This is a genomic window from Cyanobium sp. L1E-Cus (genome assembly GCF_024345755.1).
In the GTDB taxonomy this organism is placed as follows: Bacteria; Cyanobacteriota; Cyanobacteriia; order PCC-6307; family Cyanobiaceae; genus Cyanobium_A; species Cyanobium_A usitatum.
In genome coordinates, this window is sequence record NZ_JAGQBS010000002.1 from 329,971 (window position 1) to 384,186 (window position 54,216).

Consider the following 54,216-nt stretch of genomic DNA (forward strand, 5'->3'; position numbering starts at 1 on the left):
CGGCCAGTCCAAATCCGGCGGTCAACTGCAGATCAGTGCCGCCCTGCTTTTTGATGTGTTCAGCCGCCACGAACCTGCCAACCGCCTCCTGGCCCAGGCCAGATCGGAAGTGCTCACCGATCAGCTGGATCTGCCCAGGATCACCCTGGTCTTGCAGCGGCTGCAGCGATGCAGTTTGCAGCTGGAGCGCACCGCCCGGCCCGGCCCGCTGGCCTTCCCCTTGCTGGCGGAGCGGCTAAACAACCGCATGAGTAATGAGTCGCTGCTCGACAGGCTTCAACGGTTGATTAAAGAAGCAGGGGCAGCGGAGGAGAGGTGATATATCAAAGATCACAACACCGAGGGCGAACTGGGCTTGCCAGAACGTACCCAGGTTCTATCGATCTTGATCATCCCCTCTCAAACAACTTCGAACGGATTCGAGGCCACCTGGATCAACATGATCACCGCAGGTTCCGAGCCCACAGCACCAGAAAGATGACCTCTACGACCTTCAATAAGTTGGCAGTTCTGATCAGCACCAAAGGAGATCTCGCCAGGCCCCATCTCTACCCGCACCCCATCCATCGTGGTCACAAACCAGCGCCCCACAATTGGCACGATCCACTGAAGCACAGGGTTTTCATGCCATTCATACTCTTGACCAGGCACCAGTGATAAAAACACAACGCCGGTTGCATCATCGCGGGGACCAGACTGCCAAACACTTGCCATTCCCTTGATAAATGTGATCAGCTTAAAATCATCCAACCACTCCTTCTTTTGATGACTCACCCCTTGATGATCACACCAGACATGCCAAGCATGAAATCCAGGATTAACTTCGGTCAGCATGCACTAAAAGCTTTGCTAATCCAATCTTAGCGGCAGACTTTTCTCATTCAGTTCCTCCTACGGCAGCCGAGCGCGCCGAAGGCCCCATGGCTAGCGTTTGATTGTTGTCAGGAATACCGCCGTGAGGGTAGTGGCGGAGGCCCATCGACCTGCTGCATTTTTGGTGCTGGCCACTGGCCTGCTAAGCACCATGGCGGTGCTCGATCAGACCCGCCGCTTCGGCGAAAAGGAACATCTGCAGATCGAGAGCACCCTGCTCAATAACGTGGCCGAGGCCCTGCGCACCAAACTCGAGATCAACATCACCATGCTGGGAGCCGTGGTGGGTTTGTTCAATGCCTCGACAGAAGTAAGCCAGCGCTCTACCTGCCTTTGAACAGCGCATCCGCCAGGAAGGATTTCCGGAGTTCCGTGTGCGACCACCGGGGGTCCGACCGCTCTATAGCGCGAAGGAATTCCTGCAGCCCTTCGACTGGCGCAACCAGAGGGCCTTTGGCTTCGACATGTATTCCGAACCGGAGCGCCGCCAGGCCATGGACCGAGCATGGAAAACGGGCAAAGCCAGCCTGAGTGAAAAAGTTCAACTCGTGCAGGAAACCCAGGAGGACCTGCAGAGAGGCGTGTTGATTTTTCTGCCGATCTACACCGATCAGGCTCAGATCCCCGGTGCAACCAACCTCACCCTGCGGGGCTGGGCCTTCTCCGCACTGAGGATGAAAGATGTGGTGAACAGCGCCCTCAGCGGCATCATCAACCCCGATCTAGAGGGCACCGGTGTACTCGTGTTCGACGGCACAGAACCGCTCGCCCGCAATCTCTTACACGACAACCTCAATCTGATGGGGAGCGACGGCCTGAGCCATCCCTCCTACGAAAAGTTGGAGATTGCCGGCCGAACCTGGCTGGTGGGAGTGCAGCTGGCCTCCCGGCAGGTGGGCCCGAACGGAATTGGCAACGCCTTCTGGATCACCATGCTGATCGGCAGCAGCATCAGCATGGTGGCCGCCCTGATCAGCCGGATCCTCGTTAGCAATCATCTGAGCACCCGCACAGCCCTGGCGGTGAGCGAAGCCGCCGCTAAGGAACTGTCCTTGTCCAGCACGGTGTTTGAGGAGAGCAGTCAGGGGATTCTCGTGACCAACCCCCAAGGCCGGATCCTGATGGCCAACAACGCCTTCTACAAGCAGATATGGCTTCAAGTCTGTAGATGACCAGTTCGGCCACAATGTGGGCGCCTAGGTGCTGAAGATGGACTGGAAACTGGTGGAGGCCAGCCGAGCCCCCTTTCTCGAGCTGGACCGGGCCATTGCGATTTCGGCCAGCGTCGGCGTCGCCCGCTTTCCGGAGCACGGCAACACAAGCGAGGAGCTGCTGGCAGCAGCGGATAACTCCATGTACACAGCTAAGCGGGCCAAGACCAATCCTGTGCAGGTGAGTCGTGCCTCCCAGCCTCCGGCACCCGCTAGCTCAGGCCTGCTCCAGACGCTTGACGATGAGAGCCATCAGGGCCAAGGAACCGGCAAGGGCAATCAACAAGGCGATGGTCATAGCTGACGCGTCTACTACTGCAACAATTATCGCCGCTGAAGGGTCAAAGCCATCCACCTTCTGATGTCATTTTTGCTGGTTGCTCCATCGGCACTTGGCAACCTGGAGCTCTGCGCCCAATGGCGCTCAGCCCGAGGTGCGGAAAAGGCCAGCCTCGCCAACAGGCTTGGGGCAAGCAACGGTCTCACCAAGAACACAAAGCTGGCCGAGGCTCAGCCCAGCGACATCAACAGCCTTTATCGCATCCCCGACATCCAACGGCTCTGCCGCAACTCCTAAGCAACTCAGCACCAATCCATGACCCTGAAGCTTTACGGCGGCGCCCGCAGCCGCGCCTCCATGCCCCGCTGGTATCTAGAGGAGAAGGGGATTGCCTACGAATGGATTCAACTCGACATGGAGGCAGGCGAACACAAGGGAGACACCTTTGGTGCCATCAACCCCTTCGCCAAGGTGCCAGCGCTGGTGGATGAGACCCTGCGCGCACCAGGCGGCAAACCGCTGCAGCTGTTTGAAAGCGGCGCCATCCTGCTGCACCTGGCCGATCACCACGCCAACGAATTCGCTGGCACGGCGGCTGAAATGGCAGCCCAGCGGGCCCTGGCAAACCAGTGGATCCTGTTTGCCAATGCCACCCTGGCAGTGGCGCTGTTTGTGCCTAGCAACCGGGAGCGGGAATTCCCGCAGTTGATGGGGGTGCTTGATGGGCTGCTGGCAGGCGGCCGCTCGCTGCTGGCAGGGCCCTGGGGCGATCCCACCTGGAGTGTTGCCGACTGCGCCGTAAATGCCTACCTGGCCTATCTGCCGATCTTCTTCCCCCAGATCGACCTAACTCCCTACCCCAACGTGCAGGCCACGATTGCCGCCACCCAGGCCCGGCCGGCCTACCAACGCGGCATGGGCAGGGCTTGAACTCGGCACGAAGCGCTGCTGCAACAAGCGTCAGCTTTGACTGGCGGGGCCAGCGGCTGCAGCTGCTGGGAGCCAAGGCGGCATGGGATCCCCAGCGCCGAAATTTATTAGTGGCGGATTTGCATCTAGGCAAGGCGGAAACCTTCCAGGCCCATGGCATTCCCCTGCCCAGCGATGGCGACGGCGCGACCCTCAATGGGCTCCTGGAGTTGGCCCATCAGCTGGAGCCCCAGCAGGTGGTGGTACTGGGAGACCTGATCCACAGCCGCTTAGGGCTCACCGGCGAACTCCGCGCCAAGCTGACTGCCCTACCGGAGCTGCTGGGCTGCCCGCTGCGCCTGATCGGCGGCAACCATGAGCAGGGCAGCTGGATCGAGGGGCTGCCGCAGGAGCCCTCCCAAGCCCTAGGCCCCTGGTGGCTGAGCCACATTCCAGAGCCGCGGGCGGGCATGCTCAACCTCTGCGGCCACCTGCATCCAGTGGCAGTGGTGGGCCGGGGTACCGATCGGCTGCGGCTGCCATGCTTCAGCTATTGCGAAGCCAGTGAGCGATTAGCCATGCCAGCCTTCGGGCGCTTGACGGGAGGCCATCCCTGCTCCCAACGTGATCGGATCTGGTTGGTGGCCGACGGCGCCGTCGTGGATTGGACGCAAGCACCACCCAGCAGCAATCGGGCCGCCTGAGCCCCAGGCCCCGCCGCCCGTTGTGGCGACACAAGCGGATGCTCACGGTGGCCCTGCCGGCAGGCTTTCTCACCTTTTTGGTGGCGATTGCCCCACCGCTGCCCGGGTCCGGCCCCCGGGCCGGAGCACCCCTACTCACCCGCGCCGACGACCAACCGTTCCGCTACCAGCCGGACGACAGCACCTATGCCCTCGACTTCGATCCCCGGGCCGTGCAGATCGACCTGCTGGAGGGCTGGGATCGGGAACAGGAGGCCTACGCCGACAGCCAGGCCCTGGCCTTCTTTTCGGGGCCGATGTACGAGCGCCACGTCGATGCGGGCGGGCGGGAAATCACGGTGCCGCTGGGCGATCTCAAGCTTGGCGATCGCATCTGGCGCGGCCGCAACCGCACCGCTGCCCGCCAGCGGGCCTTTGTGGGCATCCGCCGCGATGGGGGCGTCGACTTCGGCTTCGGCGAGCTGACGGCCGATCGCGCCCAGCGCTACGACAGCTTCATCGGCGGGCTTCACAGCGTCTACAACGACCTGGAGCGGCCGCCGGCGAGCTATCGCGGTGCCTACAGCATTTCGATGGGCCAGCAGATCCGCTATTTCCTACCCAGGATCCGCATGGTGATCGGCCTGCGCCCCGACGGCCGGCTGGAGGTGCTGATGAGCCGCGATGGCCTCACCCTCGAGCAGACCCGCTCCCTGGCGCGGCAGCGCGGGCTGCGGGCCGCCTACCTGCCCGACCACGCCTCCAAGAGCCGTTTCATCATCCCCGGCAAAAAGGGCTTCAGCGCGGCTGACGCCAACTGGATCAGCGGTGGCGCCACCAGCTTTGTGCACGTGCCCTACCTGCTGCGGCTGAGCCGACGCAGCACCCCCCTGCAGGGGTCGCTGCTGGCCAGCCTGGCGGGGCGAACGGCGGCGGAGGGCTGCGGCAATCCCTTCCAGTGCGGCCAAACCCTCGGCGGGCAACTGGTGGACCGGGCCCTGGCCGGCTTAAACCGGCTGATGGAGCAGGGGGTGGAACCCATCGCCCAGCTGATCTGGGCCCCTCGTGGCCCCCGGGATCCCCTGCGGGCCAACGCCAAGGCCCCCCTGCGGGAGCCGCCGATCAGCGCGGACCCCCTGGCCCTGCGCCAGCGCCAAGAGCAAGCCGCCGACAGCCCGGCGATCACCGGGGTGGAGCTCGAGACCCTCGGCCTGCCATCCGACCTCTCCCAGCCCCTGGTACTGCCAGAAGGCGCAGAACCGCCTGAGGAGGGAGCCGCGGCCGCGGACGGGTACGCCTCGCCAGGGGCGCCAGGGGCGCCAGGGGCCGCCGAACTGGAGGGCGCCGAACCGGCGGAAGCACCGGTGGATTCGGCGGTCGGCCCCACGGGCCAGATCACCACAGGGGCTCCCCTGCCGGGAGCGCCGCCCCCACCGGGCCTGCCAGAGCCCTGATCGGCTGATACCCCTGCTTCAGCCCGCTGCCGCCAGGGCTCGCACCACATCGCCCCTGGTGAGCACACCCACCGGGTGGCGCTCGCCATCCAGCACAAACAACCGCTGGGTGCTGCGCTCATGCAGCAGGCCCGCAGCTGCCGGCAGGGGCAGCTCGGCGCTGCAGCTGTGGGGATGCTGGCCCATTACCTCCCCCACGGTGCTGCCGAGCACCTGGTGCACCTCCTTGTCCCAGTTGAGTGGATTGCGCAGGTAGATCACCGCATCGAGCAGCATCACGTAGGGGCCGGGCTGGAAGCCGCTTTCGCGCACCATCAGGTCTTGCTCGCTGAGCTCGCCCACCAGGGCGCCACTGCCATCCACCACCGGCAAACCGCTGATGTGGTGCTCGCTCATCAACTGCACGGCCTCCTGCAGGGGACTGTCCGCTGTGACACTCAACACCGGTGCAGACATCACGGCGGAAACCAGCTGTTGCACCACGGGCCAAACAAGACGACTGGAGCCATTCTGGGGCCGAGCACGGCAGACACGATGGCGACGCAACGGATACGCCAACTGGCCGACGGCCTCACCGTGGCCCGGGCTGTGTTGGGACTACCGCTGATCGTTGCCCTGGCGGGGGGCCAACCAGCCCTGGCCTGGTGGCTGCTGCTACTGGGCGGCTTGAGCGACTGGGCCGATGGCGCCCTGGCACGCCGGGCCGGCGGAGGCTCGGTGTGGGGAGCCCGCCTCGATCCCCTCACCGACAAAATCCTGATCAGCGCGCCGCTGCTGTGGCTTGGAGCAGAGGGGATCCTGCCCCTGTGGGCGATCTGGCTGCTGCTAGCCCGGGAACTACTTATTTCTGGCTGGCGCGCCGCTGAAGCCAGCGGCGGCCCGGCCTCCTGGAGCGGCAAGCTCAAAACGATCCTGCAATTCGCCAGCCTGCTGCTGCTGCTCTGGCCCAACGGCTGGGGTTTCGGACTGGCGGCAGCATTCCAAACCGCTGGCTTCTGGCTGTTCTGGCCGTCGCTGCTGCTGGCGCTGAGCTCGGCCTGGGGCTACCTACGCAAGCCCTAAAGCAGTGAGCTCCTCGCTGCGCTGCCAGAGCCGCTGGCGCTGATCGGCATCGAGGGCCGCGGGGGCAATGCGCACCTCGGTGGGCCAGCCCCGCATGCCACCAAACTGATTTGGTCCGTAGTGGCCCCCTGGGGTGGCTTCGGGTGCGGTGGCGGCAAACAACTGGGGCAACGCTCCCATGGCCGCGCTCTGCAACAGCGGGCCCATCAGCCGGTAGGCCAGGGGTTCAATCCACGAGCCGTTTGCAGTAACTGAGGCCAGCTGAAGATTGGTGCGGGCAAAGCCCGGATGGGCCGCCAGCGACAACACGGCCTGGCCCTGATCGCACAGCCGCTGCTGCAGCTCTAGGGCAAACATCACATTGGCGAGCTTGCTCTGGCCGTAGGCAGCCCAGCGGTCGTAGCGGCGATCGCCCTGCAGATCGTCGAAAGCAATCCTGCCGAAATACTGGGCCCCTGAGGTCACGCTCACCACCCGTGCATTCGGGCGGTCTGATAGCAGCGGCAGCAGGGCCAGGGTGAGGGCGAAATGGCCCAGGTGGTTCACACCCAGCTGCATCTCGAAGCCGTCGGGGGTGAGCTGCCGCGGCAGGGCCATCAGGCCGGCGTTGTTGATCAGCAGATCCAGCCGGCCGTAGCGATCGGCAAATTCCGCAGCTGCACGGCGAACGCAAGCCAAGCTGGCCAGATCAAGCTCCAGCAGCTCAACGGCACCACCCCCGCTAGCGGCCGCTGCCTGTAATTCATCCTTGGCCCGCTCTGCCCGGGGCAGGCTGCGGCAACCGAGCACCACGGTGGCGCCCTTGGCCAGTAGCGCCCGAGCCGTTTCCAGGCCCAGGCCGCTGTTGGCGCCGGTGATCAGGGCCAAGCGTCCGGCCTGATCGGGAATGGAGTCGGTAGTCCAGTTCATGGCAGGAGCCTATGGAAATAGACCTCACACCTGCGGCAAGGGTGCTCAGCCGATCAAGGCCTCGTCTGCGGAGAAATCGGGGCTGGTGGGAGTACGCAGGGCGTAGTCGTTTTTGTAGCTGTCGGCGATGGTGGCCTCGAGGTCAAAGGCCGGCTCCCAGGCGAGTTCGCGCCGCACCCGGGTGGTGTCGGTGAGGAAGTGGGCCAGGCGCAGCGGGAAGGCCTTGCGGGCTTTTTTATCGAGAGCAGCGGGATCGAAGCTGCGGATTTCCACAGAAGCGAGCTCCTTGCCGGCCGCCCGGGCCGCTGCCTGCACCAAGCCCCGGAAGGTGACGCCCTGGCTGCCGGTGCAGTTGTAGATGCGGTTGGCGGCGGCATCCACCTCGATGCAGCGAGCCATGGCGGCGGCTAGGTCTGCCACATGGCCCAGCTGGGTGATCGTGCTGCCATCACCGGGCAGGGGCACGGGCCGTCCGTGCACGATGCGATCAAAAAACCAGCTCTCTACAGGGTTGTAGTTGCCCGGCCCCACGATGTAGGTGGGCCGGAAGCTGGTGAAAGCGATGCCCTCGCTGCGCAGCCAGGCTTCGGTTTCGGCCTTGCCAGCGTGGCGGCTGGCCGGATCAATAGGGCTGTTTTCATCGAGGGGCCAAAGCTCGCTGTCGGCATAGACGCCGGCCGAGCTCACATACACAAAGCGATGGGCCGGAGGCCCGGTGCGCTCGATCACAGCGCGGGAATCCTCCAGGCTGCGGCCCGAGCTATCGACGATCACATCAAAACTGCGACCCACCAGCGGCTCCAGCCCCCCAGCAGTGCTGCGGTCGCCGATCAGGTGCTCCACACCTGCCGGCGCAGGCTTGTTGCCACGGGTAAACAAGGTGAGGGCATGGCCTTCAGCCTGCAGCCGCTCCACCAGCGGTTTGCCCACGAAGCGGGTGCCGCCCATCACCAGGATGTTCATGCTGCTGCCCACGGGGCCGCGAAACTGGGCGCCATTCAAACCCCCGGCTAGCTGTCGGTTACTGCACCACCGTTATGCCCGTGTCGATCCGCTCGATCGGTGGCGCCGCCAGCGTCTGCTGCCAGAGGGACAAGATCGACCAGTAGCCCTGGGCCCTCGGCTTGGTCGCCACGCTGGAGTTCACCACGCCGCTGCGTATTTGGCCCACCAGCTCGGGCCATCGGGCGCACAGGCGTAGCTTCTAATTTTGGCTGCCAAGACGGCGCCGTAAACCACACTTTGTTTCTGGTTTGCCTCTTTTTGTGATGCGTCTGGCCAAGGCCTACACAGCCCAGCCCGCCACCATCACGTCGTGGCCCCCCGGCAGTCGCGGCTATCGCCACTTCTCCCTGCTGGGGGAGCGGGGCCAGGGCGCGGAACGGTCCGTGGAACTCCAGGCGGTGCTGGAGCGAGGCTTTCGGCTGGTGGTGCCGCTACGGGAGCTGCGCAACCGGCAGCTCTGGCAGCCTGGCTGGCAGCAATTGCCTCCAGCAGCCATGCAGATAATTCCCGCCATCGACCTGCTCGATGGCCACTGCGTGCGGCTGCACCAAGGCGACTACGACCAGGTAACGCGCTTCTCCGACGACCCAGTGGCCCAGGCCCTCAGCTGGCAGCAACAGGGAGCCAGGCGGCTGCACCTGGTGGATCTAGACGGGGCCCGCAGCGGCCAACCGGTCAATGATGCGGCCGTGAAGGCGATCACCACTGCCCTCAGCATCCCCGTGCAGCTGGGGGGTGGGGTGCGCAGCGCCGAACGGGCTGAGGAGCTGCTGAGCTTCGGACTGGATCGGGTCATCCTCGGCACCGTGGCCCTTGAGCAACCCGAATTAGTCGATGAGCTGGCATCGCGCTATCCCGGCCGGATCGTGGTGGGCATCGACGCCAAAAACGGCAAGGTGGCCACCCGCGGCTGGATCGAAGAGAGCAGCACCGAAGCCACCGCCCTAGCCCAGCGCTTCTGCGCCAGCGGCATCGCCGCAATCATCAGCACCGACATCGCCACAGACGGCACCCTGGCGGGCCCCAACCTCGAAGCCCTGAGGGCGATGGCCGAGGCCAGCGCCGTGCCGGTGATCGCCTCCGGCGGCATCGGCAACCTGGAGCACCTGCTGTCGCTGCTGAGCCTGGCGCCCCTAGGGGTGGAGGGGGTGATCGTGGGCCGGGCCCTCTACGACGGACGGGTGGATCTAGCTGAAGCCCTGCAGGCCATCGATGAGGGCCGAATGCAGGATCCGACCAGTGCCTCGATGATGGCCTGAACCGGCAGCCTGCCCCGATGGCAATAGCGGATCGCTTGCGACCTGCCCTATAACAGATTGAGTCTGATTTGAGGCGTGTCGCGTGAACGCCGGCGCCCTTCCCCCAACCAATCCATCAACCTGCGTAGACGACGTCTATCAGCGCTGCCGCGACCTGGGCATGAGGCTCAGCCGCCAGCGCCGCATGGTGCTCGATTTGCTTTGGGTTGAGAAGAGCCATCTCAGCGCCCGCGACATATTTGAAAAGCTCAACAACCTGGGCCGCAACATCGGCCACACGTCTGTTTATCAAAACCTCGAAGCCCTTCAAACCGCTGGCGTGATCGAGTGCCTCGACCGGGCCAGTGGCCGGCTTTACGGCTATCGCAGCGATCCCCACAGCCACCTCACCTGCTCGCAATCAGGCGCCATCCAAGACCTAGACGTCGAGCTACCGCGCGAGTTGCTCGACCAGATCGAGCGCCACACCGGCTTCGCCATCGAGACCTACACCCTGAATCTCACCGGCCGGCGCCGCAGCTGAATCCCTGCGCCCACCCAGGACTGGAGAATCCGCTTCAGCATCGGTACCTTTGGCCCATGCCATCACCAAACCCATGAGTTCGCCAAACCCGTGAGTTCGCAGCTGCTGCTGTTTGCCGAACCGCTGCTGCGCGATGGCCTCACCCGCCTGCTCACGGCTCAGGCGGGGCTGTATTGCGTCGCTGAGCGACCAGAGCAGCTGCAAGGGCTGCCCCAACTGGTGATCTGGCAGGCCAGCAGCGGCGACCTCCAGGGCGGGCGCCTGGCCGAAGAATTGCTGCGCCTGCAGGAGCGCTGGCAGCCAGCCCCGCTGCTGCTGCTGCTGCCTGCGGCCCATGGTCTGGGCGGTGATGCCCTGCTGCAGCTGCCGGCGGCTGGAATCCTCGAATCGCCCGACCCCCAGGAGTTGCTGGCGGCCCTCGCCACCCTGCTGACGGGCGGGCGCGTACTGGCAGCAGCGGCAGGCAGCGCCTCCCCCAGCCCAGCAGCCAGCCCGGCCCTGGGACTGGGCCAGTGGCTGCTGATCAGCGGCCTGCAGCAGATCGACGCAGACCTCGCTGCCATTAAGCGCCTGCTGACGCCGCCGCCCACCAACCTGGTGCAGCTGCTGGTGCTGCAGGGCCGCCTGCGCGAACTCTCGGCAGCCCGCGAGCTGCTGCTGCTGCTTTGGGGGCCGCTGAGTGTGGCCTGGGGCGCGCCCGATCCCTGCCCCAGCAGCCCGGAGCCCGTGCTGGCGATCACCCTGCAGCAGCGCAGTGCCGATGGCATCTGGCGCGCCATTCGTCAGCGGCTCGAGGCCGGCAGTGGTGCCGAGCTCAGCAACCAAAGCGGCCAGCTGCTGGCATTGGAGGGCCTCAGCCCCGAGCGGCGGCGCGACCTGCTGCTGGCCCTGCTGTGCCAAGTAGACAGCCTGCGCCAGCGGCTACTTGCCGACCCCTCTCCCCTGCAGGAGCGCTGGGAGCAATGGCAGCCCGAGCTACGCCAGCAAGCCATGCGCAGCCTGGTGAATTCCTACGTGCAGCTGCCCTGCGAAGGTAGCCTGCTGCCGGTGGCCGACAGCCTGCTTCGCAGCAGCGATCTAACGGGCCGCGACCCGGAGCTACCCGAGGCCCAGCCGATGCTGGCCTCCCTGGTGCGGGCCCAGCCCCTGCTGGTGGATGGCCAGCTGCTGGCCGCCGACGAACCGCGGGCCGTGCTCTACCTCGAACTACTAGTGAGCAACTGGCTGGTGCGCAGCGCCGAACTGGTAAGTGCCGAGCTGCTGGCCAGCTGCGCCGGCTGGCCCGAGTTGCGTCGCTACCTGCTCCAGCCCGAGCTGCTCGCCACCCGCAACCTGGAGCGCCTGCGCAACCAGCTCAACGCCCAACTGCGTTGGAGCAGCTGGGTGGAGCGGCCAATCACCCTCTACGAAAGCCGCCGCCGGCTCTACTGCCTGCGCGATGGCGCCATCCGCTGCCAGGAGCTCACCGAACCCCGCGACGCTGAACTGCGCCAACTGGGCTGGCTGCAGCAACTGGTGACCCTGGCGCTCGAAAGCCGCGATGCCCTAGCGCCCCAGGTGCAGGGACTGCTGCGAGGCCTCGGCGATCTGGTGGTGGTGCTACTAACCAGGGTGCTGGGCCGAGCCATTGGCCTGGTGGGCCGAGGTATTGCCCAGGGCATGGGCCGGGGCATCGCCAAGGGCGTGGGCCGCAGCTGACGCCCCGCCACAATGGCTTTAAACGAGCTTGCAAGCTGGCATGGGGCGAAATAAGAACGGGCAACACAGGATCGGGGCACGGGCCTCAACCCTTCAGCCCATCCTGCGACTCCTGCTCAGTTCAGCCCTGGGGCTGCTGCTGGCTGTGGGCCTGGTGGGCCTCGGTAGCCGCCCCGCCCAGGCCTCGCTCACCAACAACAGCTACGACGGCAACATCTACGCCCTCTACGCCGGCAACGGCTCCCTGGTGCCGCCCCGCAGCAGCCTTGCCAAGGCCCTGGAAGACCACCGCACCACCGTTGTCGTTTACTACCTGGACGACGACGCAGCCAGCAAGCAATTCTCGGCGGTGGTCTCGGAGCTGCAGCGGGTGTGGCTCAACAACATCGAGCTGATCCCGCTGGTTACGGATCCGCTCCAAAACCGGGCCGACACCGGCCCCAGCGATCCGGCCCACTACTGGTCGGGCCTGATCCCCCAGGTGGTGGTGTTCAACAGCGAGGGGCAGGTTGTCTTCGATGAGCAGGGCGCCGTGAGCGTCGATGCCATTAATGCCGCCGTCAGCCAGGCCACCGGCATCCCCCTACCCGAGGGGGGCACCACCAGCACCACCGAGAGCTTCAACGAACTCAATTCCGAGGTGGTGAGCCGCTGATGGGCCGCCTTGAAAGCGACAGCATGGGCGCCATCGAGGTGCCCGAGCAGCACTACTGGGGCGCCCAGACCCAGCGCTCAATCGAATATTTCCCCTTCGGCCAGGCCATGCCCCTGGCGGTGCTTCACGCCTTCGGAGCGCTCAAGGCGGCCTGCGCCGAGGTGAATATGGCCAAGGGCAAGCTCCCTCCGGAGCTGGCCGCCCTAATCGTGGCGGCTGCCGAGGAGGTGGCCTCCGGCACGCTTGATGCGGAATTCCCATTGAAGGTATGGCAGACGGGCTCCGGCACCCAAACCAACATGAACGTCAACGAGGTGATCGCCAATCGGGCGATCGAAGCCGCCGGTGGGGTGCTGGGCAGCAAGAGCCCGGTGCACCCCAACGACCATGTGAACCTCAGCCAATCCAGCAACGACACCTTCCCCGCGGCCCTGCATGTGGCCGTGGCGATTGAGCTGGAGCGCACTCTGTTGCCCGCCGTGGAGGCGCTGCGCGCCGCTCTGGCCGCAAAGGCCGAGGCCTTTGCATCGATCATCAAGATCGGCCGCACCCACCTGCAGGATGCGGTGCCCCTGAGCCTGGGCCAGGAATTCAGTGGCTACGGAGCCCAACTGGATCTAGCCCTGGAAACCATCCGCGCCAGCCTGCCCCAAGTGCGCCAGCTGGCCATCGGCGGCACGGCTGTAGGCACCGGCCTCAATGCCCCCAGCGGCTTCGGCGAAGCGGTGGCGGCGCGGCTGGCCGAGCGCCTCGGCCTGCCCTTCAGCAGCGCGCCCAATAAGTTTCAGGCCCTGGCCGGCCATGAGCCCCTGGCCGCGGCCCACGGGGCCCTCACCGTGCTGGCCGGCTCACTGCTGAAGATCGCCAACGACATCCGCTGGCTGGCCAGTGGCCCCCGCTGCGGCCTGGGAGAGCTGGTAATTCCGGAAAACGAACCTGGTAGTTCAATCATGCCGGGCAAGGTGAATCCCACCCAGGCCGAGAGCCTGACCATGGTGGCCGTGCAGGTGATGGGCAACAACACGGCCGTGCAGCTGGCCGCCAGCCAGGGCAATTTCGAGCTGAATGTGTTCAAACCAGTGATCGCCCACAACGTGCTCGAAAGCATCGAGCTGCTCGCTGGCGGCTGCACCAGCTTCCGCCAGCATTGCGTCGAGGGTCTCAGGGCCAATGAAAGCCGCATCGAAACCCTGCTGGATCAGAGCCTGATGCTGGTCACGGCCCTCACCCCGGCGATCGGCTACGACCGGGCCTGCGCCATCGCCAAGCACGCCCACAACCACCAGCTCAGCCTCAAGGAGGCCGCCCTGGTGCTCGGTGAAATCAGCGCTGAAGAGTTCGATCGCTGGGTGCAGCCCCAGCAGATGGTCTGAAGCTGCCAAAACCAATAAAACTGCCAGCATTAAGCAAGAGGGTTCTTACCTTCACGGGCTAAGCTGAGAGATAAGGCCATGCCCCAACTTTTAAGCGACAGCGCCTTTGCTGACGCCGGCATCCCAATGGCCTTTGTTGTTCCCAGCGCCGAGCGGGGTGGTCTGGGCTTGATCCAGTCAGCCAATGGGGCCATGGCATTTTTTACCGGCCGCTCAATGGAGGACCTGACGGGGCTGGCGTTTGCAGATCTTGTGCACCGCGACGATGTCGCCATCGGGGAAGACCAGCTCGCCAGACTGAGCAATGGCCAGGTAGAGAGCTGCAGCTTTGAGAAACGCTTTGAGCACGCCGATGGCCATCGCACCTGGGGACTAGTAACGGTGGCCCAGGGCCACGACGCAGGTGGCAGCCGCCAGGGGGCCTTGGTGGTGCAGGTGCACGACATATCCGAGCGCAAGCATTTCGTCGGCCAACTGGAATATTTCGCCGACCACGACCCGCTCACCTCGCTATTCAACCAGCGCCGCTTCCGCATCGACGTCGACCGCCAGCTCGCCTACGGCCGCCGCCATGGCAGTGGGGGGGCGGTGTTGATGCTCGACCTCGACAACTTCAAGGAGGTCAACGACCAGTACGGCCATGCCGCCGGAGATGCCCTGATCATTGCGGTGGCCACCACCCTCAGCGGAAATTCCCGGGAAACCGATGAGGTTTCCCGCCTGGGAGGCGATGAATTCGCTGTGTTACTGCCTGAAGCAGAACTAGCCGAGGCCGAAAGCCACGCTGAAAAGCTGCTGCGAGCCATCGCTGCGGTGGTAGTGGAAGGAGCCGGCCAAGGCATCACCGTGGCCGCCAGTTGCGGCGTGGCCGGCTTCACAAGCGATGACGGCCAGTGCGCCGACGACCTGCTGATCAACGCCGACCTGGCGCTATATCAGGCCAAGGAATCCGGCCGGGGCTGCGTCAGGGTATTTCACACCGACAGCGGCCTGCACGAAAAGGTGACTGCTCGTTTGATGTGGTCAGAGCGGATCCGAGAAGCCCTCGACCACGACGGCTTCGTGCTGCACGCCAAACCGGTGATCGATCTGCAAACAAATGCGGTGGCCTTCTACGAGCTGGCGATCCGGCTGCGGGCCCCCGGAGGCATCCTGATTCCCCCGGCGGTGTTCCTCTACACGGCCGAACGCTTCGGCATGGCCATCGACATCGATGAGTGGGTCATCGGGCGGGCCATCACCCTGCTGGAGGAGATGAACCAGGCCCAACCCATCGCCCTGGGGGTGAACATCAGTGGCGCGTCTCTGCAGGGGGATCGTTTCGCCCAGTTCCTCGAAACCCAGCTGGCAGGAACCAGCTTCCCCCGCGAGCTGCTGATCTTTGAGCTCACGGAATCGGTGGCGATGGCCAACCTCGAACGGGCCCGCCAGTTGGGCCGGGTGCTCACCAAACTCGGCTGCCGGCTGGCGCTCGACGACTTCGGCGCCGCCTTCGGCAGCTTCTACTACCTCAAACATCTGCCCGTCGATCTGCTCAAAATCGCCGGGGAATGCGTGCGCGGCCTGGGCACGGAACACGACCCCGCCGACCGCCTGATCATCGAGGCGGTGGTGAAGCTGGCCAAGGGACTCGGCACCCTGGTGGTGGCTGAGTTCGTGGGCGACCAGGAGACCCGTCAGGAACTGCTATCGATGGGGGTGCGCCTGGGCCAGGGGGCCTTCCTCGGCCCCTCCCGGGACGTTAGGGAGATTGAAAGCCTCCAGCCCCAGGGCGCCCAGCAAGACCCTCAAACAGTCACATCGCCTACCGAAGCCGGGGCCACCGGCCTGGTGGGATAGGCCCCATGGCCCAATCCCACCCACCCCTGCTGGAGCGCGATGCGCTCGCCAGCCTCAACCAGCTGCGTGATGGTCCCGCAGCCGTGCGCCTGGCCAGCCATCTGCTTATGACTTTCGCGGGCGGCCTGGTGTGGGCGCAGCAACCGTGGCCTCTGGCCCTGAGGCTGGTAGGGCTGCTGCTTTGCGGCATTGGCCTGGCCACCTGCTTCGCGCCCCTGCACGAGTGCTGCCATCGCACGGCCTTTCGCGGCAGAAAGCTGAACGACACGGTGGCCTGGTTCGCCGGGCTACTGAGCTTCTACAACGCCACCTACTACCGGCGCTACCACCAGTGGCACCACCGCTACACCCACCAACCTGGACTCGATCCCGAACTGGAGGATCCCGTGCCCACCAACCCCTGGGCCTACCTGCGCGAACTAAGCGGCTGGAACTGGTGGAGCGGCAAGTGGGGCGGCTACGCCCGGCTGCTCTGGGGAGACCTCAGCAACCTGAGCTACCTGAGCCCTGAGGCCATTCCCCAGTTGCGGCGCTCGGTGCGGCTGCAGTTCGCCGTTTACGCAGCCCTAGCCCTGGCCTCCCTGCTGAGCGGCACCGGCTTTCTGCTGTGGTTCTGGCTGCTGCCCCTGGCGGTGGGCCAGCCCCTGCTGCGCTTTGTGCTGCTGGCCGAGCACAGCGGCTGCTGCTTCAGCGTCGACGGCACCGAGAACACCCGCACCACCCTCACCAATCCTGCGGTGCGCTGGCTGATGTGGAACATGCCGTTCCACGCCGAGCACCACCTCTACCCTTCCCTCCCCTTCCACGCCCTGCCCGCAGCCCACGGCCCCATCGCCCCGCACCTGCGCCACTGCGATCGGGGTTATCTGGCGGTGCACCGCCGCCTGCTGCGCAACCTGCCACTCCTGGGCCTGCCGGCATGAACGCCACCGCAGTCGCCCAGCGCACCCAGCACCCCCTGGGCAACCTTCCCCTGGCCTGCGGCCACACCCTGCCGGAGGCCCAGCTCACCTACCTCCAGATCGGCGAGCTCAACGCCCAGCGCTCCAACCTGATCCTGGTGCCCACCTCCTATGGGGCCCGGCCCGAGGATCTGGCCTGGCTGGCCGGCCCGGTGCTGGATCCGGAGCGCTGGTGCATCGTGATTGCTGGCATGTTCGGCAACGGCGCCTCCAGCAGCCCCAGCCACGGCGCCATGGGCCTGGCCGAACAGGGCTGGGTGGTGAGCCACCGCGACAACGTCGCAGCCCAACGACAACTGCTGGCGGAGGTGTTCGGCGTTGAACGGCTCCCCCTGATCTACGGCTGGTCGATGGGGGCCCAACAGGCCTACCAGTGGGCCGTCGAACACCCGGAGGCGGTGGAGCGGATCTGCTGCGTCTGCGGCACCGCCCGCACCACCCCCCACAACCGCCTGTTCCTGCTCAGCCTGCGCCAAGCCCTCACCGCCGATCGCCACTGGAATGGCAGCGGCTTCAACGCACCGCCGGAGCAGGGGCTGCGCACCTACGCCCTGATCTACGCCAGCTGGGCCGCCAGCCAGCCCTTCTTCCGCAGCCTCGCCGAGCCGGTGGAAGACCACGTGGAGCAGCACTGGCTGCCCCACTACCAGCGCCATGACCCCCGCGATCTGATCGCCATGCTCGACACCTGGCTGGCCCACGACGTGGCCGCCGGAGGCGATTTGGCCGCAAGCCTGGGCCGCATCACCGCCCGCACCGCCGTGGTGGCCGGCAGCCACGACCTCTACTTCCCGCTCGACGACCTTGCCGCCGACGCCGACGCCATCCCCGGGGCGGAGCTGCACGTGATCCCCTCGGAGCTCGGCCACCGGGCCGGCAACCCCCACAGCAGCCCTGCCGAGCAGCGGCAGCTGAGCCGCATCGTTGAAACCCTCCTCCAGCAGCCCTCCCATGTCTGATCTCGCCCAGCGGATGCAGGAGCTGCAGCTCCGCTTCCTGCTGATCTCCTTCACCGACCTGTTTGGCATCCAGCGGGCCAAGCTCGTGCCGGCTTCGGCTGTGGCGGGAATGGCCCGCGATGGGGCCGGCTTCGCCGGCTTTGCGGCCTGGCTGGATCTCTCCCCCGCCGATGGCGACGTGATGGCGATCCCGGCGGAGGCCAGCCTCACCCCCCTGCCCTGGCAGCCGGGGGTGGGCTGGGTGGCGGCCGAGCTCCAGCTCAATGGCCAGCCGATGGAGCAGTGCCCCCGCCGCCTGCTGCGGCGCCAGCTGGAGCGGGCCGCTGAGCGGGGGCTGGAGCTACGCAGCGGCGTGGAAGCTGAGTTTTTCCTGCTCGATCCCAGCGGCGAGCGGATCGGCGATAGCGCCGACAGCCAGGAAAAGCCCTGCTACGACCAACTGGCCTTAATGCGCCGCTACCCCCTGATCGGCCCCCTGCTCGAGGCGATGGAACAGCTGGGCTGGGGGCCCTATCAAGCCGATCACGAGGATGCCAACGGCCAATTTGAGGTCAACTGGACCTACGCCAACGCCCTCACCACCGCCGATCGCCACGCCTTTTTCAAGGTGATGGTGAAGTCCCTGGCGGAGCAGCAGGGGCTGCGGGCCAGCTTCATGCCCAAACCATTCGCCGCCCTCACCGGCAATGGCTGCCACACCCACCTCTCCCTGTGGGGCGCCGCTGGCAGCTCGCAAGCAGGCCGCAACCTGTTCCACGATCCCAGCGGCGAGCTCGGTCTATCGACGCTTGCATACCACTTCCTGGCTGGCCTGCTGGCCCATGCCCCGGCCCTGAGCTGCCTGAGCAACCCCACGGTGAACAGCTACCGGCGCCTCGCTGCCCCGCCCACCACCTCGGGTGCCACCTGGAGTCCGGGCGGCATCAGCTACACCGGTAACAACCGCACCCACATGGTGCGCATCCCCGACGACCAGCGCTTAGAGCTGCGCCTCCCCGATGGTGCCGCCCATCCATACCTGCTGCAGGCTGCAATCCTGGCGGCTGGGCTCGATGGCATTGAGCGCCAGCTCGATCCTGGCCCCCGCAGCGACAACGACAACTACGCCAAGCCCCTGGATCCCGCCAGCTGCGGCAGGCTCCCGGTCAACCTCGGCGAGGCCCTCGATGCCTTCAAGGCCGACTCGGCCCTACGCCAGGCCCTGGGCGAAGAGTTTTGCCAGGCCTACGAAAAGCTGCGCCGGCGCCAATGGCAGCGCGAGCGCGGTGATATCAGCGACACTGAGCGCCGCGCTTGCCTGGATTGTTGAGCCAGGCGAGCGGCCGGCGAAAATAGGCTCAAACTTTTGACTGCTACTCGCAGCACTGCGCCGATGCCCCTGATTGCAATCAACGTCCTGCTGGAACCAGATGCTGCCACGGTTGAGAAAGCAAAGGCGATAAACGCGCGGCTGCGAGAAAACCACCCAGCCAGCTTCCCCCTAGATGCCAACCACGCCCCTCATATCACCATTCTACAGTTATTTATAAAAGCTGTAGATCTAGGCCAAGTAGCAGATGCCGTGGCCAACGTGCTGCGTACAGAGCCCCCGATCAATATTGAAGGCAAAGCAACTGGCTACTTTGCATTAGCCAGCGAGAATCTAAAATTAGTGGGATTCAACATCGAGGCGACTCCCGAGCAGCTCCGACTCCAGCAAAAAATCATCGCTGCCATCGCGCCATTTGCCGTGGAATACGGCACAAATGATGCCTTTGCACCTCGCCTTGACGGCGGCGCAATCAGCCAAGCGACTATTGACTACGTGAACAACTTCAGCGATACGCGAACTGGCCCGAACTACCAGCCCCATCTGACCCTGGGCATTGGCACAAGTGATTTTGTTGAAGCTTTAGTAGCAGAGCCATTTGAGACCTTTAGCTTCAAAACAGCCTCCGTGAGCCTTTACCAAATAGGCGATTTCGGTGTGGCCCAAACAAAGCTATACGACCTCTCTTGCCAAGCAGATCCGCTGCCCTCCTGGAATGAAGGGCATGTCAAACGAGCCATTGTTGCATTCATCGCCAAAGTCACAAATAAAGACTCACCCGCATACCTGCCTTCAGCCGAACGCATTGCAGTGCATGACAATGACGGCACGCTCTGGCCGGAAAATCCGCTGCCTTTTCAGGTGGCTTTTGCCATCGATGAACTGAAGCTGCGCATCCTCACAGAGCCGAGCCTCTCCTCAAACCCCATGGTGCAAGCTGCCTTGGACGGCGACCTTGCAAAACTCCTGGAAGGCAAACACTTCGATGGCCTGATGCAGATCCTGGCGATCACCCATGCAGGCATGACGGTAGAAGAATTTCGAGATGCCGTGCAGGCATGGTTTAGGTCGGCCAACCATCCGCGCTATGGCAAGGCCTATGGCGAGCTCACCTATCAACCCATGCAGGAGCTCCTTCGCTATCTAAGCGATAACGGCTTTAAGAACTTCATTGTTTCAGGTGGCGGCGCCGACTTTATGCGGGCCTGGGTGGAACAGGTTTACGACATACCACCAGAACAAGTTGTTGGCTCAACATCGCGGGCCGTATTCGAACTGCGGGACGGCAAACCAGTAATCACCAAAACCCTTGATTATTTGTTTGTAAACGATAAGGCTGGCAAGCCAGTCGGAATCCATCAGTTTATCGGCCGCAGGCCTGTAATTTGCTGTGGCAACAGTGATGGTGATCACGCCATGTTGCAGTACACCACGATCGATAATCCTCGCCCCAGCTTGGGGCTGATCGTCCATCACACCGACGCTGAACGTGAGTACGCCTACGACGCCAAGACGACCAGCACCGGCAAGCTTGTAGAAGCCCTAAAGGAGGCTCCCCAGCAGGGCTGGCTAGTTGTGGATATGAAGCAGGATTGGAACGTCGTCTTCCAGCCCCAGTAAAAGAAACTGGCCGCCCTACAGCAAATTTGCAGCCAGCTCAGCCAGTTCACTGCGCTCACCCCGCAGCAGGGTCACATGGCCGGCGAGCCGCTGGCCCTTGAAGCGCTCCACCAGCCAAGTAAGGCCGTTGCTTTCAGCATCCACATAGGGATTATCGATCTGGTAGGGATCCCCGGTAAGCACAATTTTGGTGCCCTCGCCCACCCGAGTCACGATCGTCTTCACCTCATGGGGGGTGAGGTTCTGGGCCTCGTCCACCACCATGAATTGGCGCGGAATCGAACGACCACGGATGTAGCTGATCGCCTCCACCTCGAGCAGGCCCATGCCCTTGAGGTCGGTCCAATTGCTGCGCGGCCCGCGGTGACTGCCGCCAGCCCGAGCAGCACCCCGCCCCTCCTCCTCACTACCGCCGAGCAGAAAGTCGAGGTTGTCGATGATTGGTTGCATCCAGGGACCCATTTTTTCGTCCAGATCGCCTGGCAGAAAGCCGATCTCCTTGCCGAGGGAAATCACCGGGCGGGTCACCAGCAGGCGCTCGTAGAGCCGCTCATCGGCCACCTGGTGCAGCCCAGCGGCCAGGGCGAGCAGGGTTTTACCTGTGCCGGCCTTGCCCACCAGGGTGATCAGCTGGATGCTGGGATCCAGCAGCAGATCAAGGGCAAATGTCTGCTCCCGGTTGCGGGGCTGGATGCGGCCGAGCTTGGCCTTGGGCGCTCGCTGCAGCGGCTGCAGGCTGGCGGTGGCGGCGTTGTAGCGAGCCAGCAGGGTGTGGGCCGGCTGGGCCCGATCGATCAGGGTTACGCCCTCGTTGGCCTGCAGCGGCGCCTCCAGCACCAGGCCCTCCACCGCCAGTCCTGGCGGCAGCTTGACCCGATCCATCTGCTCCGCATCCACCCACACCTCACAGAAGCCGGGGTATAGGTCGCCGATGTCAACCCGATCGCTGGTGTAGTCCTGGGCGATCAAGCCCACCGCATCAGCCTTAATGCGCAGGTTGGTGTCCTTGGTAACGAGCACCACCGGCGGCTGGCTACCCAGCACCGCCTGCAGGCGCTGCTCCTCAAGGGCCACCGCCAGGATGTTGTTGTCGCCACTGCCGCCCTTGAGCTCGGGCGGCAGCTGGCTGAGGGTTTCGGCCCGGCAAAACACCACCTTGAGCGTGCCGCCCTGTTCGCCATTGGGCACCCCATCGGCCAAGTTGCCATGGGCGCGCAGAGCGTCCAGCAGCCGCGACACCTGGCGGGCATTGCGTCCCTTTTCAGCTGGATCCCGCTTGAAGCGGTCGATCTCCTCGACCACCTCGATCGGGATCAGGATGTTGTTGTCTTCAAAGCGGGTCAGGGCTGCCGGATCGTGCAGCAGCACGTTGGTGTCGAGCACGAAGGTCTTGCGCATGCCGATCACCGATTCCGTGATTGCGAGAAGTTAAGACCACTAGGCCATTTACGCTCCGTCGATTCGTGCCTCGTCGCAATTGGCGCCTTCGTCCATGGCCTCATCGCTTGCCGCCCTGGTTCTGCTCAAGCTCTTGCTAGTGCTGGCCCTGCTGCTGGGCCTCACCCTGGTAGTGCTGGAGCTTCGCCATCGCCTGCGCCCCGCCTCGCCGCTGCGGCTGCGGGCTGAAGACTTCCGCGTCGAAGCCAGCAGCGCTGGCCTCACCGTCTCAGTCATGGTGACGATCCACAACCCCCACCACCGCATGGAGGTGATGGTGCCGGAGATCGAGCTGCGGCCGACCCTGCTTGGTCGCGGCGACCTGGCAGGCGTCACGGTGTCGAGTCGGATCGAGGCGCTGCATCCGGATGAGGAATCCCGCCCTGATGGCTACTGGGCCGCCTACATAGTCAAGGGGCGCAAGAGCACCAGCGCCCGCATCCAGATCAGCCTGAACGGCGCCCCGGGCCAGTCCCTAGACCAGCTGCTCGACACCCTCTGGCTGGAAATTCTCTGGGTCAACTACGGCCCCTTCGGCCGGCTCCATCGCCGCGATGGCGTGCTGTTGCCACTGCAGATGCCCGCACCCCTGGCCGCCGTAGACGCCCGCTGGCGCGACGGCGACCGCTGCCGCGTGCTGCCAGTTGGCACCCACCTGCTCGGCGTGCTCGACGACCCAGAAGCCGTGCTGCGCCGCTACGCCGGCGAGCTGATCCAGCCCGGCGATGTGCTCACCATCGGCGAAACCCCCCTGGCGGTGATGCAGGGTCGCTATCACCACCCGGCCACCGTTCAACCCAGCGCCCTGGCCCGGCTGCTCTGTCGTGGGTTCCACCCCACCAGCTCCCTGGCCACCGCCTGCGGACTGCAGTCCTTGATCGATGTGGTCGGTCCGGCCCAGGTGCTGGGCGCCTGGCTGATTGGCCTGGCCCTGAAACTGGTGGGCAGTAAGGGCTGGTTTTATCGCCTTGCCGGCGACCAGGCCCGCCTGATCGACGACATCACCGGCACCACGCCCCCCTACGACCAAACGATTGTGCTCGGGCCCCTACAGCCCGCCGCCTTCTGCGCCGCCATGGCCCGCTCCTTGGGCGTGGCCGTGGCGGTGGTAGATGTCAACGATCTGGGCCGGGTCAAGGTGCTGGCCTCCAGCCCCGGCTGCGATGAAGCCCTGCTGGAGCGGGCCCTGCGTCCCAACCCGGCTGGTAATGCCAACGAGCGCACCCCATTGGTGCTGGTGCGCCCCAGCTGACCCCCAGCACGGCTAAACCCCAGCCAAGCCGCAGCCAACTCTGGCGCCGATACAGTTGGGCTACCCGGCTGACTGGTCACGCCCCCATGCTCGGGATCCTGCAGCCGCCCTCTGCCCTTCCGGCACCACCCGAGCCTCCGGGGCCAGATAGCTGGCGGCTCGAAACCCTGGCTGGCTGGCATCTACCCCTACTCACCGATCCCGCCTTTCTGCCCCTGCAACCGGTACTGCAGCGGGCTGTGCTGCTGGGCCTGCCCGAGCGGCTTATGCAGGCGCTTCTGGCTAGGCCCTCGCTCGCACCCCAGGTGCTGGTGGCTCTCAGCGGCCAGAAGCCGCTCGGGCTGATCATCTGCCGCCGGCTCAACCGCAGTGGCAGTTGCTGGCAGATGCAGCACCTGCGCCTGGCCCCGAGCGCCGCCCGCCATGAACTGGCCAGCACCTTGCTGCGAGCAGCAATCCAGCGGGCCCGGGGAGCGGCCAGCTGGATTGCTGCGGCCTCAACCCTCGATGACACCCGCCTGGCGATGCTGCGCGAGCAGGGCTTTCAGCCCTTGCGCAGCGACCGGCTCTGGTGTTGGCCTGGCGCCCCTGCCGGCGGCGGCCCTATCTCGGCCAGCAGCCCCGCACCGGCAGAGCTGCAGCTCACACCCCTCAACCGCCGCAGCGCCACCCTGCTTTGGCACCTGGAGCAGGCCGCCTGCCCGGCCCAATTGCGTCAGCTGCTCGATCGCCGCGTCGAAGATCTGCTCGACCAGAGCCACGGCCGTGGCTGGATGCTGGTGGATCCCAGCCGGGAGCAGGCGGTGGCAGCCGTGCGCTGGATCGGCGAGCACCCAGGCGGCGGTCACGATGTGGAGTTGAGTGTCCATCCCGGCTGGGAACACCTGGTGGGCGCTGCCACCGAATTGCTGCTGCACCAGGCCCAAGCCGGCCTCGGCGCCGGCGAACCCCTCTGGCTCCGCTGTGACCTGCGCGATGAAGCTCGCCAGCGCTGGCTGGCTGACCTGGGAGCTCAGGAGCAAGGCGAGCGGGTGCTGATGGCGCGCAGCGTCTGGCGGCGTCAAGGGCTGCAGGCCCCGGCACGGGCCGCCCAGCGAATCGATGCCTTGCTTGAGCAGTGGCAACCCCGCCGCCGCCCCCTGCCCACCCCAACCCCCCTGGCCCCGCCGTTGTGAGCGCGACCCGATCAAGAAGCGCCCCGCAGCCCCGCTCAGTGCTGGCCCTCGACGTTGGGCGACGGCGCATCGGCCTGGCGGGCTGTGACCCCCTCGGCCTCACCGTTACCCCCCTGCGGGCCCTGGCCCGGGGCTCCTTCGCCAGCGACCTAGAGCATCTGAACACCCTGGTGCAGCAGCGGCGGGTGCTGGCCCTGGTGGTGGGCCTGCCGCTAGATGCGGCTGGGCAGCTCACCGCCCAGGCCCTGCACTGCCAGCGTTACGGCGAGCGCCTGGCCCGCCGGCTGCAGCTACCCCTGGCCTGGGTAAATGAGCATGCCAGCACCTGGGCCGCCGGCGAGCGCCACGGGCTTCACGGCGACCGCAGCGGTGCCCTCGACAGCGCCGCCGCGGCCCTGCTGCTCGAACAATGGCTGCAAGACGGCCCCGATCCGGTGCTCCCGGCGACCATCGAACGGTGCCAGACGGCCGACGCTGCAGCATCCTGAAGAGATCCAATTCCAGCCCATGAGTTCCGAACCCCCTTCCCAGTCCAGCTCGGAGATCCCCGCCGATGTGCCCACCGTGCTCGTGCACGACAGCCGCGGCCGCCAGCTGCTCTGCTTCCTCGAGCAACTGATCCCCCTCGATGGCCACGACTACGTGCTGCTCACACCGGTCGACACCCCTGTCTGCCTGTTCCGCCTCGACGGCGACGAAGACCCAGAACTGATCGACACCATCGATGCCACCGAGCCCATCCTCTCGGTTGCCGATGTGGTGCTTCAGGAGCACGACCTCACCCTGGTGCGCTCTGCCGTCACCCTCACCGTTAGCGGCGAACTGGACGAGCCCGAACCCGATGAGCTCGATGACGACGAAGACGCTGACGACGACTCCGAGACCTACGAGTTGCTGGTGAGCTTCCTCGTAGACGATCTGGAATACGGGTTGTACATCCCCCTAGATCCCTTCTTCGTGGTGGCCCGCATGAATGGCGACGGCGCCTTGCTGGTGGAAGGCGAGGAGTTTGAGCGGGTACAGCCCCGAATCGAGGCTGAATTGGAAGAGCGCGAGGGCGACGACTGATGCTGCGCCAGCTGCTGCGCCCTAACTGGCTGCGGGAGTGCACCCTGGCCGAGCTGCCCCTGCAGGAGCTGCTCGACCAACCGATCCGGGCCCTGGTGCTCGATGTCGATCGCACCTTGCTTCCCCGCCGCCAGGCGGAGCTGCCCGCCAGCGCCCTGCGCTGGCTGCAGCAGGCTCGGCAGCAGGTGCCTATCCACCTATTCAGCAACAACCCCTCCCGCCAGCGGATCGGAGCTGTGGCGGCCCAGCTCGACCTGCCCTACACAATTTCCGCCGGCAAACCACGCCGCAGCGCCCTGCGTCGGGTGCTGGCCGAGCTCAACCTGCCCCACCAGGAGGTCGCCCTGATCGGTGACCGCCTGTTTACGGACGTAATCGCCGGCAACCGGCTTGGCTTGTTCACAGTGCTGGTGAAACCGATCGATCCCCAAGGCCACCCCTGCAAGCGGGATCGGCTCCAAAAACTGGAGCTGCGCCTGGCCAACTTGGTGGGCACCAGCCTGGGCTGATGGCAACCCCATCCCACTCCATGCGCCGAGTGATCAAGGTGGGCACCAGCCTGCTACGGGGCAGCGCCGGCCGTCCCACGGCAGTGGTGATCTCCGATCTGGCTGCCAGTCTCAGCCGCCAACGGCGCCAGGGCGAGACCATCGCCCTGGTTACCAGTGGGGCCGTGGGTCTGGGCTGCGAAGCCCTTGGCCTGGGGCAGCGCCCCAGCGAAGTGGTGGCTCTCCAGGCCGCCGCCGCCGTGGGCCAGGGCCGGCTGATGGCCCTCTACCAAGACGCTTTCACCGTGCGTGGTCTGGCGGTAGCCCAAGTGCTGCTGACCCGCGGCGATCTAGCCTCCCGCCGCCGCTACCAGAACGCCTGCCGCACCCTCGAGCAGCTGCTTACCTGGGGAGTGGTGCCGGTGGTCAACGAAAACGACACCCTGGCCACCGACGAACTGCGCTTCGGCGACAACGACACCCTTTCGGCCCTGGTGGCAGTGGCGATAGGCGCCGATGAGCTAGTGCTGCTCACCGACGTGGACAGCCTTTATTCAGGCGACCCCCGCAGCGATGCCGAGGCCCGGCCGATTGAGGAGGTGGCCAGCCTGGCCGAGCTCGACAGCCTGCAATCGGTGGCCACCGGCGGAGGTCAGTGGGGCACTGGCGGCATGACCACCAAACTCACTGCAGCCCGCATCGCCACCTCCAGCGGCATCCGGGTGCGCCTGGCTGACGGCCGTGACCCCGCCGTACTCGATGCCCTGCTGGCCGGCGAGCGGGTCGGCACCCTGTTCCAGCCCAGCCCCACCCCCCTTCCCGACCGCAAGGGCTGGCTGGCCCACGCGCTCCTGCCCAAGGGCAGCCTGCAGCTAGACGCCGGCGCCGAGAGGGCCCTAACCCAGCAGGGAGCCTCCCTGCTGGCCGTGGGAGTACAAGCGGTGGTTGGCGATTTCGAGCGCCGCGAGGCGGTGCGCCTGCTGGCCAGTGATGGGCGCGAACTGGGTCGGGGTCTGGCCAGCCTTAGCAGCACCGAGCTGCGAGAGCTGATGGGCAGCTCCGGCGTTGAGGTGGTGCACCGCGACCAGCTGGTGCTCACCAGCTGTTAAGGCTGGACCTACGATTCGCCCCGCTTCTCTTCCCTGGCATGCGCTTCAGCGAACTGCTCAGCCAGCTCAGCGAAGTTACGGATGCCAGCCTGCGGCATCTCGCTGACGACCCCGAGCTACACGGGGCGGCAGCCCTAGATCAGGCCCAGTCTGATCAGCTCACTTTTCTGGAACCAGGCAACGCCCTAGCTGCTGCCCTGGCCGGCAGCAACGCCGGAGCCATCCTGCTGCCAGCCCGCGGCGACGAGGCCCCAGCCCTGCAGCAGCTGGCCCAGGAGCGGGGCCTGGCCTGGATCGCCCTTGCTGATCCACGCCTGGCTTTTGCCGAGGCCCTCGCTGCTCTCCACCCCCGCCGCCAGCCCGCCGCTGGCATCCACCCCAGTGCATTGGTCGATCCAAGCGCCGTAGTCGGCATGGGATCCCACCTAGGCCCCCTGGTCGTGATCGGCGCCAACGTGCAGATCGGCGCCAGCTGCGTACTCCACCCCCATGTGGTGCTCTACGAAGACGTGCAGATCGGTGACGACTGCGAGCTGCACGCCGGTGCCGTTCTGCACCCCGGCAGCCGCCTAGGCCGGGGCTGCGTCGTGCACTCCAATGCCGTGGTGGGCAGCGAGGGCTTTGGCTTCGTGCCCACCGCCAATGGCTGGCGCAAGATGCCCCAGACCGGCCAGGTAGTTCTGGAGGAAGGGGTTGAGGTGGGTTGCGGCAGCACCATCGACCGACCCTCAGTAGGTGAAACCCGCATCGGCGCCGGCACCAAGATCGACAACCTGGTGCATATCGGCCATGGCGTCAGCACCGGCAAGGGCTGCGCCCTGGCGGCCCAGGTGGGCATCGCCGGCGGGGCCCGCCTCGGCAATGGCGTGATTTTGGCGGGCCAGGTGGGGCTGGCAAACAAGGCCGTGATGGGCGACCGAGCCATCGCCAGCTCCAAATCTGGGGTGCATGGCGAGGTGGCCGCCGGCGAGGTAGTGAGCGGCTATCCGGCCATCTCCAACCGCCTCTGGCTGCGCAGCTCAGCCATATTTAACAAGCTGCCTGAGCTAGCCAAAGCCCTGCGGCAGCTGGAGAAGCAGGCCAAGCCCTAGCCTCGCCGGCGGCGCCCCACCCCCCAATGACGACCAGCTACCGGATCACCCTGCTTCCCGGCGACGGCATCGGCCCGGAAATCATGGCGGTAGCCCGCCAGCTGCTGGATGAGGTCAGCAGCAGCCATGGCTTCAGCCTCGTCTACGACGTGCAACCCATGGGCGGCGTTGCCATTGACGCCACCGGCGAACCCCTGCCCAACAGCACCCTCGAGGCCTGCAAGTCCGCCGATGCGGTGCTGCTCGCCGCCATCGGCTCGCCCCAATACGACAGCCTGCCCCGGGAGCAGCGCCCTGAATCGGGCCTGCTGGGGCTGAGATCAGCGTTGGGCCTGTTCGCCAACCTGCGGCCGGTGAAGATCATCCCGGCCCTGATCGATGCCTCCACCCTCAAACGCGAGGTGATCGAAGGGGTGGATCTGATGGTGGTGCGCGAGCTCACCGGCGGCGTCTATTTCGGCACCCCCAAGGGACGCGTCGAGGCTGAGGGTCGGGTGCGGGCCTTCAACACCATGGCCTACTTCGACGACGAGATCGACCGCATCGCCAAGGTGGCGTTCGAGTTGGCCGTGGCCAGAAGCGGCCGGCTTTGCAGCGTGGACAAGGCCAACGTGCTCGATGTGAGCCAGCTCTGGCGCGACCAGGTCACCGCCATGGCGGCCGACTACCCGACGGTGGAACTCAGCCATATGTACGTTGATAACGCCGCCATGCAGCTGGTGCGCAATCCCCGCCAATTCGACGTGCTGCTCACCAGCAACCTCTTCGGCGACATCCTCAGTGATGAGGCCGCCATGTTGAGCGGCTCGATCGGCATGCTGCCCTCCGCCTCCCTGGGGTCCAGCGGGCCTGGCCTGTTTGAGCCGATCCATGGCTCCGCCCCCGACATCGCCCGCCAGGACAAGGCAAACCCGATGGCGATGGTGCTCAGCGCCGCCATGATGCTGCGGGTCGGCCTGCAGCAAGACGCCGCTGCCACCGCCCTAGAAACCGCCGTCGACCGGGTGCTGGCCGCTGGCTACCGCACCGGCGACCTGATGAGCGAGGGCTGCACCCAGCTGGGCTGCCGCGCCATGGGAGAGCAGCTGCTAGCTGCCCTGGCGGGGTAGGCGCCGGCGACCTGCCAAACTCGCGGTCAGTTTCGTTGATTCCTGCGCATGTCGAAGCGTCACCCGGTTGTTTCTGTCACCGGTTCCTCCGGCGCAGGCACCAGCACTGTCAAGCGCGCCTTTGAGCACATTTTTAAGCGCGAGGGAATCACACCTGCAGTGGTGGAGGGCGACAGCTACCACCGCTACGAGCGGGGCCCGATGAAGGAAGCCATGGCCACCGCCTTGGCCAATGGTGAAAACTTCTCCCACTTCGGCCCCGAAGCAAACCTGTTTGACAAGCTCGAAGAGCTGTTCAAGGCCTACGGAGAAACCGGCAGTGGCCAGAAGCGCTACTACCTGCACTCCATTGAAGAAGCCGCCGAGCACAACGCCCGCCTCGGCACCAACCTGGATCCCGGCCAGTTCACTCCCTGGGAAGCCATCCCCAACGGCACCGACCTGCTCTTCTATGAAGGTCTGCACGGTGGCGTCAAGGGCGAGGGTTACGACGTAGCCGGATTGGCTGATCTACTCGTTGGCGTGGTGCCGGTCGTGAACCTGGAGTGGATCCAGAAGATCGCTCGTGACAACAAGGAGCGCGGCTATTCGGCTGAGGCCACGGTGGACACGATCCTGCGCCGCATGCCGGATTACATCAACCACATCTGCCCCCAGTTCAGCCTCACGGATATCAACTTCCAGCGGGTTTCGACGGTGGACACCTCCAATCCCTTCATGATCCGGGAGATCCCCACGCCGGATGAATCCTTCGTGATCATCCACTTCCGCAAGGGTGCCCGCGAAAAGTGGGGCATCGACTTCGCCTACCTACTCGACATGATCCACGACTCGTTCATGTCGAGCCCCACCTCGATCGTGGTAGATGGCGGCAAAATGGGCTTCGCCATGGAGCTGATCCTTACGCCGATCATCCATCGCATGATCGAAGAGAAGAAGAAGCTGTCCTGATTGCAATGGCAACCCCTATTCTGGGGTTGCCATTCGTTTTGGTGAGGCCGATCTCCTTCGCCACACCCACGAAGAATCCTTCCCCGTCGTTTTTGATTCCGGGGGCTGCCAAAACCAAGGCCGCAGACTCATTGCGTCTCGACCAGATCAACAGCAGCCTGGTGATTCAGGCAGCTCGCCGCATCTTGTTTCAGTCTTTGGAGCTCGGTAACGCCGGCCACGAACCATCCGGCGTAGTGCTCAATAGCAAGCAAATATTGCAGGGCAGGATTGTTTTCGACCAGCCTGTGCTGCTGCCAGATGAGCAATTTGTGCCCATTGATTTGATCCTGGGCCGCCTGGCACGGAGCGGTGCAGCCAGGCTGCGTCTACCCCGCAAACCGTCCTCTCCCCCTCTCGCCTGAGGCCCGTTTGAGCGCCCTTGCTCCGCTGCTTGCCAGCTCCCCAGCCGTGCCCGTTGTGGTGGCGCTACTTGGGTCCTGCGTGGGCAGCTTTCTCAATTTGGTGGCCTGGCGCCTGCCTCGGGAGGAATCGATCGTGCTGCCACCCAGCCACTGCCCCCGTTGCGGCAGCCGGCTGCGCTGGTTTGAAAATGTGCCCCTACTGGGCTGGTTGCTGTTGCGGGGACGCTGTGGCCACTGCGGTGCTCCTATCTCCTGCCGCTACCCCCTGGTGGAGCTGCTTAGCGCCGGGCTCTGGGTAGCGGCCCTGCTGGCCCAGCCGAGCGCCATGGGCAGCCAGCCCCAGCCCTGGCTGCTGGTAGCCGCAGGCTGGCTGCTGTTGAGCTGGCTGCTGCCGCTGGTGTTGATCGATCTCGATCGCCTCTGGTTGCCCGAACCCCTGTGCCGAATTGGCCTGTTATTAGGCCTGGCGGTGACCGCAGTGATCGGCTTCCAGCAAGGTTACGAAATCGGCAGAGAGCTGCTGTTTCACCATCTGGTGGCCGCTGGAGTTGGCCTGGTTGGCTTTGAAACGGTCAGTGCCTTGGCCCACAAGGCAATCGGCCGGCCAGCCCTCGGCCTGGGAGACGCCAAACTGGCTGCCCTGCTGGGGGCTTGGCTTGGTCTCGCCGGGCTTGGCATCACCGTGATCCTGGCGGTGTTTGCTGGGGCGGTGCTGGGCAGCATCGGCCGGCTCAGCGGCCTGCTGGGCAAGCACCAGCCCTTTCCCTTTGGCCCCTTCCTTGCAGCTGGAGGAGCCGCCGTGTGGCTACTCGGCAACGACCTGTGGCTGACCGTGCTGGGGCTGGTGTGGTGAAGCGCCTTAAATAGGTTGAGCTGTTGGTAAACGCCGCATGTCGCTGTTCGACTGGTTTGCGGATCGCCAGAAAAATGCCCCAACCGTGCGGGTCACCCAGGAGCCGGAGGAGGGCGATGGTCTCTGGAGCAAGTGCCCGGAATGCAGTTTGGTGGTGTATCGCAAAGACCTGGTAGCTAACGCCAGCGTTTGCAAGGGATGTGGCCACCACAACCGCATCGACAGCGCTGAGCGCATCGCCCTTATCGCCGACCCGGGCAGCTTCGAGCCCATGGATACCGGGCTCTCGCCCACCGACCCCCTCGCCTTCAAGGACCGGCGCAGCTACGCCGATCGCATCCGCGATAGCCAGCAGAGCACGGGCCTGCGCGACGCCGTGGTTACCGGTATCTGCCGCACCAGTGGCCTACCCCTGGCCCTAGGGGTAATGGATTTCCGCTTCATGGGCGGGTCGATGGGTTCGGTGGTGGGCGAGAAGCTCACCCGCCTGATCGAAACCGCCACCGCCCGGCGCATACCGGTGCTGATTGTCTGCGCCTCCGGTGGTGCCCGCATGCAGGAGGGGATGCTGAGCTTGATGCAGATGGCCAAAATCTCCGGCGCCCTGGAGCGGCACCGCCAGGCAGAGCTGCTTTACCTGCCCCTGCTCACCTACCCCACCACAGGAGGTGTAACTGCCAGCTTCGCCATGTTGGGCGACTTAATCCTGGCCGAGCCCAAGGCCCTGATCGGCTTCGCCGGCCGCCGGGTGATCGAGCAGACCCTGCGTGAAAAGCTGCCCGAGGGCTTCCAAACCGCCGAATACCTGCGCGACCACGGCTTCGTTGACGCGATCGTGGATCGCACTGACTTCAAAGCAACCCTGGCCAGCCTGCTGACCATGCACGGCTGCCGTGAAACGGTGCCGGCATGAGCTACCTGAGCCGTACAGCCCGCTCCCTGCTGCTGATGTTGCTGGTCGTGGGAATCCTGGCCGCCACGCCTGGAAGGGCCCTAGCCGGCCCGGTCGACTGGCATGAGGTGGCCAGCACCAGCGAGGGACGCCAGTGGTGGGATGGCGGCAGCCTGCGCACCAGCCGCGGCGGCAATATTTCGGTGCTGACACGCTTCCAAAAACCCGTCAGCGAGGAGCAACCCAGGCCCCTATCCGATCTCTACGTGATGGAAATTGACTGCGGCCAGGAGCTGTTCCGCGACACCTCTATCAACGGCCTACCCCAGTTCAGGGCTGAATGGCAGCCGGCATCGGGAGACAACCTGATCAGCAGCGTGATCGGCGAAGTTTGTGCAGCCGCAGCAGAGGGACTCTCATGAGCGCTCCCCCGCTGAAGGTCGCCATTGCTGGCCTGGGCTTTGGCGAGGCCGTGCACCTACCCGCATTGCGCGCCTGCCCCGGCACCGAGCCGGTAGCCCTCTGGCACCCGCGCCCCGAGCGACTGGACGCCGCCTGCCGCAGCGCCGAACTGCCTGGCCACAGCAACTTCGACGAGCTGCTGGCCAATCCGGCCGTCGAGGCGATCGTGATCGCCACCCCGCCGGGGCCGCGTTTTGATCTAGCCAGGCGCGCCCTGGAAGCGGGCAAGCACCTGCTGCTGGAGAAGCCCGTTGCCCTCAACGCCGAGCAGATCGAGAGCCTGCAACGGCTGGCCCTGCAGCGGGGGCTAACCGTGGCGGTCGACTTTGAATACCGGGCCGTTCCCCTGTTCCAGCAGCTCGCCGACCTGCTGGCCAGTGGCGTCCTCGGTGAACTGGTGCTGGTGAAATATGACTGGCTGATGGGCAGCCGAGCTGACCCCTCGCGCCCCTGGAGCTGGTATTCCCAGGCAGCCGAAGGTGGCGGGGTGCTGGGAGCGCTGGGCACCCATGCATTTGACACCCTGCACTGGCTGGTGGGTCCAAGCCACTCCCTTAGGGCCCAATTGAGCACGGCAATTACCCAGCGGCCCCTGGCCGATGGCAGTGGTCGCCTGGCCAGGGTGGATGCCGAAGACATCGCCTTGGTGCAGCTGGAGCTGGAAACACCACTGGGGCAGACGGTGCCAGCCCAGCTCAACCTGGCCTCCGTGGCCCGCAGGGGCCGGGGCTGCTGGCTGGAGCTGTACGGACGCGACGGCACCGCCGTGCTGGGCTCCGACAACCAGGCCGACTACGTGCATGGCTTTGGGCTGTGGCACTCCCAGGCGGGAGAGCCATTGCGGCCGGTGGAGGCTGATGACCGCTGGAGCTTTGCTCGCACCTGGGCCGATGGCCGGATTGCGCCGGTGCAGCGCATCCACAGCTGGTGGAGTGCGGCGGTGCGCGAGGGCCGACCGATGCTGCCTGGCTTGGGCGAGGCAGTGCTGAGTCAGCGCTGCTGCGACTGGGCCCGCCTGGGAGCTGGCCAGAGCACTCCAAGGGGCATCACCTAGAGTCGGCGCCAGTTCAACTCCCGACCCCGAGAGGTTTTCCCATGGCGCTCGTTCCGCTTCGGCTGCTGCTCGACCATGCCGCTGAGAACGGCTATGGCATCCCTGCCTTCAACGTAAACAACCTGGAGCAGGTGCAGTCGATCATGGAGGCGGCCAGTGAGACCGACTCCCCGGTGATTCTGCAGGCCTCCCGCGGTGCCCGCCAGTACGCCGGTGAAAATTTCCTGCGCCACCTGATCCTGGCCGCAGTCGAAACCTATCCCGACATCCCGGTGGTGATGCACCAGGACCACGGCAACAGCCCTGCCACCTGCTTTGGTGCTGCCGCCAACGGTTTCACCTCGGTGATGATGGATGGCTCGCTAATGGCAGACGCCAAAAGCCCCGCCAGCTACGAGTACAACGTGGCTGTCACCAAAGAGGTGGTGGACGTGGCCCACGCCATCGGCGTGAGTGTGGAAGGCGAGCTGGGTTGCCTGGGTTCCCTGGAAACCGGCATGGGTGAGGCCGAGGACGGCCATGGCTTTGAGGGCAAGCTCGACCACAGCCAGCTGCTCACCGACCCCGCCGAAGCAGCCGATTTCGTCGCCAAAACCAAAGTTGACGCCCTGGCAATCGCCATCGGCACCAGCCACGGCGCCTACAAGTTCACCCGCAAGCCCACCGGTGAAGTGCTGGCCATCAGCCGCATCGCCGAGATCCACAAAGCGATCCCCAACACCCACCTGGTGATGCACGGCTCCTCCTCTGTTCCCCAGGAGTGGCTGGACATGATCAACAAGTTTGGCGGCGCTATCCCAGAGACCTACGGAGTGCCCGTCGAAGAGATCCAGGAGGGCATCCGCAACGGCGTGCGCAAGGTGAACATCGACACCGATAACCGCCTGGCCTTCACCGCAGCTGTTCGGGAAGCGGCCTTCAAGGATCCCGCCAACTTCGATCCCCGCCACTTCAACAAGCCTGCCCGCCAGTACATGAAGCAGGTGTGCCTGGATCGCTATCAGCAGTTCTGGTGTGCCGGCAACGCCAGCAAGATCAAACAGCGCGACATCAACTACTACGCCGGCCTCTACGCCAAGGGCGCCCTCGACCCCAAGGCAGCAGTCGCAGCCTGATCTGGCCAGCGATCGAATTCCAGGGGCCCCATACGGGGCCCCTTTTTTATTGGCGCCGGCCCGCAGTACCGGCCAGGGTCAGTGAGCGTCCAGTTACCACCCCATTCTTGCTGCTCACGAGCTTGGCCAGGGCATCCTGAAGATTGCGCTCCATCACGAAGTTGGTGCCGTCCGTCACCACCACCCGCACCAGCGTGGGCAGGTTGTTGTTCTTGCTCTGCAGGTAGATGGGCTCCACATACAACAGCCCCCGACCCACTGGCAGCACGAGCAGATTGCCGTGGATCACGCTGGAGCCAGCCCGGTTCCAAAGGCCGAACTGATAGCTGATGGCGGGATCCTGCTCGATCAGTGAGGAGATCTGCTGCGGCCCCAGAAGTAGGCGCTGCTGGGGGAAGCGAACCAGCAGCTGCTGGCCGTAGTTGGGGGGATCGTTGCGGACAGCCAACCAACCCACCATGTTGGGACGCTTCAAGGGCGAGAAGGGGAGCAGCAAAACGAATTCCGGCTTGCTTTCTCCCGGCAGCTGCACCGTCACGTGATACGGACGCACCGGCGTATTCGAGGACCCGTAGATCTCCAGCGGCACCGACCAGACGTCATCTCCGCTGTAGAAGGTGCGCACATCGGTTACGTGGTAACGCAGCAGCCGTTCGGCCTGCACCTGAAACTGGCTTTGAGGCACCTGAATGTGGGCCAGCAGCGACTTCGGCATGGCTGAGAGCGGTCTGAACAGCTCAGGGAACGCCTTCTGCCAGGTGCGCTGGATCGGATCACTGGGATCATTCACATAGAGCCAGACCTTGCCGCTATGGGCGTCAACCACGGCCTTCACCGGATTGCGTAAATAACGGATACCGGAGGGGTTGGCATCGCTGTAGGGGTAGCTGCGACTGTTGGTGAAGCCATCGAGCAGCCAGTACTGGTGCTGACCGGGGTCGTAGCCGGGGGTGGACGGCACCCTGGCCGTGACGAGGTAGGGCTGGCTCTCGAAGCGCAGAAACGGCGCCAGAGCTGCAAGGCGCTCACTTACCTGGCGGCGGAGCAGCAGCCGCGAATTTGGCTGCAAAGACCCTGTGAACAACAGCCGCGGCTCTGGCAGATAGGCCGCTGCCATCAGACGTTCCAGGGGACCGTAAATGGCCACGCCCCCGGCACCGCCGTAGTGGGAATAGATGTTCAGCTCCCCCTCGGAGTAGTCGAACTCACGCACCTTGGTGGGGGCAATCACATAGGGCGCCTTGGCCGAGCCGAAATACAGGCGGGGCCGTCCCACAGGCAGAGCCTGGCGCACGGTGGATTCAGGCAGGCCCAGTTGGGGGATGCCCTGCACCCTGCCGCTCCGCCCCAGGTCCTTGACGAAATACAGCGGCAGCCCGTCGGGACCGAAGGCATTCACGGGACTGACTGTGAAGCCGTAGCCATGGGTGAAAACCAGATGGCGGTTCAACCAGGTGCGGGAGTCCTTAGGTAGGGCTCCCGTATCGAGTTCCCGGGCAGCGATAAATACCATCTGGGAGCCCTGGCGGGCCGGATCGCTGCCCAGGGGATAGCGATCGACGGCCGCGGAGGGAAAGCGGTAGTAGAGGCGTAGCTGTTGGAGTTGGCGGTTGGCCTCCAGCAGGGGCTTGCTGTCCCACAAGCGGATGTTGGCCAGGGTGCCCGGCGCTTGCGCCAGATCGGCGGCGGTGAGGTTTTGGCGGGGCTGGAGGGTAAGCGTCTGAACGGATTCAAGGCCGAACGCCTGCCGCGTGGCCGCAATAGACCGCGCCAGATAGGGGGATTCAAGGACCAACTCCCGCGGCTGCACCAAGAACCTCTGCACCAAGGGAGCCACAATCCACTCGGTGATCGGCACGGCCAGGGCCGTTAACGCCAGCGGAATCAGGGCACCACGACGCAGCCACCCCTTGGGCAGCGGCACCAGCAGCCCCAGGGCCGTGAGCAGGAGCAGCCCGCTGAACAACAGACGCAGGGGCAGGCGCACATGCAGATCCACGAACCCCGCTCCCGAGGCCACACCACTGCCCTGCACCATCAGATCGAAGGGCGAGAGAGCATTGCTGAAGGCCGCCATCAGAGCCAGCACCGCAAACTGGGGCTGCAACACTCGCTGCTGCAGGGAGCTGAGTCCTGGAAAGCGGAGCTCCGAGAGGCTCGTGCCCTCTGTGCAGGTCAGCCAGAGACAGCCAGCCAGGCCAACAACGGCCTGGGCCATCACCACACTGATCAGCAGATGCAACGCCGGCAGCTGCAGCACGGTAAAGCGCAGATCAAATCCCGTAACTGGATCGACCTCGTGGAAAGGCACCGCCAGGAGAGCAGGCAGCCAGAGGCTCCAACCCCGAGCCAGCGCCGTGGCAGAGCCGGCCAGGGCCGTGGCCAAGCTGATCCGCAGAGTGGTGAGGGGCCAAAGCAGCAACGGCACCAGCAGCCCCGCCGCCAGGGCCACCACGACCAGAGGCCTGAGATCGGCCAACACGGGAATGCCTGTGATCACCTGGCCACTGAAGGGAGCAGCAATGAGGTCCCTGGCCTGCACCATCAGATAGGTGAGTCCTGCCGCTAGCAGCAAAAGCAGGACTCCAAGAACGAGCAGCAGCCGCCTCTGCCCGAGCACGACTAGGGGGGATTTGGGCAGGTCTTTGCTGGCAGCCTGCTGACGCAGACGCCAGCAGCGATTCAGCTGTTGCAGCTGGAGAGGAACACCCAGGCCCATCACAACGGCGAAGCCCAGCAGCTGGAGCAGCCAGCGACGCATCACCACCATCTCAGCCCCGAACTGGGCAAACCAGAGCCTCTCAATGCCGAGCCTGGCAATCAAGAGCAGCAAGCCGAACAGCAGGGCTAGTGCGGCCAGCCAGCGCAGAGCGCCGAAGAGGCTTTCAGCGGAGAAGCGCGGGGAGGGTGCTGTCACCATCGGAGGCTAAGAAGTGAACCCCCCAGGTCAAGGGGACAAGAAGGAAGAGGCAATACCCGAGCTCCAAGATCGGGTATTAAGAAGTCCCGGTTCCACCGCTGCTAACTTTCTTTCAACACTGGGCGTGACTGTGACTGCCACCCTCTCCCGCTCCACCTTCACCGGATTGCGCTGCAAGGAATGCGGCCATCCCTACGAAGCGAGCGCTCGCCACGTCTGCGAAGACGTCTGCTTCGGACCGCTCGAAGTTGTCTACGACTACGAGGCGATCAAAAATCGGGTGAGCCGGGCCACGATCGAGGCGGGGCCCGCGTCTATCTGGCGCTACCGCGAATTCCTGCCGATTGAAGGCGATCCAATTGATGTAGGCACGGGCTTTACGCCACTGCTCAAAGCCGGCAACCTGGCCAAGCGCCTCGGCCTCAAGAGCCTGTACATCAAGAACGACGGCGTCAACATGCCGACGCTTTCGTTTAAGGACCGGGTCGTGAGTGTGGCCCTCACCCGCGCCCGGGAGCTGGGCTTCACCACGGTGAGTTGCGCCTCCACCGGCAACCTGGCCAACTCCACCGCAGCAATCGCCGCCCACGCCGGCCTCGACTGCTGCGTGTTCATCCCCAGCGATCTGGAATTAGGCAAGGTGCTGGGCACCTTGATCTACAACCCCACCTTGATGGCGGTGCATGGCAACTACGACCAGGTGAATCGCCTCTGCTCCGAGGTGGCAAACACCTTCGGCTGGGGCTTCGTCAACATCAACCTGCGCCCCTATTACTCCGAGGGCTCAAAAACCCTGGGCTACGAGGTGATCGAGCAACTGGGCTGGCAACTGCCAGACCACATCGTGGCGCCCTTGGCCTCCGGCTCCCTATTCACCAAGATTCGCAAGGGTTTTGATGAATTCATCAAGGTGGGGCTGGTAGAGGAGAAGCACGTGCGCTTCAGCGGCGCCCAGGCCGAGGGCTGCTCACCAATCGCCCAGGCCTTCGCGGAAGGTCGGGACTTCATAACTCCGGTAAAGCCAAACACGATCGCCAAGTCGATTGCCATCGGCAACCCGGCAGACGGTCCCTACGCCATCGACATCGCCAACAAAACCAACGGCAGCATTGCGGCAGTCAGCGACCCCGAGATCATCGAGGGCATCAAGCTGCTGGCTGAAACAGAGGGCGTTTTCACCGAAACGGCAGGCGGTACCACCATCGCCGTGCTGAAAAAGCTGGTGGAGCAGGGCAAGATCAATCCTGACGAAACCACCGTGGCTTACATCACCGGCAACGGTCTCAAGACGACTGAGGCGATCGCCTCCTCCATCGGCGAGCCGTACCTGATTGAGGCCCAGCTCGACAGCTTCAAAGCGGCCTGGGCAAAAGCGCAAGCCTCCCACCAGCACTGATTACCAGCAGCACTGATCACCGCTAGCACTGATCACCCCAACCATTCCCCACGCCCCTCCCATCCCCGCCATGGCAGTTCAGGTTCTGATCCCCACCCCCCTGCAGAAGTTCACCAACGACGAGGCCAGTGTTGATCTCGATGCCTCCAATGTGGATGGCCTGATCAATGCCCTCGAGGGCCGCTATCCGGGGATCAAGGGTCGGTTGTGCGATGAGGCCGGCAAATTGCGCCGCTTCCTCAACGTCTACGTAAACAGTGAGGACATCCGCTTCCTCGACAACCAGGCCACCAGCCTCAGCGACGGCGATGAGGTTTCGATTGTTCCCGCCGTGGCCGGCGGCTGACCGAAGCCTCCAAGCGCGAGCCAAGTCCTAATAGTGTTCAGATCCCGTGAGGAGCCAGAGCAATGACCCAGGCCCCGATCCAGTCGATCCCCACTACCGGCTCCGCCCAGTGGCAAGCAAAGGCCGAGTTGTTCGACTACCGGCAAGCTGCCAATCCGGTGCGAGCTGGGCTAACTGAACCGATCCCCCTGCGCCAATGGGACCCAGCCCTGCACCAGTCAGGGCCCACAGCGGTGCTGCCTCTCGATCTCAGCAGCGAGCTCGGCTGTAGCGCCCCGGCCACCAGCCCTGGCCTATCGGCCAACTTTTTGCGCATCGAAGCTGGTGAAGGCCTCAAGGCAGCGGCGAACGCCACCAGCTTGCTGTTTTATGTGTTGCAAGGATCGGGCAGTCTCAAGCGTGCTGGCACGCCGCAGCTTGACTGGAGCGCTGGAGATCTTTTTGTATTACCAGCTGGCGAGCCCCCCCTGCTAACTGCAGAGGCCACCAGCGTTCTTTACTGGGTGCACGACGGCCCCCTGCTAAGCCACCTCGGCGTAGAGGCCAGCACCGCCCGCTTCGATCCAACCCACTACCCCGCCGCCCTGCTGCAGCGCGAACTAGACCTGCTACTCGCCGATCCCAGCGCCGCTCGCAGCAACCGGCTGAGCCTGCTGCTGGCTAACAGCGATCTGCCCCAAAGCCGCACCGTTACCCACACCCTTTGGGCCATGCTCGGGGTGGTCCCTGCTGGCGCCATCCAGCCACCACACCGGCACCAGTCAGTGGCCCTTGATCTAATCATCGATTGCGACCCGGGCTGCTACACCCTGGTGGGCACGGAGCTCGATGCCAGCGGCGCCATCGCCAATCCCCGCCGCATTGACTGGCATTCCGGCGGGGCCTTCATCACACCGCCGGGCTACTGGCACGCCCATGTCAACAGCAGCGAGCGGATTTCCCGGTTGCTGCCGATTCAGGATGCGGCCCTACACACCTACTTGCGCAGCCTCGACATCCGCTTTTCCGGTGGCCTGCAGGGCAACAGCTGAGCCAGTCGGCTGCGGATGGGCCTCCTCATGGCTTGTCACCACCGCTCTGAAAGCCTCACCTTCGATCGTTTCATCTCGGATCAGCATTTCGACCAGCTCATCCATTAAGGCGCGGCGCGGCTGCAGTAAGGCCACGGCCTGGTCGAGGGCTGAGCTAGCCAGTTCGCGCACCAGGGCATCGATGCGATTGCCGGTTTCTCGCGAATAGGGCGGCTCGGAACGCAACCAGTCTCGGCCTAGGAAAACCTCAGCCCCATCACCCTCCAAGGCCACCGGGCCAAGATTGGAGAAGCCGTAGCGGGTCACCATCTCCCTGCAGATGCGGGTGACCATATCCAGATCACCACTGGCACCTTGGGTCACCTCAGCGGGACCAAAAACAACCAGCTCAGCTGCGCGGCCACCCAAAGCAACCACAAGCCTGGCTTGCAGGTAGGCCTTGCTGATCAACCCGGAGTCGAGGATCTCCTCGTCTGGCATCATTCTGGCAAAGCCGCCAACTCCGCCTGAGCGCGGCAGCAGGGTCACCTTGTCGAGGGGGTCGGCCTTCGGCACCAAGGTGGTGAGTAGGGCATGGCCCACCTCGTGATAGCCAATCAACCGCTTTTTGGCACTGTCCTGCAGCGGTGCCGCCGTAAGGCCCATGGTGATGCGTTCGAGGGCACCGGCTAGGGCGCTGTCGTCGATCTCGCTCTGGTGATGGCGTGCCGTGAGGATGGCTGCCTCGTTGAGCAGGTTGGCTAGATCGGCCCCAGAAAAGCCCGGGGTGCGGCTGGCCCAGGCCGAAAGCGACACCGCGCCAGCCAGGGGGCGGCTACGGGCATGGACCGCAAGGATCGCCTCACGGCCGCGGCGATCTGGCAAGTCAATGGTGATGCGGCGGTCAAAACGACCGGGCCGCATCAAGGCGCTATCGAGCACATCAGGTCGGTTTGTGGCCGCCAGCAGAATTACGCCGGAGTTATCCGCGAAACCATCCATCTCGGTGAGCAGCTGGTTAAGGGTCTGCTCCCGCTCATCGTTGCCGCCACCGATACCAGCACCTCGCTGGCGACCGACCGCATCTACTTCGTCGATGAAAATGATGCAGGGCGCTTTGGCTTTGGCCTTGCGAAATAGGTCTCGCACCCGACTGGCACCAACCCCCACGAACATCTCAACGAATTCGGAGGCGGCCATCGAGAAAAACGGCACGCCCGCCTCACCGGCAATGGCTCGGGCCAAAAGGGTTTTGCCAGTGCCTGGTGGCCCCACCAGCAGCACACCCTTGGGGATCTTGGCGCCCACGGCGGTGAAGCGTTCCGGCTCCTTCAAGAAGGTGACCACCTCCTGCAGCTCCTCCTTGGCCTCACCGATACCGGCCACATCCTCAAATCGCACCGCCACGCCGCCCTCCTCCTGCAACCGGGGCTTACTGCTGCCGAAGCCCATGGCCCGATTGGCCACTTGAGCTGAGCGACGGATCAGGAGGGCAAGTCCAGCCAAAAGCAACAGCACAAGCAAGCCATTAGCCACCAGACCAGCCGTGGCGCCATCAGCCCGGTCGTCGCGCACGTTGAGGGGCACCTTCGCCTGCTCGGCGGTGCGCAAAAGCAGCTGATCGTTACTGAATACCGGCACCGTGGCCTGGCGTCCGTCGTCGAAGCGCACCCGCACCTCCCGCTGCCGCAACGACAACTCCAGATCCTTAACCTTGCCCGCCCGCAGATCCTTCAGCAACTGGCTGTAGGAGGGAGCAGGATCGCGAGGCGATAGTCCGTTCAACCGCATGGATTGCCCAATTGGAGAAATGCTGTCGCTCACTAGGTTCTGTCTTTGCACTGAGCTTAGCGATTTGACGAAAGGCCAGGCGACAACGGAAGATCTTGGTTTGATGTAGTAGGCCGGAATGGCTGTTCCTAAGAAGAAAACTTCCCAGGGCAAGCGCAATCAGCGCCATGCCACCTGGAAGGGCAAGGCGGCAGTGGCAGCTCAGAAAGCTCTTTCCATCGGCAAGGCAGTGCTGAGCGGCAAGGCCCAAGGCTTCATTTATCCGGTAGATGAAGAAGGCGACGACGGCGAAAGCTGATCGTTCCGAATAATCAATTAGGTCTCTGAGCTAACGCAGCTGCTGCCAATTCAGCTGCCACCAATCCAGCAGCGGCGGCTGTCCAGCACTGCGTAGCCACTGGCTAGATCAAGCAGGGGATCCTGATAGAGGAATGGGGGCAGGGAACAAAGGCTGGCGCGCACCACGCGATCCAGCTCAGTCGCCGGCAACCAGGCTTCACCGCGGCGCCGCTGTTTTGCCTCCGCCTGCAGGCGCCAACGGCGCGGTGACTGCCAGCTTTGGGGACGCAGCAGCCACAATTGGGCGCAGCGCTGCCAAAGCTGCTGATAGGCCTCAAGAGCTTGGTCCCAGTGGGGAAGCCAGGCGAGTTCCTCGGCGTTCAGCCCTGCAGGAGGCTGAATAGTGGCAAGGGCTTCCCTGCCCAGGGAGCGGCAACCGAGCAGCCAGCCCTCCAGCAGCAACACCTCCGCTTCCACCACTTCCTCAGAAGAGCGGTCACCCAGTCCACCCCGCAGGGTCTTGTCAAAGCGAGGCAGCCGCAGGGCTCCGCCGGCCTGCCAGACGTCGAGACAGTCCAGCGCCAAGGCCACGTCATGACAGCCCGGCGGCACCCTGGATACGCCAAAAGGGTTGCCTTCAAGCGCTCGTTGCCGCTGCTCCCAGGGCAGGTAAAAGTCGTCGATTGAGGCCACTGCCAGCCCCAGCCCCAGGCCGGCGGCCCGTTGCTGCAGCACTCGAGCCATGGTGGATTTGCCAGCTCCCACCGGCCCATTGAGGGCCAGCACCGCGCGCTGGCCCCTGCTGCCCAGCAGCTGCAACTGGGCCAGCAGGGGTTGCACAAACCTGCGATCTAGCTGGGAATCCATCAGGTGCCGAGCTTGAAGGCCTCAATAACCACTGCGTACACCATGCCAATGCGCAGGTTGTCGACCAGCACCCAGCCGAGTCCGGGCGTGGCTCGAACCAAACGGCCGCGCACGCGCACAACCAGCTCCACCAGCAGCACCATTGCGAGCACCGCCATCGGGCGCCCACCGGGGATCTGCAGCAGCACGTATGCCGTGAGATTGCTGCCGGCGTAGAAGCCCAGCAGCAGGGCCAAAACCACGCTGCTGCGCAGGCGCCAATTGCCTCTCAGATTGCCCAGCAGCTGGGCTATTAGCCGCTCGATAGCCCGATTGAAGCGGGTGGGCTGCAGGTTCGAACGCGTCACGTGGGCGAATCCTCCAGCAAGGCTTGGACATAGGAGAGCGTGATCTGCCCGCCCTGACAAGCGGGCCCCCGCAGCACGGCCGCCCCGGCGCCCAACTGATCCACCACCGCCCGCGCCCGCGCAAAGCGCTGCGGCGGTTCCGCACTGCCGTAGTGACTAAGGGTGAGCAGGCAGGCCAGTCCGGCGCTAGCGGCAGCCGCAAGACCGTTGCCGGAATCTTCCAGGGCCAGCGCCGTGCTGGTGGGGTAGCCCAGCTGCTGGAGGGCCAGCCGGTAGGCCTCCGGATCGGGCTTCTTGCGGGCCACATCTTCGCCGCACACCCAGAAGGCGAAGTGCTGGCAGAGCCCCCCCAGCAGGTGCTCCGCCAGGGCCGCCACCGCGGCGCGACCGCTGGTGGTCACGATCACCTGGCTCAGGCCAGCTGCTCCAGCAGCAGCGATCAGCTCAGCCACCCCGGGGCGCAGCCGCAGCTCGCCGGCGGCCACCAGAGCTCCGTAATGGTGTTGCTTGCGGGCCTGCAGCTCAGCGACCAGCTCTGGCGGTGGCGGCTCGCCCAGCAGCTCCGTGAGAGCAGCAGTGATGCGCTCCCCGCCACCGCTGATGGCCAGCAGCTCGCCATAGCGGGCGGCATCCCAATGCAGCGGCACACCAACGTCTGCAAAGGCCCGGTTGAAGGCCAAGCGATGGCCATCCCGCTCGGTCTCCGCCAGGGTGCCGTCGACATCCCAGAGCAGGGCTTGCAGGGCCATCAGCTGCTCGCACCAGGGCTTATCAGGCTAGGGCTCATCGCTTCTGGGGGATGCGGCCTAGCAGCAGGTCCCGCACAATGACTTGGTACCGGTTGTTATGTCGTTGCTGCCAGCCCTCCAAGAGCAACGCTGGCACCTGCCCGCTCCATTGGCGCCTGGCGCCCTGCAGGCAGCGCCGGCCAGCGATCCCCTGCCCGAACCACTACTGGCGCTGCTCAGCCGCCGGGGCTTCACTAGCCCGGAGGCCATCGCCGCCCTGCTGGATCCGGAGGCGGCACCGGCGGCCGGGCGTCACTTCCCCGACCTGACCAAGGCCGTCGCGCGGCTGAAGCGCGCCTGCAGCCAGGGGGAAGCGGTGGCGATCTGCGGCGACTACGACGCCGACGGGATGACCAGCACGGCCTTGCTGGTGGGGGTGCTGCAGCGCCTTGGCGCCAGGCCGATCGCGGCGATCCCCAGCCGCATGGATGACGGCTACGGCCTCAACGCCGCCATGGTGGAGAAGCTGGCGGAGCAGGGGGTCGCCCTGCTGGTGACCGTCGACAACGGGGTGTCTGCCCTTGAGGCCCTGGAGCGGGCCCAAGCCCTTGGCGTCGAAGCGATCCTCACGGACCACCACACGATTCCCGATCCGCTGCCGCCGCACCTGGCCCTGCTCCATCCCCAACGCACGCCGGCCGGATCCCCCTATCGGGGCCTGGCGGGGGTGGGGCTGGCCTATGTGCTGGCGGCGGCGCTCTGCCAAAGCCTGCGGCACACCGACGGCCAGCAGATTGCTCTCAATCTGTTTTGTATCGGCACGATCGCCGACATGGCTCCGCTGGTGGGGGTAAACCGGCGCTGGCTGATCGATGGCCTGCCCGAGCTGGGCCGCAGCCCCCTGGTGGGGCTCCAGGCGCTGCAACAGCTAGCTGGCCTCGACGAGACGCCCCTCGATGCCCAGGCGGTGGGCTTCCAGATCGCGCCGCGGATCAACGCCGTCGGCCGGCTTGGTGATCCCCAGCTGGTGGTGGAGTTGCTCACCACCGAAGATCCAAGCCGGGCCCTGGCCCTGGCCCGCGATTGCGAGGCGCTCAACCGCCAACGCCGCGACCTCTGCACCGCCATCGAAGCCGAGGCCCTGGCCCTGCTCGAGGCCGATGGTCCCCAGCGCCCGGCCTTCCTGCTGCTGGCCCAGAACCACTGGCACCACGGCGTGATCGGCATCGTGGCCGCCCGGCTGGTGGAGCGCTTCGGCCTGCCCGCCGCCCTGCTCGCTGGCGAGGGCAACGGCCGCCTGCGGGCCTCGGTGCGGGCTCCCCGGGGCTTTGCGGTGGACGGGGCCCTGCAGCAGTGCGCGCCCCTGCTGGAGCGCTTCGGCGGCCACCCCGCCGCCGGGGGCTTCACCGTGCGCGCCGAGCAGGTGGCCGCCCTGCACGAGCAACTCAACCAACTGGCCCAAACCTGGCTGCAGCAGGCAGGCCATGGCACCCCGGTAGAACCGGAAGCCCTGCTCAGCTTCGAGCAGATCAACCGCAGCTTCTACCGCCAGCTGCAACGGCTCGAGCCCTTCGGCATCGCCCACCCCCAGCCCGTGTTCTGGAGCCAGGGCTGCCAGGTGGCGACCCAGAAGCTGTTGCGCGGCGGCCACCTGCAACTGGAGCTGCGCCAGGGCGAGGCGAGCCTGCGCGCCATGGGCTGGCGCTGGCAGGGTGAAACCAACCTGCCGGCCCTAGTAGATGTGGCCTACCGCCTGCGGCTCGACTCCTGGCAGGGAGAGGAGCGGCTACAGCTGGAGCTGGTGGGATTGCGAGCCAGCGCTGGTGGAGCCGTTGATGGTGGTGAGGTGGTGTTGCAGCACCACAACCGCACCTACTGGTGTCGCCGCGAGGGGGCTGGGCTGGTGGTGCGCAATGCGGCCGGCGACGAACTCACAAGCGCCGAGGGCGCCAGCCACGACCACCCCTACGTGCGCGCCCTAATGCACGATGCTGCCCTGGCCCTGGGCCTGGTCGCCTGAGATGTCCTTGCCCCTAAACCGCGGCCAGCTCCACTTCCTGTTGCAGCTCCTGCTTTTAGGGCTGCTGGTGGGCTTGGCTTGCTGGCCCCTGAATCTGGTGGACCACGCCCAGGAGCTGCTGCTGCAGCGCTTGCCCAACTTTGCCGGCGGGGCCTGGACGCTGCAGGGCCTGGCGATCGCCCTGGCGCCGGTGCTGGTGATGCCAGCGCTGCTTTGGCTTCAGGCCGGCCCCTGGGGCCGGGGTTCGGGCTCGGGCATACCCCAAACAATCGAGAGCCTCGAGAATCCCGAGCAGGCCGCTGCTTTGATGGCACCCTTCGCCACCGTGGCGCGGCTCTGCATCTGGTCGGCGGCCAGCCTGGCCCTGATGCCCCTCGGCCGCGAGGGCCCCGTGGTGCAGTTGGGAGCGGCAGTGGCCCACGGCCTGCGGCAACGCTTCCCCCGCTTGCTGGCCAAACTCAGCACCCAGAGTCTGATGGCAATCGGCGCCGGCGCCGGCCTAGCGGGGGGCTTTAACAGCCCGCTGATGGGAGCTGTGTTTGTGGTGGAAGAACTCACCGGACGCTTCCAAACAGCCGTGCTGTGGCCGGCAGTAGTGGTCTGCTCTGCAGCAGCCCTGGTGAGCAATCTCGCTGGCACACCACTTTTCACCCTGGGCATGGTTCAGACCACCCAGCCGGAATGGCAGCAACTGCTATGGGCCCTGCCCGTCGGGGTGGGTGGCGGCCTGCTGGGCGGCCTGTTCAGCCGCATCCTCTGGCAGAGCTCGGCCCTGCTGCGCCAGCGAGTACGACAACGGCCCCTGGCCTGGGGGCTGGGGCTGGGAGTGGCCCTTGGCCTGATCGCCGTGGCCAGCGGTGGCTGGAGCGGTGGCGATGGCGAAGCCCTGATGGCTCAGCTGCTTGAAGGTCGCGGCAGCTTGCCGGTGCCCGGCTCGCCCCTCAGCGTGATCGGCTGGCTGCTGGTGGTGGCAGCCCGATTGGTGGCACCGATTTTGGCCTTGGCAGCGGGAATACCCGGGGGCCTGATTGATCCAGCCTTCGCCATTGGGGCCCTGTTTGGCAGCGGCAGCCTGGAGCTGCTTGGGGACAGCAGCCAGCTTGGCTTGGCCCTAGGTATGGCGGCAGCCCTAGCCGGGGCTACCCAGTTGCCCCTGATGACGGTTCTGTTTGCCCTGCGCATGGCAGGGGATCAGCAGTGGCTCTTCGGCATCCTGCTGAGCGCCGTGGTGGGTGCCTATGTGGGCCGCCAGATCCAGCCTGAGCCGATTTATCACGCCCTCTGGAACCTCGGCCGAAGTGGCGATCAGAGTGCGCCGCGGCGGTAGAAGAGCACGAAGATCACGGCAGGACCAGCCAGGGTGATCAGCGCCAGGGCTGCAAAATTGGCGATCAGGTGGAAGTCGATACCCATGGAGATTGCTGCCGTAGAGCAGTAGTCGCTGTGGGCACAGGTTAGGGGTCGATCCCAGCTGCCCATGCCTGCCGGCAGGCTCTGTGACGGCTTGTCACAGCGGCAGTAGAGCCTTGAGCTGTGGCTGAATGGAGTTAATCGCTGCAGGGGGATGGCCAGGGACGATCGGGCCCATTGGGGATGCATCAGCGGCTGCGGAGCCTGCTGCCGGCTGGATCCCAGTCTGCGTCAGGAAGCAATCGAGGCGCTTAGCCCAGAGCAGCAGGAGCAGTATCTGGCCATGGTTGGCCCCGATGGCTGGTGCATCAACTTCAACACCGGCGCGCGTAGTTGCCGCATCTATGCGGACCGACCTGACTTTTGCAACGTGGCCAACCTGGTGCAGCTGTTTGGCACGGTTGATGATCCAGGCGCCGGCGACCGCCTGGCTATTGGCTGCTGCCTGCAGCAGATCCGCAGTGAATACGGAGGCCGTGGCAGGGTAATGAAACGCTTTAGGCGTGCCATACGGAAGCGTTTATGAGCAGCGAACCCGATCCAAGCGCCAACCGGGCAGGCAGTTGGGGTGCCGCCTTCCTGACCACCTTCACCACGGTCTTCCTGGCTGAGCTTGGGGACAAGACCCAGCTCGCCGCCCTCCTGCTCTCTGCCCAATCAGGCAGGCCAGTTGTCGTGTTTGTTGGCGCCTCCCTGGCCCTGATTAGCTCAAGCCTGGTAGGGGTGTTACTGGGCCGCTGGCTGGCCAAGGTGATGCCGCCACAGCAGTTGGAGCGCCTGGCGGGAATCCTGATGGTGGCCCTGGGCCTGTGGCTGGGCCGGCAAGCCGTACTGGGCCTGGTTCCCAGCCCCTCCGACCTTCCCCTCTCCTAACCGCAGCGCTACGCCATGCCCTTCGCCCTGCTCGCTTCCACCTTCGCCACAGTGTTTTTGGCTGAGCTGGGAGACAAAACCCAGCTGGCCATCGTGACCATCAGTGGCACCTCAACCCGCCCTGGAGCGGTGTTTGCCGGCAGTTCCGCTGCCCTGGTGCTGGCCAGCCTGCTGGGCGCAGCCGCCGGCGGCTCCCTATCCGCCGTGATCCCCACCAATGCCCTGCAGCTGGCAGCCTCGATTGGCTTTCTGGTGATCGGCGCACGCCTGATCCAGCGATCGAGCAGCCCGGAAGCCGAAGAATCGTCAGCTGATTAATATCAGCAAATGAAGGCCTTGGCGGCCGTGGGCATCGCTCCGAGTCCAGTCCGCCATCAACCGGCTTCAGTCCAGCCACCGCCCCTGCACCCCGGGTTCTCCGGGGCGGCCCCCTGCCAACCAGCCCTCCCATCGATGAAGTTCACGGTCGCCGACCTGCTCGACCAGCTGCCCGCCCAGGAAGCCCTGCCGCTGACAAAGCTGGAAAAAGCCCTGGGCATCAGCCAAAAAGCTGAAAAGCAGCAGCTTCAGATCGGCCTCGACGGGCTCAGCCGCCTTGGCCTGCTCGAGGTCAGTGAGGCCGGCGTCGCCCGCCGCGAAGACCCTGAACTGATCGCAGCACGGCTGCGTTGCTCCAGCAAAGGCTTTTGCTTTGCCCTGCGCGAAGACGGCGGCGAAGACATCTACATCCGCGATCACCAGCTCAACCACGCCTGGAATGGCGACCGAGTGCTGGTCAAGGTGACCCGCGAAGGCGGCCGTCGCCGCTCACCCGAGGGCGGGGTGCAGTGCGTTCTTGAGCGCCACACCACCTCGCTGCTGGCCCAGGTCGAGCAGCAGGATGAGCGTCTAATGGCCACCCCCCTAGACGACCGCCTGCTAACGGCGGTGGAGCTGCCGGCTGGCGACGCTGCCCATCTCGATGGCGAACAGGCATCGGTGGTGGAAGTGCTGGTGGACCGCTATCCGGTGGGGCAATTTGCCCCTCAGGGTCACGTGGCGCGCAGCCTGCCTGTCAACGGGGGGGAAGCAGCCGACCTCGACCTGCTGCTGACCAAGCACCGGCTCCACAGCCGCCCCCAGCCACCCCGGGCAACCCTCAAAACCCTGGCCTCCAAGGAGCGCATCGACCTCACCGCCCAAGCCACCCTGCTGCTGGAATCATGGAGCGGCAAGGAAGCCCCCGCTCTGCCAGCCCTGGGCATTGAGGAACGCGACGGCGGCTGGACCCTGTGGGTTCACACCCCGGCCATCGCTGAGCGCTTCAGCGCCGGCAGCACCCTGGACACCTGGCTTCGCAACCAGGCTGACGCTTACTGCACCGGAAACCAGTGGCTACCGCTGCTGAGTCCAGCCCTGGCCAAGGCCAGTTCCTTCAAGGTGGGCGAGGTGCAGGCAGCCCTGTCGGTTGGCCTGGAGCTGGGCGCTGACGGCAACCTTGAGCACTACCGCTTCAGCCGCAGCCAGATCAATCCCGTGGCGGCAGTCGGTTTGGAAGCACTAAACGCCCTGGCGGAGCGCAAACCCAAGAGCCGCACCGTGCCAGCGGCGCTCAAGGGGCTGAAGGAGCAGCTGGGCCTGCTGGAGCAGCTCATCGCTGTCACTGGCCTGCTGCGCCAAAGGCGGCAAGCGGCGGGATCCCTCGACCTCAACCTGCCCCTGCCCGCCATCGACAGCCTGGGAGATCTGGCTGTGCCCGGCCCCGACAGCGCCCTAGCTGGCTGGCTTGTGAGCCTGGAGCCCCACCATCCCCTGGCCCTGATGCGCGAAGCGTTGCTGCTAGCCGATCAGGCCCTAGGCCAGCACCTGGCAACCTTGGAACTGCCGGCGATATATGCCACCAATGCCCTGGCGGACCCCAGCGACCTCAACGACGTTGCCCGGGCAGCTCTGGCCCTCGACATCCCGCTGGAGCTGAGCGAAGAGGGCAATGCCAGTGCGGCTGAATTGGCCGCCGCCTTCGCTGGCACCGACCGCAGCCGGGCCCTGCAGCAGCAACTGCAGGCCATCCTCAAACCGATCCAGCTCAGCACCAGTCCCGGCCCCCATGCCCTGGCCGGCCTGCTGGAAGAGGGGGCGGCCCTAGCCCCCTGGTGCTGCCCAACCCTGCACTACGCCGACCTCTGGAACCAGCAACTGCTGGTGCTGCTGCTCACCGAGGGCAAGGACCGCCCCAGTGTGCGCCACAAAACCACCGTCGATCTGGCATCGGATGCCTGCCACGGCGCCATCGACTGGCCGCTGCTGGCCCCTAGCCAGCTCACTCCCTACCTGGAAGTGCAGGAGCATGGGCTGGTGCAGCGTCTCAATGGCCGGCGCCGCTTTTTATCTGAACTACAGGCCGACCTGCTGGCCATGCTCCAGGCCCGCCAGGCCGAGCCCTTAGTGGGGCAGGTGCTTCCTGGGGTAATCAGCGGTGTGCAGAGCTACGGCTTCTTCGTGGAGGTGCCCCCTTCCCAGGTGGAAGGCCTGGTGCACGTCAGCTCCCTCAAGGATGACTGGTACGAGTACCGCTCCCGCCAAAACCGGCTGGTGGGACGCAAAAACCGTCGCACATACATGCTGGGTGACCAGGTGCAGGTGGAGATCCAGAAGGTGGATGCCCTGCGCCACCAGATCGATCTGGCCGTGGTGCTGCCCGAGGGCTACGAGAGCGAGACGGCCGACTCCTATCCCCAAAACCAGGACCAAAACCAGGACCATGACGAGATCGACCCCTTCGCGCCCATCGCGGTGCTGAGCGAGGTCTGAGCCATGGTTCGGCCATCCGGAACCAGCTCCGGAACGGGGCCGGTGGTGCTGGCCGTTTCTGGCGCCTCGGCCCAGCCCCTCGCCCAGCGGGCCCTGCAATTGCTGCTGGAGGCGGAAGAAGCGGTGGAGCTGGTCACCTCGCGCGGAGCCATTGGCGTCTGGCAGGCCGAACTGGGACTGAGGGTGCCCTCAGAACCTGATGCCCAGGAAGCCTTTTGGCGGGAACGCACCGCTGTTAGCACCGGGCAGCTGCGCTGCCACCGCTGGAACGACCAGGCCGCTGGCATTGCCAGTGGCAGCTTCAAAACCCGCGGCATGGTGATCCTGCCGGCCTCCATGGGCACCGTGGGGCGCATCGCTTCTGGGGTAGCCCTGGATCTGGTGGAGCGGGCCGCCGACGTTCACCTCAAGGAGGGGCGCCCCCTTGTGATCTGCCCGAGGGAAACCCCCTGGAGCCTGGTGCACCTCCGCAACCTCACGGCCTTGGCCGAGGCTGGTGCCCGCATCGCCCCGCCGGTGCCTGCCTGGTATCACCAACCCCAATCGATCGAAGACATGGTGGATTTTCTGGTGATCCGCGTCTTTGACGTGCTCGGCTACGAGCTCGGCAACCTGCGCCGTTGGCAGGGGCCGCCGCACCAGCCAGGATCCCCTGGGGCACCAGCCGCCGGGACTACTTCCCCCTAGGCCGCCCTCCTCACCCCAGTCGATCCATTGGCCCTGCTGCAACGCCTGCTGCTGCTCCCCCTGCTGGCTCCCCTGCTGCTGGTGCTGCTGGTAGGCGCCCTAAACCCCCGACCCAATGCGGCCCTGCGCCTGCTGGTTTGGACCAGCCCGGCCCTGCCAATCGGAGCCTGGATAGCCCTGGCCGCCAGCGCGGGAGCCGGGCTGAGCGCCGCCGGAGCCGCCCTAGCCCTGCGCACTGGGCCGATCAACCTGCGCCGTCAAGTACGCGGCGGCGCCAGTGCCCCCGAGGAGAACTGGAGGCAGCCGCAGCAGCAAAACCAAAGCGAGCCAGCAAGGCCAGCCCCTCGAGCCGCAGCCGGGCCGCCGAGACCCCCTGGCGAACCAGCCCCAACCGTTGCCGTGCCATTCCGGGTGATTCGCAAAGGCAGCAATCCAGCTTCAGCAGGCGAACCGGTGGTGGCCCAGGCCGCTGCCGTGGGTGATGGCTGGGACAGCCCCAGCAGTGACGACTGGTGAGCTAACTGCCTGGCAACCTGCGTAAAGTCCAAGGACGATGCCGAAAGGGGCCTGCAACGGTGAGCGAATCCGCCCAGCCAGCTGCCAAAGATCAGCCCGCAAAGGCCAAACCGCCTGCAGTGGAAGACCAGCCGTTTGAGATCTTTGTGCCCCAGCTACTGATCCCGGCCCTGGCCAAAGAGATCCAGGGCTACGGAGGAGCTGCTGCCGAACTGGCCTTTGTGCAAGGAGCCATGCCCGTGGTGGGGTCGGAGTGCTGGATGGTTCAAGGGGAGCTGCCGGGTCGGCGTCGCTTCTGGCTGTGCTTCACCAAACCAGATATCAGTTCAGCCAAAACGGTGGCTTTGGCAGAGGCAGGCGGCCAGCCAAGCCTGCTGGAGTCGTTTCTGATCGACGAGAAGAAGATGAGCCTGGCGCTGCTGGTATCGCGGCTGGTGCAGCGGCTCAACGGTCAGAAATGGCTCGGCCCGAACTGACGGCCACGCCCTCTACGATGCAGGAACTGCCGTAAGCCGCAAGCCTCGATGGTGCCTCCAGCCGCAACTGCCACCGAAACTGCCACAGATACCGCCAGCCCCAGTCAAGCCTCTGTGGGCTCGCCCGGTGCACCAGCCGTCAAAGATCCGGCCAAAGACACGATCCTGACGCCCCGCTTCTACACCACAGATTTCGACGCCATGGCGGCGATGGATCTGCGGCCAAATGAGGTGGAGCTTGAGGCCATATGCGAGGAGTTCCGCAAGGACTACAACCGCCACCACTTCGTGCGCAACGGCGAGTTTGAGGGGGCAGCCGAGAAGCTAGATCCTGATACCCGCAGGGTTTTCGTTGAGTTTCTTGAGCAGAGCTGCACCTCTGAATTTTCTGGCTTCCTGCTCTACAAGGAGCTCAGCCGCCGCATCAAAACCAAAAATCCGCTGCTTGCCGAGTGCTTTGCTCACATGGCGCGCGACGAGGCCCGCCATGCTGGCTTCCTCAATAAAGCAATGGGAGATTTTGGGCTGCAACTCGACTTGGGCTTCTTGACCGCCAGCAAGTCGTATACCTTCTTCAAGCCTAAATTCATCTTCTACGCCACCTACTTGAGCGAGAAGATCGGCTACTGGCGCTACATCGCCATCTATCGCCACCTAGAGCAAAATCCAGAAAGCAAGATCTTCCCGATCTTTAATTTCTTCGAGAATTGGTGCCAA

General features: G+C 65.1%; 60 protein-coding genes and 1 pseudogene (2 of these 61 cut by a window edge). 49 read left to right on the forward strand and 12 right to left on the reverse strand.

Annotated features, from left to right (window positions below; translation table 11 throughout):
* A protein-coding gene (locus tag KBZ22_RS01800) for a ligase-associated DNA damage response DEXH box helicase (protein ID WP_255020794.1) crosses the window boundary here: on the forward strand, positions 1 to 319 show its end. The gene continues 2,165 nt to the left of window position 1, outside the view; the window shows 319 of its 2,484 coding nt (coding positions 2,166–2,484); its start codon lies beyond the left edge, outside the window; the stop codon is at positions 317 to 319.
* A gap of 80 nt (positions 320 to 399) precedes the next feature.
* Here KBZ22_RS01800 and KBZ22_RS01805 read toward each other — a convergent pair whose 3' ends face one another.
* Complete coding sequence (locus KBZ22_RS01805) at positions 400 to 834, reverse strand: cupin domain-containing protein (protein WP_255020795.1); 435 nt, start codon at positions 832 to 834, stop codon at positions 400 to 402.
* Positions 835 to 955: 121 nt separating this feature from the next.
* Between KBZ22_RS01805 and KBZ22_RS01810 the strand changes: the two genes are divergently transcribed.
* The 7 genes from KBZ22_RS01810 to KBZ22_RS01840 are packed head-to-tail and all read left to right on the forward strand — an operon-like array spanning position 956 to position 5,410.
* A complete protein-coding gene (locus KBZ22_RS01810; protein WP_255020796.1) occupies positions 956 to 1,210 on the forward strand; it encodes a hypothetical protein in 255 nt (84 codons plus the stop codon).
* A gap of 37 nt (positions 1,211 to 1,247) precedes the next feature.
* Positions 1,248 to 2,045, forward strand: coding sequence for a CHASE domain-containing protein (locus KBZ22_RS01815; protein WP_255020797.1), 798 nt, complete (start codon positions 1,248 to 1,250; stop codon positions 2,043 to 2,045).
* A 37-nt stretch (positions 2,046 to 2,082) separates the two neighbouring features.
* Entirely contained in the window at positions 2,083 to 2,388 is a 306-nt protein-coding gene (locus KBZ22_RS01820; protein ID WP_255020798.1) for a diguanylate cyclase domain-containing protein, read from the forward strand.
* Positions 2,389 to 2,445: 57 nt separating this feature from the next.
* Positions 2,446 to 2,661, forward strand: a complete 216-nt coding sequence (locus tag KBZ22_RS01825) for a hypothetical protein (protein ID WP_254942639.1) — start codon at positions 2,446 to 2,448, stop codon at positions 2,659 to 2,661.
* 18 nt (positions 2,662 to 2,679) lie between these two features.
* The gene (locus KBZ22_RS01830) at positions 2,680 to 3,294 is read left to right on the forward strand and encodes a glutathione S-transferase family protein (protein ID WP_255020799.1); all 615 of its coding nucleotides are present in this window, start codon (positions 2,680 to 2,682) and stop codon (positions 3,292 to 3,294) included.
* Complete coding sequence (gene pdeM / locus KBZ22_RS01835) at positions 3,291 to 3,977, forward strand: ligase-associated DNA damage response endonuclease PdeM (RefSeq protein WP_255020800.1); 687 nt, start codon at positions 3,291 to 3,293, stop codon at positions 3,975 to 3,977. The genes KBZ22_RS01830 and pdeM overlap by 4 nt, the downstream gene beginning before the upstream one ends.
* A gap of 38 nt (positions 3,978 to 4,015) precedes the next feature.
* Positions 4,016 to 5,410, forward strand: a complete 1,395-nt coding sequence (locus tag KBZ22_RS01840) for a hypothetical protein (protein WP_255020949.1) — start codon at positions 4,016 to 4,018, stop codon at positions 5,408 to 5,410.
* Between the two features lie 18 nt (positions 5,411 to 5,428).
* Here KBZ22_RS01840 and KBZ22_RS01845 read toward each other — a convergent pair whose 3' ends face one another.
* Positions 5,429 to 5,866 carry a CBS domain-containing protein gene (locus KBZ22_RS01845; protein ID WP_254929578.1) on the reverse strand — a complete coding sequence of 146 codons (438 nt, stop codon included), beginning with the start codon at positions 5,864 to 5,866 and terminating at the stop codon, positions 5,429 to 5,431.
* A 78-nt stretch (positions 5,867 to 5,944) separates the two neighbouring features.
* Here KBZ22_RS01845 and KBZ22_RS01850 point away from each other — a divergent pair, with 78 nt between their 5' ends.
* Entirely contained in the window at positions 5,945 to 6,472 is a 528-nt protein-coding gene (locus tag KBZ22_RS01850; protein ID WP_254929574.1) for a CDP-alcohol phosphatidyltransferase family protein, read from the forward strand.
* On the opposite strand, the gene KBZ22_RS01855 is transcribed toward KBZ22_RS01850, so the two are convergent.
* The 3 genes from KBZ22_RS01855 to KBZ22_RS01865 are packed head-to-tail and all read right to left on the reverse strand — an operon-like array spanning position 6,458 to position 8,552.
* Positions 6,458 to 7,381, reverse strand: coding sequence for an oxidoreductase (locus KBZ22_RS01855; protein ID WP_255020801.1), 924 nt, complete (start codon positions 7,379 to 7,381; stop codon positions 6,458 to 6,460). The two genes, KBZ22_RS01850 and KBZ22_RS01855, sit on opposite strands and share 15 nt — an antisense overlap.
* Positions 7,382 to 7,426: 45 nt before the next feature.
* The gene (locus tag KBZ22_RS01860) at positions 7,427 to 8,344 is read right to left on the reverse strand and encodes an NAD-dependent epimerase/dehydratase family protein (RefSeq protein WP_255020950.1); all 918 of its coding nucleotides are present in this window, start codon (positions 8,342 to 8,344) and stop codon (positions 7,427 to 7,429) included.
* 58 nt (positions 8,345 to 8,402) lie between these two features.
* Positions 8,403 to 8,552, reverse strand: coding sequence for a hypothetical protein (locus tag KBZ22_RS01865; protein ID WP_255020802.1), 150 nt, complete (start codon positions 8,550 to 8,552; stop codon positions 8,403 to 8,405).
* A gap of 97 nt (positions 8,553 to 8,649) precedes the next feature.
* Here KBZ22_RS01865 and KBZ22_RS01870 point away from each other — a divergent pair.
* From KBZ22_RS01870 to KBZ22_RS01920, 11 genes and pseudogenes are all read left to right on the forward strand, one after another.
* Positions 8,650 to 8,850, forward strand: a pseudogene (locus tag KBZ22_RS01870) (TIGR02450 family Trp-rich protein); the annotation flags it as partial.
* Positions 8,851 to 8,880: 30 nt separating this feature from the next.
* A complete protein-coding gene (hisA, locus tag KBZ22_RS01875) occupies positions 8,881 to 9,645 on the forward strand; it encodes a 1-(5-phosphoribosyl)-5-[(5-phosphoribosylamino)methylideneamino]imidazole-4-carboxamide isomerase (protein ID WP_255020951.1) in 765 nt (254 codons plus the stop codon).
* 160 nt (positions 9,646 to 9,805) lie between these two features.
* A complete protein-coding gene (locus KBZ22_RS01880) occupies positions 9,806 to 10,168 on the forward strand; it encodes a transcriptional repressor (protein ID WP_255020952.1) in 363 nt (120 codons plus the stop codon).
* 90 nt (positions 10,169 to 10,258) lie between these two features.
* A complete protein-coding gene (locus tag KBZ22_RS01885) occupies positions 10,259 to 11,866 on the forward strand; it encodes a DUF3685 domain-containing protein (RefSeq protein WP_255020803.1) in 1,608 nt (535 codons plus the stop codon).
* A gap of 40 nt (positions 11,867 to 11,906) precedes the next feature.
* Entirely contained in the window at positions 11,907 to 12,521 is a 615-nt protein-coding gene (locus KBZ22_RS01890) for a thylakoid membrane photosystem I accumulation factor (RefSeq protein ID WP_255020804.1), read from the forward strand.
* Complete coding sequence (gene fumC / locus KBZ22_RS01895) at positions 12,521 to 13,894, forward strand: class II fumarate hydratase (protein ID WP_255020805.1); 1,374 nt, start codon at positions 12,521 to 12,523, stop codon at positions 13,892 to 13,894. The genes KBZ22_RS01890 and fumC overlap by 1 nt, the downstream gene beginning before the upstream one ends.
* 78 nt (positions 13,895 to 13,972) lie before the next feature.
* Positions 13,973 to 15,733: a bifunctional diguanylate cyclase/phosphodiesterase gene (locus KBZ22_RS01900; protein ID WP_255020806.1), complete on the forward strand. Its 1,761-nt coding sequence runs from the start codon at positions 13,973 to 13,975 to the stop codon at positions 15,731 to 15,733.
* A gap of 5 nt (positions 15,734 to 15,738) precedes the next feature.
* Entirely contained in the window at positions 15,739 to 16,656 is a 918-nt protein-coding gene (locus KBZ22_RS01905; protein WP_255020807.1) for a fatty acid desaturase, read from the forward strand.
* Positions 16,653 to 17,654, forward strand: a complete 1,002-nt coding sequence (locus KBZ22_RS01910) for an alpha/beta fold hydrolase (protein WP_255020808.1) — start codon at positions 16,653 to 16,655, stop codon at positions 17,652 to 17,654. The genes KBZ22_RS01905 and KBZ22_RS01910 overlap by 4 nt, the downstream gene beginning before the upstream one ends.
* The gene (glnT, locus tag KBZ22_RS01915) at positions 17,647 to 18,963 is read left to right on the forward strand and encodes a type III glutamate--ammonia ligase (RefSeq protein ID WP_255020809.1); all 1,317 of its coding nucleotides are present in this window, start codon (positions 17,647 to 17,649) and stop codon (positions 18,961 to 18,963) included. Before KBZ22_RS01910 ends, glnT begins: the two co-directional genes overlap by 8 nt.
* 63 nt (positions 18,964 to 19,026) lie before the next feature.
* Complete coding sequence (locus KBZ22_RS01920) at positions 19,027 to 20,583, forward strand: haloacid dehalogenase-like hydrolase (RefSeq protein WP_255020810.1); 1,557 nt, start codon at positions 19,027 to 19,029, stop codon at positions 20,581 to 20,583.
* A gap of 15 nt (positions 20,584 to 20,598) precedes the next feature.
* Here KBZ22_RS01920 and KBZ22_RS01925 read toward each other — a convergent pair whose 3' ends face one another.
* On the reverse strand, positions 20,599 to 21,981 hold the full coding sequence (locus tag KBZ22_RS01925; RefSeq protein WP_254942302.1) for a PhoH family protein: 1,383 nt from the start codon (positions 21,979 to 21,981) through the stop codon (positions 20,599 to 20,601).
* 94 nt (positions 21,982 to 22,075) lie between these two features.
* On the opposite strand from KBZ22_RS01925, the gene KBZ22_RS01930 reads away from it, so the two are divergent.
* The 15 genes from KBZ22_RS01930 to fba all read left to right on the forward strand — a co-directional run bounded on the left by KBZ22_RS01930 (position 22,076) and on the right by fba (position 35,043).
* Positions 22,076 to 23,272, forward strand: a complete 1,197-nt coding sequence (locus tag KBZ22_RS01930; RefSeq protein ID WP_255020811.1) for a F420-0:Gamma-glutamyl ligase — start codon at positions 22,076 to 22,078, stop codon at positions 23,270 to 23,272.
* Between the two features lie 86 nt (positions 23,273 to 23,358).
* Positions 23,359 to 24,447 (forward strand): GNAT family N-acetyltransferase, encoded by a 1,089-nt coding sequence (locus KBZ22_RS01935; protein ID WP_255020812.1) that lies wholly within the window; start codon positions 23,359 to 23,361, stop codon positions 24,445 to 24,447.
* Positions 24,444 to 24,935: a Holliday junction resolvase RuvX gene (gene ruvX / locus KBZ22_RS01940; protein ID WP_254942299.1), complete on the forward strand. Its 492-nt coding sequence runs from the start codon at positions 24,444 to 24,446 to the stop codon at positions 24,933 to 24,935. Before KBZ22_RS01935 ends, ruvX begins: the two co-directional genes overlap by 4 nt.
* Before the next feature lie 19 nt (positions 24,936 to 24,954).
* Positions 24,955 to 25,515, forward strand: a complete 561-nt coding sequence (locus KBZ22_RS01945; protein ID WP_106501587.1) for a DUF3727 domain-containing protein — start codon at positions 24,955 to 24,957, stop codon at positions 25,513 to 25,515.
* A complete protein-coding gene (locus KBZ22_RS01950; protein WP_255020813.1) occupies positions 25,515 to 26,024 on the forward strand; it encodes a YqeG family HAD IIIA-type phosphatase in 510 nt (169 codons plus the stop codon). The genes KBZ22_RS01945 and KBZ22_RS01950 overlap by 1 nt, the downstream gene beginning before the upstream one ends.
* On the forward strand, positions 26,024 to 27,112 hold the full coding sequence (proB, locus tag KBZ22_RS01955; RefSeq protein ID WP_255020814.1) for a glutamate 5-kinase: 1,089 nt from the start codon (positions 26,024 to 26,026) through the stop codon (positions 27,110 to 27,112). The genes KBZ22_RS01950 and proB overlap by 1 nt, the downstream gene beginning before the upstream one ends.
* A 38-nt stretch (positions 27,113 to 27,150) precedes the next feature.
* The gene (gene lpxD, locus KBZ22_RS01960) at positions 27,151 to 28,203 is read left to right on the forward strand and encodes a UDP-3-O-(3-hydroxymyristoyl)glucosamine N-acyltransferase (RefSeq protein WP_255020815.1); all 1,053 of its coding nucleotides are present in this window, start codon (positions 27,151 to 27,153) and stop codon (positions 28,201 to 28,203) included.
* 26 nt (positions 28,204 to 28,229) lie between these two features.
* Positions 28,230 to 29,312, forward strand: a complete 1,083-nt coding sequence (gene leuB, locus KBZ22_RS01965) for a 3-isopropylmalate dehydrogenase (RefSeq protein WP_255020816.1) — start codon at positions 28,230 to 28,232, stop codon at positions 29,310 to 29,312.
* A gap of 48 nt (positions 29,313 to 29,360) precedes the next feature.
* A complete protein-coding gene (locus tag KBZ22_RS01970; protein ID WP_254942293.1) occupies positions 29,361 to 30,263 on the forward strand; it encodes a phosphoribulokinase in 903 nt (300 codons plus the stop codon).
* Positions 30,264 to 30,268: 5 nt separating this feature from the next.
* Positions 30,269 to 30,667 carry a hypothetical protein gene (locus tag KBZ22_RS01975; RefSeq protein WP_255020817.1) on the forward strand — a complete coding sequence of 133 codons (399 nt, stop codon included), beginning with the start codon at positions 30,269 to 30,271 and terminating at the stop codon, positions 30,665 to 30,667.
* A gap of 7 nt (positions 30,668 to 30,674) precedes the next feature.
* Positions 30,675 to 31,520, forward strand: coding sequence for an A24 family peptidase (locus KBZ22_RS01980; protein WP_255020818.1), 846 nt, complete (start codon positions 30,675 to 30,677; stop codon positions 31,518 to 31,520).
* Positions 31,521 to 31,557: 37 nt separating this feature from the next.
* Positions 31,558 to 32,433, forward strand: coding sequence for an acetyl-CoA carboxylase, carboxyltransferase subunit beta (gene accD / locus KBZ22_RS01985; RefSeq protein WP_255020819.1), 876 nt, complete (start codon positions 31,558 to 31,560; stop codon positions 32,431 to 32,433).
* A complete protein-coding gene (locus tag KBZ22_RS01990; protein WP_255020820.1) occupies positions 32,430 to 32,834 on the forward strand; it encodes a hypothetical protein in 405 nt (134 codons plus the stop codon). Before accD ends, KBZ22_RS01990 begins: the two co-directional genes overlap by 4 nt.
* Positions 32,831 to 33,928 (forward strand): Gfo/Idh/MocA family protein, encoded by a 1,098-nt coding sequence (locus tag KBZ22_RS01995; RefSeq protein ID WP_255020821.1) that lies wholly within the window; start codon positions 32,831 to 32,833, stop codon positions 33,926 to 33,928. The genes KBZ22_RS01990 and KBZ22_RS01995 overlap by 4 nt, the downstream gene beginning before the upstream one ends.
* A gap of 41 nt (positions 33,929 to 33,969) precedes the next feature.
* Positions 33,970 to 35,043, forward strand: coding sequence for a class II fructose-bisphosphate aldolase (gene fba, locus KBZ22_RS02000; RefSeq protein WP_106501579.1), 1,074 nt, complete (start codon positions 33,970 to 33,972; stop codon positions 35,041 to 35,043).
* Positions 35,044 to 35,089: 46 nt separating this feature from the next.
* Here fba and KBZ22_RS02005 read toward each other — a convergent pair whose 3' ends face one another.
* Positions 35,090 to 37,960, reverse strand: a complete 2,871-nt coding sequence (locus tag KBZ22_RS02005; RefSeq protein WP_255020822.1) for a UPF0182 family protein — start codon at positions 37,958 to 37,960, stop codon at positions 35,090 to 35,092.
* A 133-nt stretch (positions 37,961 to 38,093) separates the two neighbouring features.
* Here KBZ22_RS02005 and thrC point away from each other — a divergent pair, with 133 nt between their 5' ends.
* From thrC to KBZ22_RS02020, 3 genes are all read left to right on the forward strand, one after another.
* Positions 38,094 to 39,359 (forward strand): threonine synthase, encoded by a 1,266-nt coding sequence (gene thrC, locus KBZ22_RS02010; protein WP_254999506.1) that lies wholly within the window; start codon positions 38,094 to 38,096, stop codon positions 39,357 to 39,359.
* Positions 39,360 to 39,429: 70 nt separating this feature from the next.
* Positions 39,430 to 39,705, forward strand: a complete 276-nt coding sequence (locus KBZ22_RS02015) for a MoaD/ThiS family protein (RefSeq protein ID WP_396111488.1) — start codon at positions 39,430 to 39,432, stop codon at positions 39,703 to 39,705.
* 62 nt (positions 39,706 to 39,767) lie between these two features.
* A complete protein-coding gene (locus tag KBZ22_RS02020) occupies positions 39,768 to 40,736 on the forward strand; it encodes a cupin (RefSeq protein WP_254942086.1) in 969 nt (322 codons plus the stop codon).
* Here KBZ22_RS02020 and ftsH read toward each other — a convergent pair.
* Positions 40,674 to 42,506: an ATP-dependent zinc metalloprotease FtsH gene (ftsH, locus tag KBZ22_RS02025; protein ID WP_255020823.1), complete on the reverse strand. Its 1,833-nt coding sequence runs from the start codon at positions 42,504 to 42,506 to the stop codon at positions 40,674 to 40,676. The two genes, KBZ22_RS02020 and ftsH, sit on opposite strands and share 63 nt — an antisense overlap.
* Positions 42,507 to 42,624: 118 nt before the next feature.
* Between ftsH and KBZ22_RS02030 the strand changes: the two genes are divergently transcribed.
* Positions 42,625 to 42,804 (forward strand): 50S ribosomal protein L32, encoded by a 180-nt coding sequence (locus tag KBZ22_RS02030; RefSeq protein ID WP_106501574.1) that lies wholly within the window; start codon positions 42,625 to 42,627, stop codon positions 42,802 to 42,804.
* A 50-nt stretch (positions 42,805 to 42,854) separates the two neighbouring features.
* Here the strand turns inward: KBZ22_RS02030 and KBZ22_RS02035 are convergent, their stop codons facing one another.
* Genes KBZ22_RS02035 through KBZ22_RS02045 form a run of 3 tightly spaced genes read right to left on the reverse strand, consistent with a single transcriptional unit; the run spans position 42,855 to position 44,748 of the window.
* A complete protein-coding gene (locus tag KBZ22_RS02035) occupies positions 42,855 to 43,652 on the reverse strand; it encodes a hypothetical protein (RefSeq protein WP_255020824.1) in 798 nt (265 codons plus the stop codon).
* Entirely contained in the window at positions 43,652 to 43,999 is a 348-nt protein-coding gene (locus KBZ22_RS02040; RefSeq protein ID WP_255020825.1) for a DUF565 domain-containing protein, read from the reverse strand. The genes KBZ22_RS02035 and KBZ22_RS02040 overlap by 1 nt, the downstream gene beginning before the upstream one ends.
* On the reverse strand, positions 43,996 to 44,748 hold the full coding sequence (locus KBZ22_RS02045; protein ID WP_255020826.1) for an HAD-IA family hydrolase: 753 nt from the start codon (positions 44,746 to 44,748) through the stop codon (positions 43,996 to 43,998). The genes KBZ22_RS02040 and KBZ22_RS02045 overlap by 4 nt, the downstream gene beginning before the upstream one ends.
* 97 nt (positions 44,749 to 44,845) lie before the next feature.
* On the opposite strand from KBZ22_RS02045, the gene recJ reads away from it, so the two are divergent.
* Entirely contained in the window at positions 44,846 to 46,747 is a 1,902-nt protein-coding gene (gene recJ, locus KBZ22_RS02050) for a single-stranded-DNA-specific exonuclease RecJ (RefSeq protein ID WP_255020827.1), read from the forward strand.
* Position 46,748: 1 nt separating this feature from the next.
* Positions 46,749 to 48,074 (forward strand): chloride channel protein, encoded by a 1,326-nt coding sequence (locus KBZ22_RS02055; RefSeq protein WP_255020828.1) that lies wholly within the window; start codon positions 46,749 to 46,751, stop codon positions 48,072 to 48,074.
* On the opposite strand, the gene psb30 is transcribed toward KBZ22_RS02055, so the two are convergent.
* On the reverse strand, positions 48,053 to 48,226 hold the full coding sequence (gene psb30, locus KBZ22_RS02060; RefSeq protein WP_241518078.1) for a photosystem II reaction center protein Ycf12/Psb30: 174 nt from the start codon (positions 48,224 to 48,226) through the stop codon (positions 48,053 to 48,055). The genes KBZ22_RS02055 and psb30 overlap by 22 nt on opposite strands.
* A gap of 85 nt (positions 48,227 to 48,311) precedes the next feature.
* Between psb30 and KBZ22_RS02065 the strand changes: the two genes are divergently transcribed.
* From KBZ22_RS02065 to acsF, 8 genes are all read left to right on the forward strand, one after another.
* Positions 48,312 to 48,683, forward strand: a complete 372-nt coding sequence (locus KBZ22_RS02065) for a YkgJ family cysteine cluster protein (protein WP_106501569.1) — start codon at positions 48,312 to 48,314, stop codon at positions 48,681 to 48,683.
* Entirely contained in the window at positions 48,680 to 49,030 is a 351-nt protein-coding gene (locus tag KBZ22_RS02070) for a TMEM165/GDT1 family protein (protein WP_106501568.1), read from the forward strand. Before KBZ22_RS02065 ends, KBZ22_RS02070 begins: the two co-directional genes overlap by 4 nt.
* 15 nt (positions 49,031 to 49,045) lie before the next feature.
* Positions 49,046 to 49,348: a TMEM165/GDT1 family protein gene (locus KBZ22_RS02075; RefSeq protein WP_255020829.1), complete on the forward strand. Its 303-nt coding sequence runs from the start codon at positions 49,046 to 49,048 to the stop codon at positions 49,346 to 49,348.
* Positions 49,349 to 49,483: 135 nt separating this feature from the next.
* Positions 49,484 to 51,820: an RNB domain-containing ribonuclease gene (locus KBZ22_RS02080; protein WP_255020830.1), complete on the forward strand. Its 2,337-nt coding sequence runs from the start codon at positions 49,484 to 49,486 to the stop codon at positions 51,818 to 51,820.
* 3 nt (positions 51,821 to 51,823) lie between these two features.
* Entirely contained in the window at positions 51,824 to 52,507 is a 684-nt protein-coding gene (locus KBZ22_RS02085; RefSeq protein WP_255020831.1) for a flavin prenyltransferase UbiX, read from the forward strand.
* Positions 52,508 to 52,534: 27 nt separating this feature from the next.
* A complete protein-coding gene (locus tag KBZ22_RS02090; protein ID WP_255020832.1) occupies positions 52,535 to 53,023 on the forward strand; it encodes a hypothetical protein in 489 nt (162 codons plus the stop codon).
* A 59-nt stretch (positions 53,024 to 53,082) separates the two neighbouring features.
* Positions 53,083 to 53,499: a DUF2996 domain-containing protein gene (locus KBZ22_RS02095; protein WP_254942098.1), complete on the forward strand. Its 417-nt coding sequence runs from the start codon at positions 53,083 to 53,085 to the stop codon at positions 53,497 to 53,499.
* A 48-nt stretch (positions 53,500 to 53,547) separates the two neighbouring features.
* Positions 53,548 to 54,216 carry the 5' portion of a magnesium-protoporphyrin IX monomethyl ester (oxidative) cyclase gene (gene acsF / locus KBZ22_RS02100; protein WP_255020833.1) on the forward strand. Its footprint extends 450 nt past the window's final position, so the window shows 669 of its 1,119 coding nt (coding positions 1–669); its start codon is at positions 53,548 to 53,550; the stop codon falls past the right edge of the window.

Coding starts and splice junctions, on each gene's coding strand:
- KBZ22_RS01910 (WP_255020808.1), top strand. CDS start 16,653: ATGAACGCCACCGCAGTCGCCCAGCGCACCCAGCACCCCCTGGGCAAC.
- KBZ22_RS02070 (WP_106501568.1), top strand. CDS start 48,680: ATGAGCAGCGAACCCGATCCAAGCGCCAACCGGGCAGGCAGTTGGGGT.
- KBZ22_RS01920 (WP_255020810.1), top strand. CDS start 19,027: ATGCCCCTGATTGCAATCAACGTCCTGCTGGAACCAGATGCTGCCACG.
- KBZ22_RS01820 (WP_255020798.1), top strand. CDS start 2,083: ATGGACTGGAAACTGGTGGAGGCCAGCCGAGCCCCCTTTCTCGAGCTG.
- KBZ22_RS02035 (WP_255020824.1), bottom strand. CDS start 43,652: ATGGATTCCCAGCTAGATCGCAGGTTTGTGCAACCCCTGCTGGCCCAG.
- lpxD (WP_255020815.1), top strand. CDS start 27,151: ATGCGCTTCAGCGAACTGCTCAGCCAGCTCAGCGAAGTTACGGATGCC.
- KBZ22_RS01975 (WP_255020817.1), top strand. CDS start 30,269: ATGGCAACCCCTATTCTGGGGTTGCCATTCGTTTTGGTGAGGCCGATC.
- KBZ22_RS01905 (WP_255020807.1), top strand. CDS start 15,739: ATGGCCCAATCCCACCCACCCCTGCTGGAGCGCGATGCGCTCGCCAGC.
- KBZ22_RS02030 (WP_106501574.1), top strand. CDS start 42,625: ATGGCTGTTCCTAAGAAGAAAACTTCCCAGGGCAAGCGCAATCAGCGC.
- glnT (WP_255020809.1), top strand. CDS start 17,647: ATGTCTGATCTCGCCCAGCGGATGCAGGAGCTGCAGCTCCGCTTCCTG.
- KBZ22_RS01935 (WP_255020812.1), top strand. CDS start 23,359: ATGCTCGGGATCCTGCAGCCGCCCTCTGCCCTTCCGGCACCACCCGAG.
- KBZ22_RS01805 (WP_255020795.1), bottom strand. CDS start 834: ATGCTGACCGAAGTTAATCCTGGATTTCATGCTTGGCATGTCTGGTGT.
- KBZ22_RS01930 (WP_255020811.1), top strand. CDS start 22,076: ATGGCCTCATCGCTTGCCGCCCTGGTTCTGCTCAAGCTCTTGCTAGTG.
- KBZ22_RS01950 (WP_255020813.1), top strand. CDS start 25,515: ATGCTGCGCCAGCTGCTGCGCCCTAACTGGCTGCGGGAGTGCACCCTG.
- KBZ22_RS01995 (WP_255020821.1), top strand. CDS start 32,831: ATGAGCGCTCCCCCGCTGAAGGTCGCCATTGCTGGCCTGGGCTTTGGC.
- accD (WP_255020819.1), top strand. CDS start 31,558: ATGTCGCTGTTCGACTGGTTTGCGGATCGCCAGAAAAATGCCCCAACC.
- ftsH (WP_255020823.1), bottom strand. CDS start 42,506: ATGCGGTTGAACGGACTATCGCCTCGCGATCCTGCTCCCTCCTACAGC.
- psb30 (WP_241518078.1), bottom strand. CDS start 48,226: ATGGGCAGCTGGGATCGACCCCTAACCTGTGCCCACAGCGACTACTGC.
- leuB (WP_255020816.1), top strand. CDS start 28,230: ATGACGACCAGCTACCGGATCACCCTGCTTCCCGGCGACGGCATCGGC.
- proB (WP_255020814.1), top strand. CDS start 26,024: ATGGCAACCCCATCCCACTCCATGCGCCGAGTGATCAAGGTGGGCACC.
- KBZ22_RS01990 (WP_255020820.1), top strand. CDS start 32,430: ATGAGCTACCTGAGCCGTACAGCCCGCTCCCTGCTGCTGATGTTGCTG.
- KBZ22_RS01880 (WP_255020952.1), top strand. CDS start 9,806: ATGAGGCTCAGCCGCCAGCGCCGCATGGTGCTCGATTTGCTTTGGGTT.
- KBZ22_RS02085 (WP_255020831.1), top strand. CDS start 51,824: ATGGTTCGGCCATCCGGAACCAGCTCCGGAACGGGGCCGGTGGTGCTG.
- KBZ22_RS01825 (WP_254942639.1), top strand. CDS start 2,446: ATGTCATTTTTGCTGGTTGCTCCATCGGCACTTGGCAACCTGGAGCTC.
- fba (WP_106501579.1), top strand. CDS start 33,970: ATGGCGCTCGTTCCGCTTCGGCTGCTGCTCGACCATGCCGCTGAGAAC.
- KBZ22_RS01860 (WP_255020950.1), bottom strand. CDS start 8,344: ATGAACATCCTGGTGATGGGCGGCACCCGCTTCGTGGGCAAACCGCTG.
- KBZ22_RS01890 (WP_255020804.1), top strand. CDS start 11,907: ATGGGGCGAAATAAGAACGGGCAACACAGGATCGGGGCACGGGCCTCA.
- KBZ22_RS01945 (WP_106501587.1), top strand. CDS start 24,955: ATGAGTTCCGAACCCCCTTCCCAGTCCAGCTCGGAGATCCCCGCCGAT.
- KBZ22_RS01970 (WP_254942293.1), top strand. CDS start 29,361: ATGTCGAAGCGTCACCCGGTTGTTTCTGTCACCGGTTCCTCCGGCGCA.
- KBZ22_RS02045 (WP_255020826.1), bottom strand. CDS start 44,748: ATGGCCCTGCAAGCCCTGCTCTGGGATGTCGACGGCACCCTGGCGGAG.
- KBZ22_RS02080 (WP_255020830.1), top strand. CDS start 49,484: ATGAAGTTCACGGTCGCCGACCTGCTCGACCAGCTGCCCGCCCAGGAA.
- recJ (WP_255020827.1), top strand. CDS start 44,846: ATGTCGTTGCTGCCAGCCCTCCAAGAGCAACGCTGGCACCTGCCCGCT.
- KBZ22_RS02075 (WP_255020829.1), top strand. CDS start 49,046: ATGCCCTTCGCCCTGCTCGCTTCCACCTTCGCCACAGTGTTTTTGGCT.
- KBZ22_RS01830 (WP_255020799.1), top strand. CDS start 2,680: ATGACCCTGAAGCTTTACGGCGGCGCCCGCAGCCGCGCCTCCATGCCC.
- KBZ22_RS02015 (WP_396111488.1), top strand. CDS start 39,430: ATGGCAGTTCAGGTTCTGATCCCCACCCCCCTGCAGAAGTTCACCAAC.
- KBZ22_RS01855 (WP_255020801.1), bottom strand. CDS start 7,381: ATGAACTGGACTACCGACTCCATTCCCGATCAGGCCGGACGCTTGGCC.
- hisA (WP_255020951.1), top strand. CDS start 8,881: ATGCAGATAATTCCCGCCATCGACCTGCTCGATGGCCACTGCGTGCGG.
- KBZ22_RS01845 (WP_254929578.1), bottom strand. CDS start 5,866: ATGTCTGCACCGGTGTTGAGTGTCACAGCGGACAGTCCCCTGCAGGAG.
- KBZ22_RS01925 (WP_254942302.1), bottom strand. CDS start 21,981: ATGCGCAAGACCTTCGTGCTCGACACCAACGTGCTGCTGCACGATCCG.
- KBZ22_RS02055 (WP_255020828.1), top strand. CDS start 46,749: ATGTCCTTGCCCCTAAACCGCGGCCAGCTCCACTTCCTGTTGCAGCTC.
- fumC (WP_255020805.1), top strand. CDS start 12,521: ATGGGCCGCCTTGAAAGCGACAGCATGGGCGCCATCGAGGTGCCCGAG.
- KBZ22_RS01840 (WP_255020949.1), top strand. CDS start 4,016: ATGCTCACGGTGGCCCTGCCGGCAGGCTTTCTCACCTTTTTGGTGGCG.
- KBZ22_RS02065 (WP_106501569.1), top strand. CDS start 48,312: ATGGCCAGGGACGATCGGGCCCATTGGGGATGCATCAGCGGCTGCGGA.
- KBZ22_RS01850 (WP_254929574.1), top strand. CDS start 5,945: ATGGCGACGCAACGGATACGCCAACTGGCCGACGGCCTCACCGTGGCC.
- KBZ22_RS01900 (WP_255020806.1), top strand. CDS start 13,973: ATGCCCCAACTTTTAAGCGACAGCGCCTTTGCTGACGCCGGCATCCCA.
- KBZ22_RS02020 (WP_254942086.1), top strand. CDS start 39,768: ATGACCCAGGCCCCGATCCAGTCGATCCCCACTACCGGCTCCGCCCAG.